This window comes from Flavobacterium sp. UGB4466 (assembly GCF_903469665.1).
Classification (GTDB): Bacteria; Bacteroidota; Bacteroidia; order Flavobacteriales; family Flavobacteriaceae; genus Flavobacterium; species Flavobacterium lipolyticum.
Map to the genome: position 1 here is coordinate 1 of NZ_CAGKLC010000020.1, position 57,671 is coordinate 57,671.

47 protein-coding genes and 1 pseudogene are annotated in these 57,671 nt (G+C 35.8%); 18 read left to right on the forward strand and 30 right to left on the reverse strand.

The genetic code is table 11. From position 1 onward, the window contains the following. Window positions 1-26: 26 nt before the first annotated feature. The 7 genes from JO950_RS07660 to JO950_RS07690 all read right to left on the reverse strand — a co-directional run bounded on the left by JO950_RS07660 (window position 27) and on the right by JO950_RS07690 (window position 5,994). Window positions 27-425, reverse strand: coding sequence for a helix-turn-helix domain-containing protein (locus tag JO950_RS07660; protein ID WP_202702118.1), 399 nt, complete (start codon window positions 423-425; stop codon window positions 27-29). A 145-nt stretch (window positions 426-570) separates the two neighbouring features. Continuing rightward, on the reverse strand, window positions 571-1,077 hold the full coding sequence (locus JO950_RS07665) for a GNAT family N-acetyltransferase (protein ID WP_202702119.1): 507 nt from the start codon (window positions 1,075-1,077) through the stop codon (window positions 571-573). A gap of 80 nt (window positions 1,078-1,157) precedes the next feature. Next, window positions 1,158-2,117, reverse strand: coding sequence for a nitrilase family protein (locus JO950_RS07670; RefSeq protein ID WP_202702120.1), 960 nt, complete (start codon window positions 2,115-2,117; stop codon window positions 1,158-1,160). Between the two features lie 69 nt (window positions 2,118-2,186). Next, window positions 2,187-3,014, reverse strand: a complete 828-nt coding sequence (locus JO950_RS07675) for a helix-turn-helix domain-containing protein (RefSeq protein ID WP_202702121.1) — start codon at window positions 3,012-3,014, stop codon at window positions 2,187-2,189. A gap of 132 nt (window positions 3,015-3,146) precedes the next feature. Then, window positions 3,147-3,878, reverse strand: coding sequence for an SGNH/GDSL hydrolase family protein (locus tag JO950_RS07680; protein ID WP_202702122.1), 732 nt, complete (start codon window positions 3,876-3,878; stop codon window positions 3,147-3,149). A 67-nt stretch (window positions 3,879-3,945) separates the two neighbouring features. Continuing rightward, complete coding sequence (locus JO950_RS07685) at window positions 3,946-4,728, reverse strand: DUF3050 domain-containing protein (protein ID WP_202702123.1); 783 nt, start codon at window positions 4,726-4,728, stop codon at window positions 3,946-3,948. Between the two features lie 87 nt (window positions 4,729-4,815). Further along, complete coding sequence (locus tag JO950_RS07690) at window positions 4,816-5,994, reverse strand: acyl-CoA dehydrogenase family protein (RefSeq protein WP_017494656.1); 1,179 nt, start codon at window positions 5,992-5,994, stop codon at window positions 4,816-4,818. 1,650 nt (window positions 5,995-7,644) lie between these two features. On the opposite strand from JO950_RS07690, the gene JO950_RS22455 reads away from it, so the two are divergent. Continuing rightward, entirely contained in the window at window positions 7,645-7,902 is a 258-nt protein-coding gene (locus JO950_RS22455; RefSeq protein WP_369769999.1) for a helix-turn-helix domain-containing protein, read from the forward strand. 19 nt (window positions 7,903-7,921) lie between these two features. Here JO950_RS22455 and JO950_RS07700 read toward each other — a convergent pair whose 3' ends face one another. The 3 genes from JO950_RS07700 to JO950_RS07710 are packed head-to-tail and all read right to left on the reverse strand — an operon-like array spanning window position 7,922 to window position 8,360. After that, window positions 7,922-8,062 (reverse strand): rSAM-modified peptide, encoded by a 141-nt coding sequence (locus JO950_RS07700; protein ID WP_202702125.1) that lies wholly within the window; start codon window positions 8,060-8,062, stop codon window positions 7,922-7,924. 2 nt (window positions 8,063-8,064) lie between these two features. After that, entirely contained in the window at window positions 8,065-8,202 is a 138-nt protein-coding gene (locus JO950_RS07705; RefSeq protein WP_202702126.1) for a TIGR04149 family rSAM-modified RiPP, read from the reverse strand. 20 nt (window positions 8,203-8,222) lie between these two features. Continuing rightward, a complete protein-coding gene (locus tag JO950_RS07710) occupies window positions 8,223-8,360 on the reverse strand; it encodes an rSAM-modified peptide (RefSeq protein ID WP_202702127.1) in 138 nt (45 codons plus the stop codon). A 259-nt stretch (window positions 8,361-8,619) separates the two neighbouring features. Between JO950_RS07710 and JO950_RS07715 the strand changes: the two genes are divergently transcribed. The 3 genes and pseudogenes from JO950_RS07715 (at window position 8,620) to JO950_RS07725 (ending at window position 14,583) form a co-directional block, all read left to right on the forward strand. Next, window positions 8,620-10,182, forward strand: coding sequence for a vitamin K epoxide reductase family protein (locus JO950_RS07715; RefSeq protein ID WP_202702128.1), 1,563 nt, complete (start codon window positions 8,620-8,622; stop codon window positions 10,180-10,182). Between the two features lie 912 nt (window positions 10,183-11,094). Beyond that, window positions 11,095-13,287 (forward strand): annotated as a pseudogene (locus tag JO950_RS07720) (peptidase domain-containing ABC transporter). Window positions 13,288-13,290: 3 nt separating this feature from the next. Next, window positions 13,291-14,583: an HlyD family secretion protein gene (locus JO950_RS07725; protein ID WP_202702129.1), complete on the forward strand. Its 1,293-nt coding sequence runs from the start codon at window positions 13,291-13,293 to the stop codon at window positions 14,581-14,583. Here JO950_RS07725 and JO950_RS07730 read toward each other — a convergent pair. The 3 genes from JO950_RS07730 to JO950_RS07740 form a co-directional block, all read right to left on the reverse strand. Continuing rightward, the gene (locus JO950_RS07730) at window positions 14,580-15,287 is read right to left on the reverse strand and encodes a tRNA1(Val) (adenine(37)-N6)-methyltransferase (protein WP_202702130.1); all 708 of its coding nucleotides are present in this window, start codon (window positions 15,285-15,287) and stop codon (window positions 14,580-14,582) included. The genes JO950_RS07725 and JO950_RS07730 overlap by 4 nt on opposite strands. A gap of 133 nt (window positions 15,288-15,420) precedes the next feature. Further along, entirely contained in the window at window positions 15,421-15,945 is a 525-nt protein-coding gene (gene rimM, locus JO950_RS07735) for a ribosome maturation factor RimM (RefSeq protein ID WP_202702131.1), read from the reverse strand. Between the two features lie 15 nt (window positions 15,946-15,960). Then, window positions 15,961-16,527, reverse strand: coding sequence for a 30S ribosomal protein S16 (locus tag JO950_RS07740; protein WP_202702132.1), 567 nt, complete (start codon window positions 16,525-16,527; stop codon window positions 15,961-15,963). A gap of 196 nt (window positions 16,528-16,723) precedes the next feature. On the opposite strand from JO950_RS07740, the gene JO950_RS07745 reads away from it, so the two are divergent. Next, a complete protein-coding gene (locus tag JO950_RS07745; protein ID WP_202702133.1) occupies window positions 16,724-17,206 on the forward strand; it encodes a DUF6252 family protein in 483 nt (160 codons plus the stop codon). A gap of 134 nt (window positions 17,207-17,340) precedes the next feature. Next, window positions 17,341-17,691: an RNA-binding protein gene (locus JO950_RS07750; RefSeq protein ID WP_202702134.1), complete on the forward strand. Its 351-nt coding sequence runs from the start codon at window positions 17,341-17,343 to the stop codon at window positions 17,689-17,691. A gap of 129 nt (window positions 17,692-17,820) precedes the next feature. Here JO950_RS07750 and leuB read toward each other — a convergent pair whose 3' ends face one another. The 4 genes from leuB to leuC all read right to left on the reverse strand — a co-directional run bounded on the left by leuB (window position 17,821) and on the right by leuC (window position 22,891). Continuing rightward, window positions 17,821-18,882 carry a 3-isopropylmalate dehydrogenase gene (gene leuB, locus JO950_RS07755; RefSeq protein WP_202702135.1) on the reverse strand — a complete coding sequence of 354 codons (1,062 nt, stop codon included), beginning with the start codon at window positions 18,880-18,882 and terminating at the stop codon, window positions 17,821-17,823. A 218-nt stretch (window positions 18,883-19,100) separates the two neighbouring features. Then, window positions 19,101-20,621, reverse strand: a complete 1,521-nt coding sequence (locus JO950_RS07760) for an alpha-isopropylmalate synthase regulatory domain-containing protein (RefSeq protein WP_202702136.1) — start codon at window positions 20,619-20,621, stop codon at window positions 19,101-19,103. Between the two features lie 123 nt (window positions 20,622-20,744). Further along, a complete protein-coding gene (gene leuD, locus JO950_RS07765) occupies window positions 20,745-21,341 on the reverse strand; it encodes a 3-isopropylmalate dehydratase small subunit (RefSeq protein ID WP_017494674.1) in 597 nt (198 codons plus the stop codon). 155 nt (window positions 21,342-21,496) lie between these two features. Further along, window positions 21,497-22,891 (reverse strand): 3-isopropylmalate dehydratase large subunit, encoded by a 1,395-nt coding sequence (leuC, locus tag JO950_RS07770; protein WP_202702137.1) that lies wholly within the window; start codon window positions 22,889-22,891, stop codon window positions 21,497-21,499. A 604-nt stretch (window positions 22,892-23,495) separates the two neighbouring features. Between leuC and JO950_RS07775 the strand changes: the two genes are divergently transcribed. Next, window positions 23,496-23,915, forward strand: coding sequence for a DUF417 family protein (locus JO950_RS07775; RefSeq protein WP_202702138.1), 420 nt, complete (start codon window positions 23,496-23,498; stop codon window positions 23,913-23,915). Window positions 23,916-24,032: 117 nt separating this feature from the next. On the opposite strand, the gene JO950_RS07780 is transcribed toward JO950_RS07775, so the two are convergent. Continuing rightward, a complete protein-coding gene (locus JO950_RS07780; protein WP_202702139.1) occupies window positions 24,033-25,409 on the reverse strand; it encodes a PKD domain-containing protein in 1,377 nt (458 codons plus the stop codon). Between the two features lie 265 nt (window positions 25,410-25,674). On the opposite strand from JO950_RS07780, the gene dnaE reads away from it, so the two are divergent. Further along, window positions 25,675-30,204: a DNA polymerase III subunit alpha gene (gene dnaE / locus JO950_RS07785; RefSeq protein ID WP_202702140.1), complete on the forward strand. Its 4,530-nt coding sequence runs from the start codon at window positions 25,675-25,677 to the stop codon at window positions 30,202-30,204. 177 nt (window positions 30,205-30,381) lie between these two features. Then, a complete protein-coding gene (locus JO950_RS07790; protein WP_026109781.1) occupies window positions 30,382-31,350 on the forward strand; it encodes an outer membrane beta-barrel protein in 969 nt (322 codons plus the stop codon). Between the two features lie 184 nt (window positions 31,351-31,534). On the opposite strand, the gene JO950_RS07795 is transcribed toward JO950_RS07790, so the two are convergent. From JO950_RS07795 to JO950_RS07810, 4 genes are all read right to left on the reverse strand, one after another. After that, window positions 31,535-32,527 carry a Gfo/Idh/MocA family protein gene (locus JO950_RS07795; RefSeq protein WP_202702141.1) on the reverse strand — a complete coding sequence of 331 codons (993 nt, stop codon included), beginning with the start codon at window positions 32,525-32,527 and terminating at the stop codon, window positions 31,535-31,537. Window positions 32,528-32,906: 379 nt separating this feature from the next. Continuing rightward, complete coding sequence (locus JO950_RS07800; RefSeq protein ID WP_202702142.1) at window positions 32,907-35,015, reverse strand: prolyl oligopeptidase family protein; 2,109 nt, start codon at window positions 35,013-35,015, stop codon at window positions 32,907-32,909. Between the two features lie 195 nt (window positions 35,016-35,210). After that, window positions 35,211-37,418, reverse strand: a complete 2,208-nt coding sequence (locus tag JO950_RS07805) for a TonB-dependent receptor (protein ID WP_202702143.1) — start codon at window positions 37,416-37,418, stop codon at window positions 35,211-35,213. Between the two features lie 158 nt (window positions 37,419-37,576). After that, a complete protein-coding gene (locus tag JO950_RS07810) occupies window positions 37,577-37,930 on the reverse strand; it encodes a hypothetical protein (RefSeq protein ID WP_202702144.1) in 354 nt (117 codons plus the stop codon). Window positions 37,931-38,355: 425 nt separating this feature from the next. Here JO950_RS07810 and JO950_RS07815 point away from each other — a divergent pair, with 425 nt between their 5' ends. Continuing rightward, window positions 38,356-39,069, forward strand: a complete 714-nt coding sequence (locus tag JO950_RS07815; protein ID WP_202702162.1) for a porin family protein — start codon at window positions 38,356-38,358, stop codon at window positions 39,067-39,069. Here the strand turns inward: JO950_RS07815 and JO950_RS07820 are convergent. Continuing rightward, window positions 39,064-39,669 carry a hypothetical protein gene (locus JO950_RS07820; protein WP_237732310.1) on the reverse strand — a complete coding sequence of 202 codons (606 nt, stop codon included), beginning with the start codon at window positions 39,667-39,669 and terminating at the stop codon, window positions 39,064-39,066. The two genes, JO950_RS07815 and JO950_RS07820, sit on opposite strands and share 6 nt — an antisense overlap. Window positions 39,670-39,872: 203 nt before the next feature. On the opposite strand from JO950_RS07820, the gene JO950_RS07825 reads away from it, so the two are divergent. From JO950_RS07825 to JO950_RS07845, 5 genes are all read left to right on the forward strand, one after another. Continuing rightward, a complete protein-coding gene (locus JO950_RS07825; RefSeq protein WP_202702145.1) occupies window positions 39,873-42,344 on the forward strand; it encodes a bifunctional UDP-N-acetylmuramoyl-tripeptide:D-alanyl-D-alanine ligase/alanine racemase in 2,472 nt (823 codons plus the stop codon). A gap of 69 nt (window positions 42,345-42,413) precedes the next feature. Further along, entirely contained in the window at window positions 42,414-42,830 is a 417-nt protein-coding gene (gene mscL / locus JO950_RS07830; RefSeq protein WP_202702146.1) for a large conductance mechanosensitive channel protein MscL, read from the forward strand. Window positions 42,831-42,997: 167 nt separating this feature from the next. Next, window positions 42,998-43,987, forward strand: coding sequence for an aspartate-semialdehyde dehydrogenase (locus JO950_RS07835; protein WP_017494688.1), 990 nt, complete (start codon window positions 42,998-43,000; stop codon window positions 43,985-43,987). A 116-nt stretch (window positions 43,988-44,103) separates the two neighbouring features. After that, window positions 44,104-44,607, forward strand: a complete 504-nt coding sequence (locus tag JO950_RS07840; protein WP_202702147.1) for an SMI1/KNR4 family protein — start codon at window positions 44,104-44,106, stop codon at window positions 44,605-44,607. 23 nt (window positions 44,608-44,630) lie between these two features. Next, window positions 44,631-45,179: a CbrC family protein gene (locus tag JO950_RS07845; RefSeq protein WP_202702148.1), complete on the forward strand. Its 549-nt coding sequence runs from the start codon at window positions 44,631-44,633 to the stop codon at window positions 45,177-45,179. A gap of 70 nt (window positions 45,180-45,249) precedes the next feature. On the opposite strand, the gene JO950_RS07850 is transcribed toward JO950_RS07845, so the two are convergent. The 4 genes from JO950_RS07850 to JO950_RS07865 form a co-directional block, all read right to left on the reverse strand. Then, window positions 45,250-45,567 (reverse strand): 2Fe-2S iron-sulfur cluster-binding protein, encoded by a 318-nt coding sequence (locus JO950_RS07850; RefSeq protein ID WP_012023404.1) that lies wholly within the window; start codon window positions 45,565-45,567, stop codon window positions 45,250-45,252. Window positions 45,568-45,627: 60 nt separating this feature from the next. Then, window positions 45,628-46,110 carry a hypothetical protein gene (locus tag JO950_RS07855; protein WP_202702149.1) on the reverse strand — a complete coding sequence of 161 codons (483 nt, stop codon included), beginning with the start codon at window positions 46,108-46,110 and terminating at the stop codon, window positions 45,628-45,630. Between the two features lie 216 nt (window positions 46,111-46,326). Continuing rightward, window positions 46,327-46,566, reverse strand: a complete 240-nt coding sequence (locus JO950_RS07860) for a NifU family protein (RefSeq protein ID WP_017494691.1) — start codon at window positions 46,564-46,566, stop codon at window positions 46,327-46,329. Between the two features lie 89 nt (window positions 46,567-46,655). Continuing rightward, the gene (locus tag JO950_RS07865) at window positions 46,656-47,786 is read right to left on the reverse strand and encodes an Mrp/NBP35 family ATP-binding protein (RefSeq protein WP_017494692.1); all 1,131 of its coding nucleotides are present in this window, start codon (window positions 47,784-47,786) and stop codon (window positions 46,656-46,658) included. A gap of 417 nt (window positions 47,787-48,203) precedes the next feature. Here JO950_RS07865 and JO950_RS07870 point away from each other — a divergent pair, with 417 nt between their 5' ends. Then, on the forward strand, window positions 48,204-49,823 hold the full coding sequence (locus JO950_RS07870) for a murein L,D-transpeptidase (RefSeq protein WP_202702150.1): 1,620 nt from the start codon (window positions 48,204-48,206) through the stop codon (window positions 49,821-49,823). Between the two features lie 167 nt (window positions 49,824-49,990). Here the strand turns inward: JO950_RS07870 and JO950_RS07875 are convergent, their stop codons facing one another. The 3 genes from JO950_RS07875 to JO950_RS07885 all read right to left on the reverse strand — a co-directional run bounded on the left by JO950_RS07875 (window position 49,991) and on the right by JO950_RS07885 (window position 54,665). Then, window positions 49,991-52,420: an ABC transporter permease gene (locus JO950_RS07875; RefSeq protein ID WP_202702151.1), complete on the reverse strand. Its 2,430-nt coding sequence runs from the start codon at window positions 52,418-52,420 to the stop codon at window positions 49,991-49,993. A 147-nt stretch (window positions 52,421-52,567) separates the two neighbouring features. After that, window positions 52,568-53,275 (reverse strand): ABC transporter ATP-binding protein, encoded by a 708-nt coding sequence (locus JO950_RS07880; RefSeq protein WP_202702152.1) that lies wholly within the window; start codon window positions 53,273-53,275, stop codon window positions 52,568-52,570. Window positions 53,276-53,417: 142 nt separating this feature from the next. Beyond that, complete coding sequence (locus JO950_RS07885; protein ID WP_202702153.1) at window positions 53,418-54,665, reverse strand: efflux RND transporter periplasmic adaptor subunit; 1,248 nt, start codon at window positions 54,663-54,665, stop codon at window positions 53,418-53,420. Between the two features lie 157 nt (window positions 54,666-54,822). On the opposite strand from JO950_RS07885, the gene JO950_RS07890 reads away from it, so the two are divergent. Both JO950_RS07890 and JO950_RS07895 read left to right on the forward strand, forming a co-directional pair. Next, the gene (locus tag JO950_RS07890) at window positions 54,823-56,169 is read left to right on the forward strand and encodes a sigma-54 dependent transcriptional regulator (RefSeq protein WP_202702154.1); all 1,347 of its coding nucleotides are present in this window, start codon (window positions 54,823-54,825) and stop codon (window positions 56,167-56,169) included. A gap of 82 nt (window positions 56,170-56,251) precedes the next feature. Then, on the forward strand, window positions 56,252-57,580 hold the full coding sequence (locus tag JO950_RS07895; RefSeq protein WP_202702155.1) for a PAS domain-containing sensor histidine kinase: 1,329 nt from the start codon (window positions 56,252-56,254) through the stop codon (window positions 57,578-57,580). Window positions 57,581-57,671: the final 91 nt, after the last annotated feature.

Genomic DNA, 57,671 nt, shown 5'->3' on the forward strand with positions numbered 1-57,671 from the left:
CTCTTTGTTCTATTTTTTTATAAAACCTATTTACCGTTTAATAACTTCTCCAAATATTCATTTTTATCCTTTTCAGCCTGTACCAAACGTTCGTAAAGCTCAACAACTTTGTCAAGCGGATTGAATGAGCAATTATTTGATTGAATGGCTCCGTTACTATGGCTAAAGTCATTATCATAAATATTATTAAAATAATTAAAAACGGCTTCTTCCGAAAAGTTTTTAATGGCTTCAACGGTTACTCCAAGCACTTTTGCTACTTCTTTCAGTTTTTCTTCGTCTATGCTTTCGCTGTTTTCTATAGTAGAAACAGATTGTTGAGATATACCTAAAGCTTGTGCCAAAGCTTCTTGTTTCATGTCTTTTAGTTCACGAATACGGCTGATTTTTCGCCCTATATGATATGGTTTTTCTGCTATGCTCATATTCAAAGATATTTAAAATTATAAAAGAATGATCGATTTTGGTAAAAAACAAGTTCGTTTTTGTAAGATACGCTTTTCATTATTGATACAAAAATACGGTTTTCAGATGAGTATAACATGAAATAGCAGTCTACAAATTTATTTTTTACAGCTTAATCTCAAACAAACTAAAAGAGCCTTCTTTATAATGTTCCGGTAATTCACTGGTCCACTCGATGGTGCTGATGCCTTTGTAGTTAAAACCACAACTGGTGTAATACTTATTTATCCTTTCGTTACCGCTATGGGTATCAAGTCTGATGTATGATTTGTTATTCTCGCGAGCATATATTTTTGCCCATTCGATGATTTTTTTAACATACGACTGTCCTCTGAATTTTGGATTCGTTGCAATGCGATGAAGGTAAATGGCAGGATCGGCACTGGCTTCTTTCCAAATAATCAAATCGTTAAAAGTAAGCACAAAGGTACAGGCAACTTCATCTCCTTCTTTGATGATGAAGTGGCGATTTTCGGTAATTTCTTTTTCTATAAGTGTTCTCTCAAAGCCTCTCCAGCTTTTGTTGTTGACCGTTTTTTGATAAGAGGTAGCTTCATTATAAAGATCGAAAACGGCATCGATATCTTCATTCGTAGTTTTTAAAAATTCCATTATTGGGTGGTATACTGTAGATTAATGAATCCCTCAAAGGTAAATCTTTAGGAGGCGTAAAGTCCCATGAAATATCAGTTTTAACTTTTTGTATTAGTATTCAACCAGACTACATTTTGTTCGGATTGATGCTCCTGACCAATAATATCCCGATACAATTCGGGTCTCCTTGCTTTTATATAACGGTTTCCGCCAGCCTGAATGCACTTTTCAGGAGTTAATAGTGCAGTTACAAAAGAGTCTTCAAAAGAGCTGCATTCAGAAAGAATATCCCCAAAAGGATCAATAATCATCGAACAGCCATTTTTCAGCTGATCGTCGTCCATTCCAATTGGGTTCGAGAATACGGCATAAATAGCATTGTCATAGGCTCTTGCAGGAAGCCATTTCATCAGCCAGTCTCTGCCTTTCATTCCTTCAAATTCCAGTCGGAGAGAAGTAGGATCAGATTCACGGTTTTCCCACAGCTGTGGAGCAACAAATCCGGCACCTGGTCGGGTAGAAGGAGTACACATCGTAACGTGAGGCATAAAAATAATCTGGGCACCTAAAAGAGTGGTAGCTCGAACATTCTCAATAATATTGTTGTCGTAACAAATTAGAATACCACATTTCCATCCTTTAATCTCAAAGATACAGTATTGGTCGCCCGGAGTAAGGTGTGGATTGATAAACGGATGAAGTTTTCGGTATTTGGCAACCAAACCATTTCCGTCTACGCACACATAAGCTTTGAATAAGTTATCGTCTTCGTCTTTCTCAAAGAGCCCCGCCAGAATCACGATATTATGGTTTCGCGCAATTTCGGTTAATTTTGAAATGCTTTCTCCACTCGGAATTAATTCTGCCAGGTTCAGCATTTGTTCTTTTGATAGATTTCGGGCAAAAGTATAGCCCGTTACAGAACACTCATGAAACGAAATAACATCACACCCTTGGCTTGCAGCCTGTTGAGAAAGTTTTTCAATTACAGATAAGTTATAACTTTTATCGCCACTTTTGTTCTCGAACTGAGCGGTGGCTATTTTTAAATTTTTCATAATGCTTACTATTGATTGGTGGCAAAGGTAGCATCGGTACTATTTTGAAAATTGTACAAAACCGACATTCTAAAGCAGAATTGGCGGAACAGTTTTGATGAGATTATTGGTTAATTTCCCGGTATTGTTTAAGTATTCTTTTGGTGTGATTCCGGTGTGTTTTTTGAATTCCTTTATCAGATGAGACTGATCCGAAAAACCGGCATTGTAGCTAATGTTGGTGAGATTTGTATCGACTGACTTGTCTTTTAGCAGTTTTAAGAAATAATGCAGTTTGATAATATTTCCAAATTTCTTCGGATTTAATCCGATGCACTCTTTGAACTTTCTTTCTAGATGGCGTTCCGTATAACCTGTAAATTTAGCCAGTTGGTTTACATTAAAATTCCCTTTATGTGCGGTAATAAAACGAAGCGAACTTTCAATAATTAATTGGTAAGAAGCTGTTTTGTTGGAAATATAAGTGCCGAAAAAATGATTGAGAAGTTCAACTTTTTTCAGGATCGTGTAATTTTCGCGTAGCTGCTCCTGAAGAATTAAACCGTCTCTGTTAAAAATAGTATCAATAGAAACAATAGAGTCGAGAAACTCATAAGCCGGAATGCCTAACAATTGATGAATCCCGTTAGGTTGAAAAACAACAATTATAAGAGTGATTTCATGGTTGGAATAAATGTCTTTAAATCCCGTAAGTTGTCCATACAAAAAAGAATCCGGTAAGAAGCTCTGAACTTCCTGATGGTTTAGATCAGAGGTAAGATTGCCTTTTAAAGAAAACACAATACCGGTATTACCATCCGAAAACAGACGAAGCTTTTGTTCGGATACTTCTTTGGTATCTAAAAAAAGATAATGTTTAATGTAAGGTGATAATTCTACTGATGGTGAAATCTGCATTATTTAAAAGATTATGGACTGCAGTCAATTGTTGTTACTTCTTCAAAAGTCAATTGTATGAGATCATTTTTGATTTGTGAAGAATGACTTTTGATAAAATTAAGGATATTTTTTTAATTAAGATTTTAAATATTAGTTCTGTAAAGCTACTCTCACCAGCGGTAAAATACGTTCAGTAAATAAAGTATAAGCTTTGGCCGAAGGATGTAAGCCATCTGCGGCCACCAAATCAGGATTATCAAGGCCTTTGCGGGAAATATCGGTTATCGAAACAAAAACAATATTATTGAGTTTGCAGTAGCTTTCGGCAAAGGAATTGTATTGATTGATTTCGCTTGAAATTCTTTCGCCTTCTCCCTCCATTTGTATTTTGCCAAAAGGAGTATAAGCATAATCCGGAATAGAGATAACAATTATCCTTTTTTTATTGCCTTTTGCTAAAACAATTGCTTTTTCTACGAGTTCTGGAAATTCCTTCTCATAGATCGAAAAGCTTTTTCCCTGATACTGATTGTTAACCCCGATAAGAAGTGTGACTAAATCATAATTAGGATCCGGATTTTGGGTGTTTATTGCCGAAATTAAATTGGTGGTAGTCCATCCGGTAGTCGCAATAATTTTTAAAGAAAAGCTGGCTTGCGGATAAATTGCGGTTAAACTCGATTTTAACTGTTCAGGAAATCTGCACGTTTCGCAGACGCTTTGTCCGATGGTGTAGCTGTCTCCTAAAGCCAAATATTTTATGGAACCCAAAAGAGGTGTAATTGGAAAAGTAGATATTTCCGCAGTGTTTTCGTCAGAACTACAGCTTAACAGGAATATAGAGAGGATAACAATAACTATTTGTTTGAAATGCAGTTTCATAATTTTGACAAATTAATTTTCGGTTCATTTTAAACAAATAGTTACGTTAAATAACTTGTTTCGGTTTTTAAACCATTTCAGCCTTCATCAGAATTTCTTCTTCAATAGCATTCCAAAGTCCGATACGTTTTTCTAATGCCAAAATCGAAATTTCTTCCACTTCTTTCCATTTCTGAGCATCATCTTCACACAAATCAGTGATCATTTGCATTGCCATTGGTCCATGTTCATCGGCATCCAATTCGATATGTCTTTCAAAGTAATATAAAAGTTTACTTAGATCCGTTTCAGGAAGATTCTTCTGGAAGTTTTTCAGGATTGCGGTAAACATACTCGGAATCAAATCTTCTCTTCCGAAAGTAAATGCTGCCGCAATTTGATGAGGCTTTCCTTCTTCAATGACTCTAAAAGTAAAGTCCAGGAAAGCTTTTGTATCAGGATGTAAGGAGCTTTGTTTTATGGCAACAAAAATATTATGCAAGGAGTTTACTTCGGCTAAAAAGTGGTTGATTCCGCTTGTATCGGCACCACAGTCTTCCATGGCTTCAATATACATTTCGTAGTGACTTTGTCTTTTTCCATCAATACTTAAATCGGTTTCTTCTGCCAAAACGATTTCGTTGATTAAGTATCTTGTTTCAGGATTTTTTGTCGCGAACCAAGGAGTAGAAGTACAGGTAAGCTTAGATTGTAATGCTTTTAATAAGGACATAAAATCCCAAACAGCGAAAACATGAGTTTCTAAAAAACGATGTAAGTCATCGATATTTTGGATTTTATTGTATAATGAATGTTGTAGAAGTTGATCTTTTTGGGGTTGAATGCTATTGTTTATAGTTTCAATATTCATTTTCGAATTTTTTATGCAAATATAAAAAGCTTCCCGTTAAGAAGAAGCTTTTTGTATTGGTTTTGTATATATTTTAATAAATATTCATTATTTAAATGCTGGAATTCCAGTTACATCCATACCCGTTATTAGTAAATGAATGTCGTGAGTTCCTTCGTAAGTAATAACACTTTCGAGATTCATCATGTGACGCATGATCGAATATTCGCCTGTAATACCCATTCCGCCCAGCATTTGTCTGGCTTCACGTGCGATATGTATGGCCATATCGACATTGTTGCGTTTTGCCATTGAGATTTGTGTGGTTGTAGCTCTTCCTTCGTTGCGTAAAACACCCAGGCGCCAGGTTAATAACTGTGCTTTTGTGATTTCCGTAATCATTTCAGCTAGTTTTTTCTGTTGCAATTGCGTTCCTCCGATAGGTTTCCCAAATTGAATTCTTTCTTTAGAATAACGTAAAGCAGTATCGTAGCAATCCATTGCCGCTCCAATAGCTCCCCAGGCAATTCCGTATCGTGCCGAATCTAAGCATCCAAGAGGTGCGCCAAGACCGGATTTGTTAGGTAATAAGTTTTCTTTAGGAACCTTTACATTATCGAAGATTAATTCTCCGGTTGAAGAGGCGCGCAAAGACCATTTATTATGTGTCTCAGGAGTTGTAAAGCCTTCCATTCCGCGTTCAACGATTAGGCCGTGGATTCTTCCTTCTTCATTTTTTGCCCAAACAATTGCAATATCGGCAAAAGGAGCATTAGAAATCCACATTTTGGCACCATTTAAAAGATAATGATCTCCCATATCTTTAAAATTAGTGATCATGCTTCCGGGGTCAGAACCGTGATCTGGTTCAGTCAAACCAAAGCATCCCATGAATTCTCCTGTAGCCAGTTTGGGTAAATATTTCATTCGCTGTTCTTCGTTTCCATATTTCCAGATAGGATACATTACTAAGGAAGACTGAACGGATGAAGTCGATCGAACACCGGAATCTCCGCGTTCTATCTCCTGCATAATTAAACCGTAAGAAATCTGATCCAGACCTGCGCCTCCGTATTCTACCGGAATATACGGTCCGAAACCACCGATTTCTCCGAGTCCTTTTATAATTTGTGTAGGGAATGCTGCTTTTTGAGCATATTCTTCTATAATTGGAGAAACTTCTCTCTTGACCCAGGCTCGTGCCGATTCGCGAACTAATTTGTGTTCGTCTGTCAATAAGTCATCTAAGTTATAGTAATCTGGTGCTTGAAATAGGTCTGGTTTCATTTTTGATAGTTTTATAATACAAATCTACGCAATAAAAATATAACAAAATACGGTTAAATTGTTATATTTCTATAAATGGTAAAGAAGGAAAATAGTATAAACACGAATTAATTTTAGTTTATTGTGAATTTATAAGCTATTTTTGAGATTCAAAAAACGAATTGAATGAGGCTGATCATCTCTTTTATACTCTTTTTTGTTGTAAACGTCGCTGTTTCTCAGGAGAAAAAGGTTTTTACGGAACAAGAGTACTTAATATTACAAGACAAAATTCGACTAACGGCAAATGCTAATGTTGACAGTTCGATCGTATATGCTAGTCAGCTGGCAAGATCTAATAATAATAAACATCTGGCTTTTGCAAATGCTGCATTGTCTTATTTGATTCAGTTAAAAGGAAATGCAGTAAAATCTAAGGAAAAGTACCAGTTAGCCTTAAATTACTTAGATAAAATGCCGGATGATAAAGAAAAAACTCAACTTCGGTCTTATTTGTATAATTATGCCGGCTTATCAGAATGGAAAAGAGAGAATTACAGTGATGCAATCGAAAATTATCAACAAGGAATAAAACTCTCTATAAAGATTGGGGATATTATTCAAATTGTTAAGTTTAAGAGTAATATTGCGGCTATAAATGTTGCTGTAGGTAATTATAGATTAGCGATTAAGGATTTGCGGAGTCTCAATGATTTTGTGGATAAAAACCAGAGCGTTTATACCAAACAGCAGTACCTTAATAATAAGAGTAACATCAATCTTAGTTTGGCAGGATCATATGAAAGCTTTTATATGAAAGACCCTAAGAAGAAGGTTTTACTTGACTCTGCGGAGTATTTTTATCAAAAAACGATCAGTTATTCTCAAAATTTTCCGGACAATAAAATTGTGGCGAAATTAAGTTTAGGGAATATTTACGGAGAGCTGAAAGAATACAAAAATGCCGAAAAAACGTATTACGACATCATCTTTCTGGCCAATCAAAATAATATGCAGGAAATCTTATGTACTACTAATTATAATCTAGGAGACTTGTATTATAATATCAAGAAGTATGATAAGGCATTAGTGTTTTTTAAAAAATCAGATTCTATTGGCGAGATAACAAAAACCAATCAGGTAGATCATCTGAAGTCAAATTATTATCAGGCAAAGATTTATAACATACTAAAAGAGCCTGAACTGGCTTATAAACATTCAAAAATTTACCTTGATAATTACGAAAAATTGGAATCAAAATTAAATGATGAGATTCTGGAAGTAAATTATAAACTTGGAGTAGGAGATTTGACCAGTGAGATGGTTACCATTCAGGAGAAGTATAAATACGACGTTTTTCTGAATAAAGCTCTGAAGGTCTTTTATGTTGTTTTATTTATAGGGATCGTATTCTTGCTGATAAAAAACATACGGGATAAAAATAAAGCACATAAAAAAATGAATGCTTTAATAGAAGAGTTTAAAGCTAATTTAGAGAAGAAAAACGAACCTGAACCAGAGATTGCTGCTCTGGAGTCTGAGGAGTTACAACTTAAGAAAGAGAATGTCAATTTAAGTATTGATGAGGCAAAAGAGAATAAAATAGTAGAAAAATTGCTGGCTTTAGAAAGTAAACAGGAATTTTTGCACGCTGATTTTACTTTGCCTTATGTGGCTAAGAAGATAAAAACAAATACTACTTATTTGTCTTATGTGGTTAACAAACGATTTGGTAAGTCTTTTGGAGAATATTCGAATGAGTTGAAAATTAATTATGTTATTAATGAAATGATTACGAATCATATGTATCGTAAATATTCAACTCAGGCGATAGCAGAAAGTGTAGGTTTCAAAAATGCAGTGTCATTTGCTAAATCATTTCGCAAAAGAACTGGAGTGTCTCCAGCTCAGTTTGCGAATAATATTTAAATTTTTTTTTAGAGTTTTATTAAGGAATTTCGTCAGTACTTCCTTTCCCATTCCCTCTGGAAGGGTCACCGTCATCATCACCTCCAAAAATTGTTTGTTGCTCTTTTCTTGATAATTTTTCGTTTCCAAAATCTTCGAATTTTATTTTTTTAGTTTTCATTGTTATAGGTTTATTAGTTGTGTAGATCCGTTGCCATTTCCTCTATTACTATCGTTGTCACCTCCACGAACCGTTTTTTGTTCTTTTTTTGAAAGTGTATTGCTTTTGAAATTTTCGAAGTTTAATTTTTTATTTTTCATGATTTGATTTTTTTAAATGATTAATTAGATCCTTTTCCATTCCCTCTACTTGGGTCACCTGGAATAATAGATTCGTCTCCTCCCTGAACAGTTTTTTGTTCTTTTTTTGACAGTTTTTCCGATTGAAAATCTTCGAATTTTTGTGCTCGATTTGCCATGTTTATTTGTATTAGGATTATTGATATATCAAAACTATACAAAAAGGAAAACGCTTAATCGAGAATAGGGTTTTTGGGGTTTCGGACAAATTATTTTAATGATAAAATATTGATAATCAGTTGATTGTGATTTTATTCAGACTGATATAATTTATAAATTGTATGTAGTATAATTAATAAAATGTGTACTACTAGCGTTTTTTTCTCAATAAAAACAACAATCTTTGCAGTGTAATTATGATTTTAAAGACTCGAAAAGATGTTAAAACTTGTCCAAAAATTTCTACAAATAAACAAGTACTCGGAGATTAAAAATGAGTTTAAAGATTTGTTCCTTTCTCATCCAAATTATCCTAGTTTGTTTGCGATAACAGATTCTCTAGATTTACTGTCTGTAGAGAATGCTGCGATACGAGTTCCGAAAGAGCAAATAGTAGATTTGCCTTCAAATTTTTTGGCTTATTTCAAAGAAGAGTTAATATTAGTGGAAAAGGCAAAGAATTTTGTTCGAATCAATACGATGAAAAAAGGAAGTCAGAAAATGGCTTATGAAAAGTTTTTATTAGACTGGAATGGGGTTATAGTTGCAATTGAACCAAACAATGTTATAGCAAGAGACAGAATAAAAGTTGAATTCAGCTGGTTGAAATATGGTTTGCCACTTTTGTTGGTAGTTGGATTGTCATTTTTTTATAATACATACAATTTATTTAGCCTGTTTTTTTTAACAACATCAATTTTAGGACTCATTGTAAGTGTTTTCATTGTTCAGGAAAAACTGGGATTTAAGAATAGTATCATTTCAAAACTTTGCAATTTTAGTTCTAACTCTTCCTGTAGCTCTGTAATCAATAGTAAAGAGGATAATGAAAGCAAATGGATTAGCTTTCCTGACTTGCCACTAATGTTTTTTGGAGCCAGTTTGATTGCAATTCTGGTAAAACCACTGGAGTCCTCGATTTTCATAGGTTTTTTAAGCTTATTAGCGATACCCGTTATTGTGTCTTCCATTTGGATTCAAAAATTTGAAATTCAAAGATGGTGTGTAATGTGCTTAGTGGTGTCTTCTTTGATTTTTGTACAAAGTGCTATATGGTTTGCGTCAGATTTGTTTACGTTGAGTTTTGGTTTTGCGGAAATTTTTCCATTCCTGTTCTCATTGGCACTTCTTGTTCCTATTTGGGCAGTTTTGAAAACAATTATAAAAAACATCTTAGGTACTGAAAGTTCACTTAAAGAGATGAAAAAGTTTAAAAGAAATTATTCTTTATTGAACTTCTTGTCTAAAAAAGTGCCTCATATAAATGGACTTGATGATCTAAGAGGATTGCATTTTGGAAATAGAAATGCGGCCGTTAAGTTATCCGTAATCATCAGCCCTAGTTGTGGACATTGTCATAAAACATTTCAGGAGGCGTTTGATTTAGTATTGAGATTTCCGGATAAGATACACTTGAATGTCTTGTTTAATGTAAATCCTGAGAATGCCGAAAATCCATATAAAGTAGTAGTTGAAAGACTTTTAACCATAAACAGATCTACACCGGGAAAAACGGTTGAGGCTATTTCGGACTGGCATATTAAAAATATGAGTCTTAAGAAATGGTTGAAAAAATGGACTGTTGATTCTGTAAGTATGATGATAACACAGGAAATAAACAAACAATATGAATGGTGTTCTAAAAATGATTTTAATTACACACCTGTTAAGATTGTAAATGATAAAATTTTCCCGGCAGAATATGAACTAGGAGAGTTAAAATACTTTTTAAACGATTATATCGAAGAGAAGGAAGAGGTTGTTTTGGAAAAAACAGCATAGTATCTAAAGAAAGTTACAACAGACAGAAGCTTCAGCTGTCTTAAAATGATTGAAGTAGGAGTTCAAAAAACAAAAACCTTTAGTTATGTTAAAAATCATTTTAAACTTAGAAGGTGCTCAAGAGCTAAGTGCATTCGAGCAAAAAAGCATGATAGGAGGGCAGCCAATTAATCCGCCTAAAAGATGTTGCATTTGTCCGGGTAAAGGTTCGTCTACTCTTGTAACGTGTGATTCGATTTGTTCGAATGGTACAATACCGGCAGTGCTTGAGGATTGTTTATAGTCTTGTCTGATGTAAAAAATGTTTTTAGATTCATGTATAGACAAAAAAGAAGGACTCTCGGGTCGCGTTTTTGGAATTAATTATTTATAGCGTTTTAATAGAAGTACGAAATAGCCTTTTTTAGAATTTAGTCATGTTTTTTTTAATTTGTAGGCGCTCGATCGTGGAACATTGAGCAAATTTCCCCACATTGATGATTGGTGTAGGGATTCTTAGGAAATTGGTCACTGAGTTGATTTTAATTGGTTAGGGTTAACCAGTGCCATGTCCTAAAGAAATTGTATTTCTAATAGATATGTTTTTAAATACTCTAACAGAGAAGATTTGTTTCTTCTCTGTTTTTTTTTGGATTAACCCATCCTTTCGTAATGAACTTAAAGAAATCACTTGTGTCGTTTAATTGTTTAAGATGGTTAAGAATGGAAATAAGATCTTTAAATGGTCAGGTAGCCTCAAACCCCAATAAAAAAATCTTGTAAAATCCTTTTTTTTAGGATCATTGTTGTATTTTAACTATAAATCAGAAGGAAAAACAAATAATTGCGATTTTTTGGCGGATAAATATTATATTTTTGTAAGGCAGATAATGGTAAGATTGTGTGTGCATAAATGATTAACCCTAAATTAAATTGAAAAAATTCACCAATTATAAACAGGCCGATTATAAAGATTGTGGGCCGACGTGTTTAAAAATAATAGCGAAACATTACGGCAAAACAATCAACATTCAGGAGTTGAGAGACATCAGTGAAACAACTCGTGAAGGAAGTAATTTGCTTTTTTTGAGTGACGCTGACGAATAAATAGGTTTTAGAACTTTAGGTGTAAAATTAAATCTCGAGCGATTAGAAGAGGCGCCGCTTCCTTGTATCCTGCATTGGAACAAAAATCATTACGTAGTACTTTACAAAATTAAAAGAAATACCTACTATATTTCTGATCCTGCTTTTGGCTTGATCGAATACAACAAAGAAGATTTTATTAAATTCTGGATCGGAAACAATGCAGATGAATCTACTCAGGAAGGAATAGCATTATTGATTGAAGCGACTCCTAAATTTTTCCAATCTGATTTTGATAAAGAAGACAATCATGGACTCGGATTTGGGTTGTTGGCACAATACGTGCTTCGGTACAGGTCATTTCTCATACAATTAAGTATAGGGTTACTGGCCAGTAGTTTATTACAGCTTATTTTTCCGTTTTTAACCCAAAGTATTGTGGATGTCGGGATTCAAAATCAGAACATTCATTTTATTTACCTGATTCTTTTTGCTCAATTGTTCCTTTTTGCCGGAAGGACAGGTCTGGAACTTATCAGAAGCTGGATTTTATTACATCTTTCTACCCGAATAAACATTTCTCTTATTTCGGATTTTTTTATTAAATTAATGAATCTGCCCATTTCGTTTTTCGATGTAAGAATGACTGGCGACATTATGCAGCGTATTAATGACCATCGCAGAATTGAACGAATTTTGACAACATCATCTTTGAACGTCTTATTTTCTGTGATCAATATGTTTGTGATGGGAGGTGTTTTGGCTTATTTCAATCTGAAGATCTTTCTGGTGTTTTTTGCCGGTAGCTTACTTTATTTCGGATGGATTACTTTGTTCTTAAAAAGAAGAGAAGTACTCGATTACAAGCGTTTTGCAGAGGTTTCCAGTGAGCAAAACAAAGTGATGGAGCTTATCAACGGAATGCAGGAAATAAAGCTGCACAACGCCGAAAAACAAAAGCGCTGGGGATGGGAATACATACAGGCAAGGCTTTTTAGAGTTTCCATAAAAGGGCTTGTTTTAGAGCAAACACAAACTATAGGTTCTTCTGTAATTAATGAATTAAAAAATATCTTCATTATATTCCTATCGGCAAAACTGGTAATCGATGGCTCCATTACACTGGGGATGATGCTGGCAATTAGTTCGATAGTAGGGAGTTTAAACGGGCCAATTACGCAGCTTATAGAATTCGTCAGGGAGCTTCAGGATGCGAAGATATCATTGGCCAGATTGTCTGAGATTCATGAGAAAGAAGACGAAACGCAGCAAGAAGTCTATCAGACGAGTGATGTTCCTTTTGATTCGGATATTGATATTAATAACCTTTCCTATCGATATTTAGGTTCTGATATTCCTGTTCTGGAAGATCTAACACTGAAAATCCCGGCCAATAAAGTAACGGCAATAGTAGGAGTCAGCGGAAGCGGTAAAACAACTTTAATGAAGCTCTTATTGAAATTCTATGAACCTGAAAAAGGGGAAATAAACATCGGAAATGCACAATTGAAAAATATTTCGCAAAAAGCATGGAGATCCAATATCGGCGCCGTTATGCAGGAAGGGTTTATTTTTAGTGATACCATTGCTAATAATATTGCAATTGGTGTCGATAAAGTAGATAAAGAACGTTTGGTCTATGCTGCTGATGTAGCCAATATAAAAGAATACGTTTCAGGTTTACCATTAGGATACAATACCAAAATTGGTGCCGAAGGACTAGGGATGAGTACCGGACAAAAGCAGCGTTTGTTAATTGCAAGGGCTGTTTATAAAAACCCGGAAGTTTTGTTTTTTGATGAAGCTACATCGGCATTGGACGCGAATAATGAAAAAGAAATTATGCAAAAACTGGATATTTTCTTCAAAGACAAAACAGTTGTGGTTATCGCCCATCGCTTGAGTACTGTGATGAATGCAGATCAAATTGTGGTTTTAGATAAAGGAAAAATCATCGAAATTGGCAGTCATTCTGTTTTGGTAGAACAAAAAGGAAATTATTTTGAACTGGTTAAGAATCAATTACAATTAGGAAATTAAAACATGGCAGAAGATACTACATTTGAACTAAGAAGCGAAGAAGTTCAGGATATTCTAACCAAAGTACCGCATTGGATGATTCGTTGGGGAACCGTTTTGATATTTGTCATTATTGTGATGCTTTTTTTCGTGTCCTGGTTTATCAAATATCCTGATGTTGTTACTACCCAAATTGTAATTACAACCAATATTCCGCCAGAGAAGATCGTTTCGAAATCATCGGGTCGTATTGAGGCAATTTTAGTAAAAGACAAATCGATTGTTTCAAAAAACAGTACACTTGCTGTTATTGAAAACACGGCAAATTACAAAGATGTTTTTTTGTTGAAAAAAATCGTTGACGAATATAATATCAATGATCCCAAGAAAGCCTTTCCTTTCGAACTGTTGAAAAATACTCAGTTAGGAGAGATTGAAAGTGCTTTTGCTGTTTTTCAGAAAGATTATCAGGCGGAACAACTAAATAAAAATTTGCAGCCTTTTGAAGTAGAAAACCGGGCACAGGTTTCTGAAAAAATTCAGATTAAAGACAGATTGGAGATTTTGCAGCAGCAAAAAGTGATCAATGAAAGTGAACTACAGCTTCAGAAAAATGAAATGGCAAGATTTGAAACATTGTTCAATAAAGGAATCATTTCTGCACAGGAAATGGAGGCTAAAAAACTGGGGTATCTCCAGGCGCAAAAAAATTATAAAACCCTTTTGTCTTCCATTTCTCAGTTAAAGTCGGCTTTAATTACCAATACTAAATTGAGTCAGAACTCACAAATCAGCGGGACTAAAGAAGAAGTTACTTTAGGAAGAAATATGGCGCAGTCTTTTTATCAGCTTAAGAAAGTGATAAAAGATTGGGAATTGGCCTATGCTTTAAAGTCATCGGTGAGTGGGGTGGTTACTTTTTTGCAGATCTGGACAGAGAATCAAACGATCAATATTGGGGATAATGTCTTCTCGATTATTCCGGATAGCAAAAATGGTTTTGTAGGTAAGGTAAAAGCACCGGCATTGAATTCAGGGAAAATAAAAGTAGGTCAGATGGTGAACATCAGATTAGCAAATTTTCCCGACAGAGAATTTGGAGTGTTAAGAGGAAAGATCCAAAATATCTCTTTGGTTCCTGATAAAGATGGAAATTTATTGTTGGATGTAGCGCTTCCCAACGGATTGGAAACGTCCTATAAAAAGCAAATCGTTTTTCAGCAGGAAATGAAAGGAAGTGCAGAGATTGTGACCGAAGATTTACGTTTAATCGAGCGGATTTTATATCAGTTTAAGAGTCTTTTTGAGCAGGTTTAAAATTTTAAATAAAAATCTTTAGTAAGATCGATATACTGAGGAGTATAAACGTGTCGGTCCATTTCTATTGTTAATTCATCGACTTCAGGTTGTGAGGTTTCGTTACGGCTAAAAGCCAAAAGGCTACGTTTTACAACAGCTGTAGGGGTGCCTTTTACGCGCGTAATTTTGATGGGGTATAATTCTGATTCTTTGGCTAAGGCAATAAATTTTTCTTCTTCTTTAAAAGGAAGAATTATGGCAAGTATTCCATTTTCAGATAAAAGTAAATCGGCTGCTTCGACTAATTCTTCAAAAGGCATTGCGTCCTGAAAGCGCGCTAAATCTCGTTGTTCGTTTTCGCTTTTATAATCTTCGGCATAAAAGGGTGGATTCGAAACAATCAGATCATATTCGTCTTCCGGTTCTTCTATAAATTCATCCAAACCTGCATGAAAACAAAATAAACGGTCTCCCCAAGGTGAGTTTTCAAAATTTTCTACTGCTTCTTCATACGCATCTTCATCAATTTCAAGAGCGTCAATTTGTTCTGCATTTGTTCTTTGTGCCAGCATTAAAGCGATAATCCCGGTTCCGGCACCAATGTCTAAAACACTAAATGGATTGTGATTTATAGGTGCCCAAGCGCCCAGTAAAACACCATCAGTACCCACTTTCATAGCGGTTTTGTCTTGTAGAACTGAAAATTGTTTGAATTGAAACATCTTGATTTGTGATTGAAGATTAACGATTTTTAATTTCAGATGGAATAGGTAATAATGATGACAAGATTTTTAATTGCAAGAGTAATCAAGTCAGTCTAAAAATCCAGCAATCTAAGTCGGTCTAATAATCTAATTAAAGGTACATCTCCACTAAACCTTCAGGAAGATTCATGATAACCTTTTTGTTTTCACGGTCTATTTTTACAAGGAATTGATCGATCATCGGAATTAACATTTCGACTTCGCCATTCAAAACTTCAAAAAGAGGTTGTGCTGTCGTATCGTTTACGGCAGCTATTTTTCCAAAAACACCTAAACGTTGGTCTTCGATTTCAAAACCGATTACTTCGTGGAAATAAAATTTGTTGCCCGAAAGTTTTGGCAACATGCTTAAAGGAAGATAAATCGCATTACCAAGAAGGGCATCTGCATCTTCTTCTGTGTTTACATCTTCAAAACGAATTCTAAGAAAGTCGTTTTTGTGCAAAGAACTTGTTTCAATAAAAAAAGGAACCAAGTGTTTGTTGCATTCAACAAACACTGATTCCAGATTTTCGTATAACTCAGGTTCGTCCGTGTCTAAATAAGCCAGAACTTCACCTTTGAAACTAAATTTTTTAGCGATTTTACCTAAATAAAAACATTCTTCTTTACGCATTCTCGCTAGCTAAAATTATGCTTCAGTTGTTTCGTTATTCTCTTCAGTAGCAGTTTCTTCAGTTGAAGCTTCAACTTCAGCAACTTCTTCTGTAGCTTCAGCAGCAGTAGCAGCAGCAATTGCGTCAGCTTCAGCTTGAGCAGCAGCAGCTAAACGTTTAGCGTTAACTTCTTGTTCTGCTTTTAAAGCTTTAGCTTTAACATCAGCTTGTGCTTTTGATAAACCATCTTTTTTAGCATCAACTTTTCCAGTTTTAGCTTCTAACCATGCAGCTAATTTAGCGTCAGCTTGCTCTTGAGTCAAAGCTCCTTTACGGATACCTCCATCAAGGTGGTGTTTCAATAAAGCTCCTTTGTAAGAAAGAATTGCTCTAGCAGTATCAGTTGGTTGTGCACCATTGTGTAACCATTTAACTGCACTATCAAGGTTTAAGTCGATAGTTGCCGGGTTTGTGTTTGGATTGTAAGTACCGATTTTCTCTAAGTATTTACCATCTCTTTTTGAGCGTGCATCTGCAGCTACAACCCAGTAAAAAGGTTTTCCTTTTTTACCGTGTCTTTGTAATCTAATTTTTACTGACATAATCGTATGATTAAATTTTGAGGTACTCGACCCCTGTTAATTAAGGGCGCAAAGATATAATTTTTTTATGAATTATACGTTCGAAATCATATTAAATGCATTTCAGGTGTATTTCTGAGGCATTTATGTCATTTTAACTTCATTTTTTAAATAATTATCTTAATTGAGGTTATTTTTGCCTCAAATTTACTGTGATATGAAAAAAATAATTTCTTTAGTATTATTACTTTTTATTGTTTCTGCTTGTTCTGAAGATATAAAATTTAATAATCCGGCCTTCCAAAGTTTAAAAGAAAACGTGTTTTGGCGCGCTACAACCTATAATGCTTATAGCTCTGTGGGCGGCAGTATTGTTATTGAAGGTGATTTGGGATTTGAGAAAGTAGTTTTAAAAGTTCCGAATACAGGAGTGCAGACTTATGCTCTTGGACGTGACAATATCACGACTGCAAATTACACTAATACGCAGCCGTCGCAATCATACAGTTTCTCTACCGGTACGGATAGGGGGCATGGGCTAATCGTGATTACTGAGTTTAATGCCGAGAATAAAACAATTTCAGGAACCTTTAAGTTTGACGCTCTGAACGAGGATAAAAAAGATACTGAAAAGCCAAAAATTAGTTTTACCGAAGGTGTTTTTTACAAAATTCCAATTTCGGCAACATCTGAGAATTAGAAATTTAATTTGTCGTAGTTTGGTTTTATTGAGATCTATTTTTTTAAATCAAAATAAAAACATAAATAAACTAATATATAGTAGATTACAGAAAAATAAAGTTACATTTGCTACATTATTATAAATAAGTACATATGAACATTTTTGTTGGAAGCCTTCCATTCAGTATTGAGGAAGCAGATTTAAGAGAGTCTTTCGAGGCTTACGGAGCAGTAGATTCAGTTAAAATTATTACTGATAAATTTACTGGAAGAAGCAAAGGATTTGGTTTCGTTGAGATGCCAAACGATAGCGAGGCTCAAAAAGCAATTGATGAATTGAACGGAGCTACTGTTCAAGGTCGTTCAATTGTTGTTAATAAATCTGAACCAAAACCTGAAGGTGAAAGAAGAAGCTTCAATAACAACCGTGGAGGTGATTCTCGCGGAGGTTACGGAAACAACCGTGGTGGAAATGACCGTGGTGGTAACAGAGGAGGATATTAATATTTTTTTCTAAATATACAAAAGGGATCAACTTGCGTTGATCCCTTTTTTTGTTTCATGTTTTTTTGTTCCACGTTTCAGGTTTCACGTTCCAACAACCTGAAATCTGAAACTTGAAACTAAAATAAACTATAAGTTAGCTACAAGCCAGTCTCCAACTTCACTGGTTTTATAAGCTTTAGTGCCTTTTGGAGCCAGATCTTCGGTAACAATTCCCTGTTCTAAGGATTGGTTTACAACTGCTCTAATGGCTTCGGCTTCGTCTTTTAATCCGAAAGCATCTTCAAACATCATGGCGGCTGATAAAATAGTAGCCAGCGGATTTGCGATATTCAATCCTGTAGCTTGGGGGTAAGATCCATGAATTGGTTCGTAAAGAGAAGTGTGTTCTCCAACAGAAGCAGAAGGCATTAATCCCATAGAGCCCGAGATTACAGAAGCTTCATCAGTTAAAATATCTCCAAATAAATTCTCTGTAATTAGAACATCATAAGAATTAGGCCATTGAACCAATCGCATGGCAACGGCATCAACAAACTCGTAAGATACGGTAACTTCCGGATAGTCTTTTTCCATTGCCTGTACTGTTTCTCTCCATAAACGAGAAGTTTCCAGAACGTTCGCCTTGTCAACACAGCATAATTTTTTGCTGCGGGTCATGGCCAGTTCAAAGCCTTTTTTTGCCAGACGTTGTACTTCAGCTCTGGTATAAACACAATTGTCAAATGCTGTGTCACCATTATCTTTTCTTCCTTTTTCCCCAAAGTAAATCCCTCCGGTTAATTCTCTTAAAAAAACCAGATCAGTACCTTCAATTCTTTCTCTTTTTAAAGGAGAATTATCAATTAAGGATGGAAAAGTGAAGGTTGGACGTACATTCGCAAACAATCCTAATTTTTTACGCATGAGCAGTAAACCCTGTTCCGGACGTACCGGTGCACTTGGATCATTATCGTATTTTGGATGACCGATTGCGCCAAATAAAACAGCATCGGCTTTCATGCATATTTCGTGAGTTTCATCAGGATAAGGAACTCCAACGGCGTCAATTGCACATGCTCCGGTTAAGGCTGGGGTCCACGTTATTTGGTGATTGAATTTTTTTGCAATGGCATCAGATACTTTTACCGCTTCGTTTATTACCTCAGGACCAATTCCGTCTCCTGCTAAAAGGGCTATGTTTAATTTCATTCTATGTTTGTTATTTAAGGTTCTAAGGTTCTGAGTTGCTAAGGTTCTAAGATTTTTTCTAATTTAACGCATTTAGTAACTTGACGTTGTTGTTGTTGTTGTTGTTGTTGTTGTTGTTGTTGTTGTTGTTGTTGTTGTTGTTGTTTCTCAGGTTCTGAGTTGCTTGGATTCTGTTTTTTTCTCAGTTTCTTAGAATCTTAGCAACTTAGCACCTTTTATCAGGTAACTATATTAAGCATTTTTTGAGTGGCTATAATCGCTGCAACAGTCTGGTCAGAATCTAATCCTCTTGTTTTGAATTCTTTTCCGTTGTTGACCCAGGTGATGATAGTTTCGCACAAGGCATCAGAGCTGCTTCCGGGAGGGATTCTTACGGCATAGTCAATTAATTTGGGAAGTGTTAGTTTTTTGTTTTTATAAATCTTGGATAAAGCATTCATAAAAGCGTCAAACTGACCGTCACCCTGCGCATTTTCTTCGATAACTTCATCGCCGAATTTTAGGCATAAAGTCGTTGACGGGCGCATTCCTTTGGAGTGAACTAATATATAGGATTCAATTTTTATTCTTTCTTCATAAGTATGGCTGTCTAGAACATCAGAAATAATGTAGGGAAGATCTTCTTTGGTTACGGTCTCTTTTTTGTCTCCCAATTCGATGATTCTTTGTGTGACCAATTTCAAATCTTCCTGATTCAATTTTAAACCTAATTCCTGAAGATTCTTTTCTATATTGGCTTTTCCCGATGTTTTTCCTAAAGCATATTTTCGTTTTCTTCCAAAGCGTTCCGGAAGCAAATCGTTAAAATACAGATTGTTTTTATTGTCTCCGTCGGCATGAATTCCGGCAGTTTGTGTGAAAACATTATCTCCAACAATCGGTTTGTTGGCAGGAATTCTGTAGCCTGTAAAAGTTTCTACCAGTTTACTCACGGTGTACAAAGAAGTTTCCTTAATGTTGATGCTCACTTCAGGCAGGTAATCGTTTATTACGGCTACGGTACTTTCGAGTGGTGCATTTCCGGCACGTTCTCCCATTCCGTTTACGGTCACATGAAGTCCGTTGATGCCGGCTTTTATAGCTTCCATAACATTGGCAACGCTTAAGTCGTAGTCGTTATGAGCGTGGAAATCGAAATGAATTTTAGGATATCGGGCTCTGATTTTTGAAATAAACTCAAAAGTCAGTGACGGAATTAATACACCTAAAGTATCCGGAAGTAAAATTCGTTTAACAGGCTGAGTGGATAGAAAATCCAGAAATTGAAAAACATAGTCAGGAGAATTTCGCATTCCGTTGCTCCAGTCTTCCAGATAAACATTGGTTTCAATATCATTTTCCTGGGCTAAACTGATGATGTATGCGATTTCAGAAAAGTGCTGTTCAGGTGTTTTTTTTAATTGATGGGTGAGATGATTTAGGGAGCCTTTGGTCAATAAATTCTGAACTCTTGCGCCAGCTTTTTTCATCCATTCTATCGAAACGCCGCCGTCTACAAAAGCAAGAACTTCAATGCGATTGATGTATTCTTTTTCGGTTGCCCAGGTAGTGATGCTTTTTACGGCCTGAAATTCTCCTTCGCTTACACGTGCAGAGGCAATTTCGATTCGGTCAATATTTAACTCCTCCAACAGTAATTGTGCAATGGTTAGTTTTTCTGCAGCAGAAAATGATACTCCCGAGGTTTGTTCACCATCACGGAGTGTTGTATCCATTATTTCAATTTTTCTTTTTTCCATATTGATTTTCCAAATTCCTTTATACAAATAGATTGTTGTTGTGTTGTCTGGGTTTGTTTAAGTTATAAGACCCGACAGATTTAAAAAAAAACTGCCGGGTCTCATAGGACTGAACCTGATTTTTTAATAAGGAAGTTTGTCAGCAAAAGCCACAATGTCTTCTTTAATGTTTTGTAAATAATCAATATCGTCAAAGCCATTAATCATGTTGTTCTTTTTGTATCCGTTAATAGCAAATGATTCTTGCTGGCCTGTCGATAATAAAGTAATCGTTTGATTGGGTAAATTAATTTCCAGTTCTGTTTTAGGATCAGCTTCGATGGCTTTAAAAATGGTTTCGGCAAATTCAGGGCTTACCTGAACCGGAAGAACTCCAATATTTAAACAGTTTCCTTTGAAAATGTCAGCAAAGAAGCTTGAAACTACAGCTCTGAAACCGTAATCGTAAACCGCCCAGGCAGCATGTTCTCTTGAAGATCCTGAACCGAAGTTTTTTCCTCCAACGAGAATTTTTCCACTGTAAGTTGAATCGTTTAAAACGAAATCAGTTTTTGGAGTATCGTCTCCGTTGTACCTCCAGTCTCTAAACAGATTGTCTCCGAAACCTTCACGTTTAGTTGCTTTAAGAAAACGAGCCGGAATAATTTGATCGGTGTCTACGTTTTCAATTGGCAGTGGCACTGCACTGCTGGTAAGTATGTTAAATTTATCGTATGCCATTTTCTGGAATTTTAGATTTTAGGTTTCTGGATTTTAGATTTTTTTTGAAAACTTAAAACTTAGAAACTAAAAAGTTTTGTATTAAATAATGTAAGTCAATTTTATCTGAAGAGGTTTAGATCAGCAATCTGAAATCTAAAATCTTCAATCTAAAATTAAAATAACTCTCTTGGGTCTGTTAGTTTTCCGGTAACAGCGGCTGCAGCAGCCATAATCGGACTTGCTAATAACGTTCTTGAACCGGGGCCCTGACGACCTTCAAAATTTCGGTTGGAGGTACTTACCGCATATTTTCCGGCAGGAACTTTATCGTCGTTCATCGCTAAACAAGCGGAGCAGCCCGGCTGACGTAATACAAAACCGGCATCCGTAAGAATATCTAAGATTCCTTCCTCTTTAATTTGAGCTTCAACAACATGAGAACCGGGAACCAGCCATGCCGTTACATTGTCAGCTTTTTTTCTTCCTTTAACAATTTCGGCAAAAGCCCTGAAATCTTCAATACGCCCATTGGTACAGCTCCCTAAGAAAACATAGTCAATTGGTTTTCCAATCATGACATCGTCTTCTTTAAAGCCCATGTAAGCCAAAGATTTTTTGTAAGTTTCCTCACCGCCTTCAACTTCTTTTGCATTTGGGATATGTTTTGAGATACCAATTCCCATTCCAGGGTTAGTACCATAAGTAATCATTGGTTCAATATCGGAAGCATTGATGTTCAATTCGGCATCAAAAACAGCATCCGGATCCGTTTTTAGGGTCTTCCAGTAGGCAACCGCTTTGTCCCATGCTTCTCCTTTTGGAGTATATAATCTTCCTTCAAGGAAATCAAAAGTAGTCTGATCCGGAGCGATCATCCCGCCTCGGGCACCCATTTCAATACTTAGGTTACAAACCGTCATACGGCCTTCCATGGTCATATTTTCGAAAACATCTCCGGCATATTCAACAAAATAACCGGTTCCGCCTGAAGTAGTTAACTGAGCAATAATATAAAGCGCAACATCTTTTGGTCCAACTCCTTTGCTTAACTGACCGTTTACGTTGATACGCATTTTCTTGGGTTTTGGCTGCATGATACATTGCGTAGAAAGAACCATCTCAACCTCAGAAGTTCCGATACCAAAAGCAATCGCTCCAAAAGCACCATGTGTAGACGTGTGTGAATCACCACAAACAATAGTAGCACCTGGCAAAGTAATTCCGTTTTCAGGACCTACTACGTGTACAATTCCATTTTTAATATGTCCCAGTCCCCAGTGCGAAATTCCGTATTCGTTGGCATTGTCCTCAAGAGCTTTCAGCTGATTGGCTGATAGAGCATCTTGTACTGGCAGGTGTTGATTAATAGTTGGAGTATTGTGGTCTGCAGTTGCAAAAGTACGCTCCGGATATAAAACGGAAACGCCTCTGGCTTTTAATCCTAAAAAAGCAACGGGACTTGTAACTTCGTGAATAAAATGGCGGTCAATAAAAAACACATCTGGTCCATCTTCAATTTTACGCACTACATGTGAATCCCATACTTTGTCAAATAATGTCTTACTCATTGTTTTGTTTTTTTAATTGTAATTTCTATAACCACAGCAATTTCTGCTTCTATATAGTAGGAAAGCAAAATTAAAAAAAGCTAAAAAGTGGTCAATTTCAATATTTCATTATATACGATACCCAAACTAAAAATACGAATTGCGATTGGCTTTTGAAAAATCTGTTTTTGGTCGAAAAAAGAATCGCAGATAAGTATTGTTTTTCTTTCCGAAGTTAATTTCCGGAGAGTGGCTTCGAATTTTAGCAGTTGACGAATTTGCCTTGAAATCGCTATAAAATATAGACTTTAGGTCTGAAAAATGTAACAAAATCAATAAAAAAGACAGTTTTTGTTGATTTTGAATTCCTTTTTAAGTTTCTGGAATCTCAGATAAAAACACTTTTTAAGCGTACTTTGACGCCTTGAAGAGGAATATGTATTTGTGTTTTTTTAATGGAAATAATACGACATCCAAGAACCGTATTTTTTTCTTTTTTAGAATGAAATTAAATGAAGAAGTAGAAGATTGCTCGTGGAGAAATTAACGGATAATGACGGGTATCTGACATTTGCTTTTAAAAGCTAGTGCTAATTTTGAACATTCTAATTTTAAAAATAATGTTATGAATTTAAATGAATTTGCGTACAAACTGGGAGTTTTAGGAACTGTAATTATTTTGCTTTGGGTGGGACTTTTTAAGTTTACAGCAGTGGAAGCCGGAGCGATAAAAGAATTGGTCGAAAATCATTTTGCTATGGGCTGGATGTACAAAGTAATGTCAGTTCAGCAGGTTTCAAATCTTATTGGGATTTTTGAAGTGCTAACGGGGATTGGTTTGCTGGCTTCTTTGTTTTTAAGAAGAATTGGTTTTTATGCGGGCTTTGCATCAGCGGTTATATTTGTGACAACATTGAGTTTTCTGGTGACCACTCCGGGTGTTTTTAAAATGGTTGAAGGATTTCCTGTAACCGATTTTTTTATTTTAAAAGACATTCCGTATTTGGCAATTTCACTGATGGTTTTTGTGAATGGGAAAGAATAAAAAGAGTAATTGATATGGATAACCTCTGTTGTTTAGGATGCCTTTCTGATAAAGAAAAAAGAAAGAGGAAATCTCATTGTTTTGAGACTTCCTCTTTTATTTTTTAATTCATGAAGTTTATAGTTTGTGATAAGTAAGGTTGGAATCTATGGCTCCAAGTCTCACTTTGTAAAGAGAGTAATTCTGATACAGGTCCGGCCTTGCAATTGCAAAATAAATTACATTTCCTTTTTTGACAAAATCAGAATGATTTGTTCCTTCGGATGAAATAGATTTTGTTACGTTTCCTAGGTTGTCATATTTTTCTATTTTTCGGGCACTGGAAACAATAAAACCATTATCAACTTCTATAAGTCCCTGTATGTTTCCGCTGCCATTAAATCTAATTAATTTAAGCTCTTCACCTTGAGGTGATGTAATTCTCAGTTCATTGTGGCTGTATAGAGCTAAATTTCCATTTGTAAGATTTATTACTTTATAGAAACCATTTAGGTTATTCCATTCTTTTAAGGAAGTATTTAAGCTGCCTGTCTCGTATATTTTTTGATTGGTTATCTCGAGATTTTCATTAAGAAATAGTATTAAAGGCTTGTAATTCATAAACGCATCTGTCGTTGATGGGGCATATTTACCTCCAAAAGCAACGTAGGTATTTCCTGTTTTAATTAAATGCCCGATAAATGCATTTTTAAGGGTGTTTTCGTAAGTTTTTCGACTTATAATCTGACCTGCATTATTTCTAATTTCGATGGAAGGATTTTCGGCATAAGATCCATAAAAATAATATTGGTTATTATTTTGAATTGAGCCATAAGTGATTTGACCTGAGTTGCCGAATTTAATGAATTCCCAATTAGAGTTTAATTCTACTTCTCGACCTCCTATATAATTAAGAGACTCAACCATCGTCACAATTTTATTTCCGTTGTTTAGAAAAGTAGTGTGGGAATGTCCTGAATTAGCCATCTTTTGAGCAACCATTTTTGTAGTAAAAGTTTTAGTTGTTTCATCGTATGCTACATGTCGGTACAATTGGGGAGATGATGTTAATATTGTTCTGTAACCTTCAGTATAGAATATTTTATTCTCGTAAACACCTATTTCTATAGGAAATACATCAGTGTCGTTGTTGGTTGTAATTGGATTTTGAGTTGGAAAAGAATAAAGATTATTCACTGTAACTCCAATTGTATTGGTGGTACTTAGTCCATTCGCATCTTTAACAACTAATGAAACACTATATTGTCCGGGTTTAGAATAATAAAATGTAGGTTCTTTTTCGGTAGAGGTAATGTCGTTTCCAAAATTAAAAGTATAGGATACGATTTCTGCACCTGCTGTGGCGGTATTGGTTACTTTAATTTCATCCCCAATATTAACTATTGTTGCTGATAGAGTAAAGGAAGCAATCGGTTTGACTGTTTCGGAATTGTCGCTGCTGCAGGAATTAAGAAGATTTAAAAGGATAAATGAAAGAAGTAAAATTTTTTTCATAAAATTTAATGCGTTTTTTATTAGGTTTTAAAGCCCAAAGGTATCTTTTTTTATAAGAAAAGGAGTCGTTTTTTTCTAAGAATGATATTCATGATTCTTTATTTTTTCAAGCAAAAAAAAAACGTAAATTTGAACTTCCATCATTTTTATTTTTTGAATTTTTATCGATCACTAAATCAGTAATTTAGGATCGGATAATCTTCGAAATTTGGACACAAGCGAAAGCGAACTGGCGGAGCAATTTTAAATTTGTCTTTTTATACCTATGTACTTAATATTCGATACCGAAACCACCGGATTACCAAAACGATGGGATGCTCCGATAACTGATTCTGATAACTGGCCTCGCTGTATTCAGATCGCATGGCAGCTCCATGACGAGATGGGACAGCTCATAGAACACCAGGATTATCTGGTTAAGCCCGATGGATTTAATATTCCGTACGATGCCGAACGTATTCACGGAATTTCGACAGAATTGGCTGATGCCGATGGAATCACGCTGGCCGAGGTTTTGGAGAAATTCAACATTGCTTTAAGTAAAACCAAGTTTATTGTCGGTCAGAACTTAGGTTTTGACGTTAATATTATGGGGGCTGAATTTCATAGAATGGGAGTCGATTCTCCTATGAGTTCGATGCCCGTTTTGGATACTTGTACAGAAGTTACCGCTTCATTATTAAAACTTCCGGGTGGACGTGGAGGAAGATTCAAATTGCCAACGTTAACAGAATTACACGAATATCTTTTTAATAAACCTTTCGCAGAAGCGCACAACGCAACTGCCGACGTTGAGGCAACTACGCGTTGTTTCCTGGAGTTAATCAGAAGAGAAGTTTTTACCAAAGAAGAGCTGGATGTTCCTAAGGATTATTTCAAGGAATTCCAAAGTAGAAATCCACAAGAGTTTCCGTTAATTGGTTTAAAACACATTAACCTTAAAAAAGCGTCTGATAAAATCAGAGAGCAATTAAAGGCTTTAGAGTCTGTTGGACAAGAACCTGCCGTTTCGCATTCTGACAGAGAAGATTTTAAAGCCGCAAAATATGCGCACTTACACAATCATACACAGTTTTCGGTACTGCAATCTACTATAGGGGTTGGAAATATCGTTGCCGCTACCGCCAAAAACGGAATGCCGGCTGTTGCCATGACCGATACCGGAAACATGATGGGGGCTTTTCACTTTGTGAGTGCCGTTATGAATCATAATAAAGGAGCGTCTGCCAAAAATAAAGCTTTGGTCGAAGCAGGTGAGGAGCCAACGGAAACAGAGATAAAGCCAATTGTAGGTTGCGAATTTAATGTTTGTGACAATCACCTGGACAAAAGCAAAAAAGACAATGGAAACCAGATTGTATTATTAGCCAAAAACAAAAATGGTTATCACAATCTGGCTAAAATGTCCTCGATCGCTTTTACAAACGGATTTTATTATGTTCCGAGGATTGACCGCGGTATTATTGAAAAATACAAAGAAGACATTATGGTCTTGTCCGGAAATTTATACGGAGAGATTCCAAGTAAAATTCTGAACATTGGTGAAACTCAGGCTGAAGAAGCTTTGATCTGGTGGAAAGAACAATTTGGAGACGATTTTTATCTGGAAGTGATGCGTCACAATCAGGAAGATGAAAACCGTGTGAATAAAACGCTGATTGAATTTTCTAAGAAACATGATGTTAAATTAATTGCGACCAATAATACCTACTATTTAAATAAAGAAGACGCCAATGCACACGACATTTTGCTGTGTGTAAAAGACGGTGAAAAACAAGCCACACCAATTGGTCGCGGCCGTGGATATCGTTACGGATTACCCAATCAGGAATACTACTATAAGTCAGGTGAGGAGATGAAAAAACTCTTCGCGGATTTACCCGATGCCATTATTAACATTCAGGAAATTGTAGACAAGGTCGAAGGATATTCACTTTATCGCGATGTATTGCTTCCTAAATTTGATATTCCCGAAGAGTTTGTTGTTGCCGAAGATGAGGCTGATGGCGGGGTTAGAGGAGAAAATAAATATTTGCGTCATCTTACCATGGTGGGAGCAAAAAAACGATACGGCGAAATCACAGAGTCGATTCAGGAGCGTTTGGATTTTGAGCTATTGACCATTTCGAACTCCGGATATCCGGGTTACTTTTTGATCGTTCAGGATTTTATCGCCGAAGCCAGAAATATGGACGTTTCGGTAGGTCCCGGTCGTGGATCTGCTGCCGGTTCTGCGGTAGCGTATTGCTTAGGAATTACCAATATCGACCCGATTAAGTACGATTTACTTTTTGAGCGTTTTCTTAATCCTGACCGTGTATCGATGCCCGATATTGATATTGACTTTGATGATGAGGGTCGTGGACGTGTTATGGAGTACGTAATTAATAAGTACGGTCAGAATCAGGTGGCGCAAATTATTACGTACGGTAAAATGGCAACCAAATCTGCGATACGTGATACCGCTCGTGTACTGGATTTACCATTGTTTGAAGCCGATAGAATTGCAAAGCTGATTCCGGCTATGATGCCTTCAAAGTGGAATTTGGCGCGTTTTATTTCTGAAAGTGAGGATGAGGTTAAAAAAGCACTTCGTTCAGACGAATATGATAATGTAAAGGAATTGATCGCCATTGCCAATGAAGAAGATTTGGCAGGTGAAACCATTCAACAGGCAAAGATTCTGGAAGGATCGATGCGTAATACCGGAATTCATGCCTGTGGGGTAATCATTACGCCATCGGATATTACGAATTTCGTTCCTGTTACCACCGCAAAAGATTCTGATTTGTACGTGACCCAGTTTGATAACTCGGTAGCAGAAAGTGCAGGATTACTAAAGATGGACTTCCTGGGTCTGAAGACCCTTACCCTTATAAAAGATACCGTTAAACTGGTAAAATACAGAAACGGAATTGATCTGGATCCGGACACATTTCCAATTGATGATGTCGAGACTTATGCACTTTTCCAAAGAGGTGAAACGGTTGGAATCTTCCAATACGAGTCACCCGGAATGCAGAAATACATGAAAGATCTGAAACCTACGGTTTTTGGAGATTTAATTGCGATGAACGCCCTGTATCGTCCGGGACCTCTGGAGTACATTCCATCTTTCGTTCGAAGAAAAAACGGGGAAGAGGAAATTAAATACGACTTAGATGCCTGTGAAGAATATTTGGGAGAAACCTACGGAATTACAGTTTACCAGGAGCAGGTAATGCTTTTGTCACAATCGTTGGCTGATTTTACAAAAGGTGAAGCCGACGTTTTGCGTAAGGCGATGGGTAAGAAACAAAAGGACGTACTGGACAAAATGAAGCCTAAATTTGTGGAACAGGCCGCGAAAAAAGGGCATGATGCAAAAGTTCTGGAGAAAATCTGGAAAGACTGGGAAGCCTTTGCGAGTTATGCCTTCAACAAGTCGCACTCGACCTGTTATGCCTGGATTGCTTATCAAACAGCCTACTTAAAAGCACATTATCCCGCAGAATATATGGCAGCGGTTCTTTCGAATAATATGAACGATATCAAACAAGTATCGTTTTTTATGGAAGAATGTAAACGAATGGGCTTGCAGGTTTTAGGACCCGATGTAAACGAATCCTATTATAAATTTACCGTAAACGATGAGTATGCAGTTCGTTTTGGAATGGGAGCGATTAAAGGAGTGGGTTCAGGAGCCGTAGCAACTATCGTAGAAAACAGAAAAGACGGAAGATATAAATCGATTTTTGATTTAGCGAAACGTATTGATTTGCGTGCCGCCAATAAAAAAGCAATCGAAAACCTGGCGCTGGCAGGTGGTTTTGATTCCTTTGAAGGAACAACCAGAGCACAGTATTTTCATGATGATGGTGACGGAATTACATTTTATGAAAAAGCGATGCGTTACGGATCGAAGTTTCAGGAAAACGAAAACTCCTCACAGGTGAGTTTGTTTGGAGAAGCAAGTGAAGTGCAGATTGCAGAGCCTGTTGTGCCTCCTTGTGAAGACTGGAGTACCATGGAGAAACTGGCGAAGGAAAAAGAAGTAGTTGGGATTTATATTTCAGGACATCCTTTGGACGATTTCAGATTTGAGATGAAATACTTCTGCAATAACAAATTGGAATCCTTGAAAAGTATGAACGAGTTCGTGGGTAAAAATCTGAATTTTGCGGGAATCATAAACAATGTTCAGCATCGTGTGGCAAAAAATGGAAAAGGCTGGGCAGTTTTTAACTTAGAGGGGTATGACGAAAGTTACGAGTTCAAGATTTTTGGGGAAGAGTATTTAAAATTCCGTCATTTTCTAATTCAGAATAATTTTGCTTTCATCAAAATACTAATAAAAGACGGTTGGGTAAATCATGATACCGGTAAGAAATCGGATCCAAGAATGCAATTTGTTGAAATAAGACAATTGCAGGACATTTTGGAAGCTTTTGCCAAAAAGCTCATTTTACTGTTAAACATAAAAGACCTTCAGACAGATTTTATTCATAGGTTAAGCCATTTGTTTAGCGAGAATAAAGGAGACAATTCAGTGACTTTTGAGATCATGGAATTAGAAAAAGTAAAGAGATTGGTTGAGGTCGAAACGCCAAAAGATTTTGAGGAAACTACTTTTGAAGAAGAGAATGACAGGGAAGATGATGGAATGGAAGAAACAAAGATTCAGGAAGTAAATGAAGTTGAGGAAATTAAGGTTGTAAACAAATTAACCATGCCAAGCCGCAGGTTAAAAATAAAAATCTCAACAGAGCTATTGATAGAATTGGAAAAAATGCAGGTGAATTTTAAGTTAAATTAGATTTTAACAGTTAAAATTTAAAAGAATGCATTTTTTTTAAGTTAAAATTATGCATGCATAATAGTTTTTTAGTAATATTGCTCAAAATTACAACGATTTCGTTCCAAGTCTAACAATACAAACCAGAAGATTATGTTAAAATAATCTATGTTTGTAAAAATTAATTAAATCAAAATTATGAAAAAGAACCTATTTTTATTAGGGTTATTAGTTTGCTCTATGGCCACAATGGCGCAAACAGAAAAAGCAGATAAACCGGAAAGCTGGTATTTTAAATTGGGTGCATCTTATTTCAACCAAACTGCTTCTACAGAATTTCCTGTTGTTGGAGGTCAATTGCCAAACAGAGATGTTTATGCAGGTACTTTAGCAAATAATAAATTAGCATCTAGAGAAAGTGTTACTGGGTCTTTTGGACAAGGTTTCAGAAGTGGAATTACTGCTGGTTATAGATTTTCAGCACGTTTAGGAGTTGAGATGTCAGCTAACTATTATGTAAGTAATGAAAAAACCATGTCACAAACGACTAACAGACTTATTTCATATAATCCAGCTACTAGTCCGGCAGCTACTTATGTAAGTTTTACAGCGAATGGAGAAATTAAAGCTTTTGATTTAGCACCAGCAATTGTGATGTTTTTAGGAGAAGCTCATGGTTTTGAACCATACACTAAAGTAGGAGTTATTGTTCCTGTTCATGGTACATTGGATATTAAAACGGATAGACAGTATACGACGTTTGTAGGAGCTAATCAAGTTGCTTCAACAAATGCTTTCTCAAAAGATGTAGTTAAGCCAAATCCAACAATCGGATTTATGGCATCTTTAGGTACCTCTTATAAATTAGGGAAACATATTTCTGCTTTCGCAGAATTGGAATACCGTAACTTTACAGTACACGGAAAGACTAAAGAAACTACAATATATACTGAAAATGGTGTAGATAAATTAAATGAAACAACTGCTTTCAGAGCTGCTTCATATTCTGCAACTCATACTAAATATGTAGATCGTTTAGACGGAAACTCTAATAATAAGGAGTATAATCCATCAGGGTACGATTCTACTAAACCAATGAACGAATTAAGTTCTTATGTTGGAATTTCAGGTTTAGGACTGACTTTAGGTCTTAAATACAGCTTATAATTTTATATAGTTTTAGTTTTTAGAAAAAGAGGATATTCATTGCGAATATCCTCTTTTTTTGTCCCCTGTCATTTCGATTTTTATCATAGAAATTGAAATGACAATATTGAGGTCAAGACTAATGATCGCAGAAAAAAATCTGCCAAATCTGCCAAATCTGCGTGAAACAAAATGGGCTCGCTCTTTATCTAGAGTTTCTAAATTCTTTCAACACTTCATCGATAACCCAGGTTGTTCTGGCAGCAGAGGTTCCTTTTGATGGTGAGAAACCGTCTTTGCCTAAAATTTCAGCAACAACAGTTTCAACAAGTGGCAATTGAATGTGAAGCGGATTTTCGATCGTAATACTTTCTTTTTCACCATTTGCATACTGAATATGAATTGGGTCATTACCGAAGGTAGAGAACGAAATCTTTCCTTTGTCGCCTACAATATCAGTATTGTCGTAACGTTCAAAACTGGCAAAATTCCATAAGCCGGTTCCGTGGATTCCATTTTCGAATAAAAATGACATCGAAACCGAATCTTCTGCCGGATAGGCTTTGAGCTGTGAACTCGCATGCCCGCGAACTGATTTAATCGGACCAAATACAAAATCAAGAAAATCTAAGGTATGACAAGCCAAATCGACAAATATTCCGCCACCGGAAATGTGTGGTAAAACCGTCCAGGGTAAATTGATTTCGTCGTCGTAGCGCTTCTCAAACGGATGGTATAAAATACAATTTACATGTCTGACAGTTCCTATTTTACCTTGTTCTATAAGTTCTTTTATTTTCAGGAATCTTGGAAGGCTTCTTCTGTAATAAGCAACAAATAAAGGCACATTGTGTTCTTTACAAACGCTGATCATTTCGTTGCATTCTTCAAAATTTAAAGCCATTGGTTTCTCTACGTAGACAGGTTTCCCGGCCTTGGCACATAAAATAGTATATTCTTTATGGGAAGATGGAGGTGTAGCAATATAAACGGCATCAACTTCAGGATCATTAATTAAATCGATGGCGTTGGAGTACCATTTCGGAACATTATGACGTTTGGCATAGTCTTCGGCAAGAGCTGCGTCTCTGCGCATAACAGCAACTAAAGCTGAATTTGAAGCTTTCTGAAAAGCAGGACCGCTTTTAACTTCCGTTACATTTCCGCAACCTATAATTCCCCATTTTACAATTTTCATGTTTTAGATTTTAGTTTTTCAAATTTAGAAAGTTTGCCCTGAATTACACTAATTATTACTAATTCTTTGTGGTAAGAATAGTTGTTATGAATTATTTTTCACGCAGATTTAAAAGGATTTGAGCAGACACTCACAGATTTTTTTAAATTCAATTGGTTTGGATCTGCCTAAATCTGCAATATCTGCGTGAAATAAAAATAAAGCCACGAATTCACGAATTATTTTTTCAAGCTATTTTTGAAAATATTGGAGCGGATACTCATTTTTTTAAATTCAATTGGTTTGGATCTGCCTAAATCTGCAATATCTGCGTAAAAAAAAAGCCACGAACTCACAAAATAATTCGTGAATTCGTGGCTAAAAAATTTAGCTTAGAGTATTACTTTTTTGGTAAAGCTTTAAAGCCCATATTGTAAAGTGTAAACGCTTGAACATCTACATTCTCCTGAATGGTTGCGGCAACAGATTTTCCTGCACCGTGACCTGCTTTTACATCGATACGAATTAATACCGGATTTTCACCTGTTTGTTTCTCTTGCAGCTCAGCAGCAAATTTAAAACTGTGTGCAGGAACCACACGGTCATCGTGATCACCTGTAGTTACCATAGTTGCAGGGTACTTAACGTCTTTTTTTACGTTTTGTACTGGTGAGTAACCTTTTAGGTATTCAAACATTTCTTTGTTATCCTGTGCTGTTCCGTAATCGTAAGCCCAACCTGCACCGGCAGTAAAAGTATGGTAACGTAACATGTCCATTACACCAACAGCTGGTAAAGCAACTTTCATTAAATCAGGACGCTGTGTCATGGTCGCTCCCACTAATAAACCTCCGTTAGAACCTCCGCGAATAGCAAGGAAGTCTGAAGAAGTATATTTTTGTGCAATTAAATATTCGCCAGCCGCAATAAAATCGTCAAATACATTTTGTTTTTGCAATTTAGTTCCGGCATCATGCCATTTTTTACCGTATTCACCACCACCTCTTAAATTGGCAACAGCATAAACGCCTCCGTTTTCTAACCAAACGGCATTTGCAATACTGAAACTTGGAGTTAAGCTAACGTTGAATCCACCGTATCCATAAAGAATGGTTGGGTTTTTACCGTCTAATTTTAATCCTTTTTTATAAGTGATGATCATCGGAATTTTTGTTCCGTCTTTTGAAGTATAGAACACTTGTTTTGATTCGTAATCCTCGCTTTTAAAATCAACTTTTGGTTTTTGATAGATTTCAGATTTACCTGATTTTGGTTCAAATGAATAGATCGTTCCGGGAGTAGTGTAATTGGTAAAGCTGTAGTATAATGTTTTATCCTCCTTTTTGGCTCCAAATCCACCGGCACTACCTACTGCAGGAAGTTTGATTTCACGGATTAATTTTCCACTGTAATCGTATTGTTGTACAAATGAAACCGCGTCTTTGGTATAATTAGCAAAGAAGAATCCTCCACCAGTCGAAGGAGATAAAATGTCCTTAGTTTCTTTAATGAAATCTTTCCAGTTTTCAGGTTTCGGATTGCTGATATCAACGGTTACAACACGAGTGTTTGGTGCATTTAGGTCAGTTTCAATAAATAATTTAGTTCCTTCATTCTCGATAATCTGATTGCTGCTGTTGAAATTGTCTACAATCGTTACAATAGGACTATTAGGTTTCGTTAAATCTTTGATAAACAACTCATTTCCGTAAGTAGAATTGGCTGCAGAAATTACCAGATATTTGTCGTCTTCTGTAACATATCCGCCAATATATCTGCGTTTTTGATCGGCTCCGTAAATCACTTTGTCTTCTTTTTGAGAAGTTCCCAGTTTGTGGAAATACAATTTATGCTGATCAGTTTTTGCTGATAATTCGCTTCCTTTTGGTTTGTCGTAACTAGAGTAATAAAAACCGTTGTTGCCATGCCATGAAACTCCGCTGAATTTTACGTCAACCAAAGTGTCTTCCAGAACTTTTTTCGTAATAGCATCAATAATGATTACTTTTCTCCAGTCGCTTCCTCCTTCAGAAATAGCATAAGCCGCTTTTGATCCATCTTTCGAGAAGTTTAATCCTCCAAGAGAAGTGGTACCGTCTTTAGAAAAAGTGTTCGGATCTAAGAAAACTTCTTCTTTACCGTCTTTTCCTTTTCTATAAACTACAGATTGATTCTGAAGTCCGTTGTTTTTAGAATAGTAAGTAAATTTTCCTTCTACAAATGGAGCACTAATTTTTTCATAGTTCCATAATTTTTCCATACGCTTTTTAAGTTCATCGCGGAATGGAATTTTATCTAAATAACCATAAGTTACTTCATTTTGAGCCTTTACCCAAGCTCCTGTTTCGGCCGATTTATCGTCTTCAAGCCAACGATACGGGTCGTTTACTTTAGTGTCAAAATACACATCAACCGTTTCGCCTTTTTTAGTTTGGGGATACTGAATTTTGCCTTGCCCGAACGAAATTCCTGCAGTTGTGATTGCCATTAGAAGAAATGTTTTTTTCATAATTTGTGTTTAACAGTTATAGCAAAAATAAAGTTTTTTGTGAGATGAGTAAGTATTTAACCGCAAAGCACACAAAGATTTTTTCTAATTGGAGTCATTAGAAAACGCAAAGTTCACAAAGCTTTGCGAACTTTGCGTTTTGATAAACTTTGCTATGTATAAAAAGCTTTGCGCACTTTGCGGTTAAACTAAAAATTATAAGTTGAAGTTAACTCCAAGAACAATATTTCGTCCTATGTTTGGTATACCGTCCGTTTTTAATCTTGACAGGTGAGCAATATATTTTTTATCCAATAAATTGTTTCCGTTTAAGTTAACATCAAAAGCATGTTTGCCTAGTTTTACTGTTCCACCAAAGCCTAAATTCACTAAAGTATATCCTTTTGAAGCAGTTTCAAAACCGCTTACATTATTTTGGCTAAAAGTAGAAGAAACATTTAGAGAAGCATAGCCTTCCTCAAACCAATTTTTGATTTTGAACTCAGTTCGTAAAGTATTATTCCAGTTATTAGCAGGAATTAAAGGCAGGTAATCATTGTTTTGTTTTTTACCGGTTACCGTTTCAAAACTGGTTTCAAAATGCAGCCAGTCCAGCGGATGAGGGTGAAAGTGTAAACCTGCTTCACCTCCGTATAATTTGGCGTCATTCTGAATATAAGCAAAAACATCGTTGTTATCACGTACTTCGCCTGTTGGTGAAGTGTAAATGTAGTTGTTCACATGATTGTAAAATCCGTTGATGAAAAACTCAAAATGGGTGTTTTTATATTCTAAGTTTAAATCGGTTTGAACGTTTTGCTCGTTTTTTAAAGTAGCATTTCCAACTTCATAACGGTTCGTTCCTTCGTGAACCCCGTTTGAAGTAAGCTCGGCTAAGTTTGGCGCTCTGAAACCTGTTGCTACATTCAGTCTCAGTGTTAAAGGTTCTGCAAGTTTGGTTTTATATCCCAAAGAAGCATTAAAACTGTCAAAGGAACGGTCTAAAGGCAGAAAATAACCTTCTTCACCTTCGGTACCGTGGGCTTCAGAAGTTACTTTTCGATTGTCAAAACGTAATCCGGCTTGTAAAACATTATTGTTCCATTCGTAATTTGCAGTTCCAAAAGCACCAAAGTCATTTGTGGTTGCATCCGGAATTAAATATTCTTCCCCGGAATTTTTATTAGTCTGATGCATTCCCTGAACCCCAACAATCGTTTCAATTTTACCGAATTTTGGAAAATGATATTTGGCATTGTAATTAAAAGTATTCAGTTTCATATGAAGTGCAGCAACATTACTGTCTTCAAATTCACTTCTGTCATTCGCAATGTAACCTAAATCAACATCCAGTTTAGAGTTTTGAAAAAAGATCACATTGTTTAAACTCAATAAATGGCTGAAGATTCCTTGTCTTGGGAACATCGTATTTTTGCTTGATGACTGCTCTGCGATTCCTTCTTCGGGAATACCAATGTCGAGCTTGTTGTAATTGTAACGTAAAACACTTGAGAAACTAGAGTTGCTATATCCAACTCCGGTTTTAAAATCGGTTTCATTATAACGGGTATTAGTTACACGATCACCGTCGGCAATTTTGTAATCAGAATGAGTGTTAAAGCTTCCTCTGGCTAAGAATTTCCAGTTGTCTGTTGAAGTTTTTAAGCCAATAGAAGAATTACTTCCCTGTGTATTGGTGAAATATTTTTGACTAAAATTAGCTTTGAAGGTATTCGCATCGGCAAATTTTTCAGGATTAAAATACAAAACACCGCCTAAAGCATCAGATCCGTATAATAAAGAAGCTGGCCCTTTGATTACTTCGACACTTTCTATTCCGGCATCGTTAAGTCCCAGACCATGTTCGTCTCCAAATTGTTGATTTTCGATACGAACTCCTTGTGAGTATACTAAAACACGATTTCCGCTTAAACCTCTAATAACCGGTTTTCCAATAGAAGTTCCGGTAGAAATTTGAGAAACCCCCGGAATAGTTGCCAGACCTTCGATTAAAGTTGAAGTTCCTTTTTGCTGTAAGGTTTTAATGCTTTCATGTTCTACTTTCATTACGTTTTGCGATTGCAATTTGTTGAAAGGAGTTGAAACCACTACTTCATCCATTTCAAAAACAGATTCCGTAAGTGTAATGTCTAAAGTGTTTTCTTTTAATAGTTTAGAAATGGTCTTGCTTTGCGTAGTGTAACCTATAATAGTGAAGGAAATTCGGAAACTTCCGTTTGGAAGATTCTTAAATTCGTATTTTCCGTTTTCATCTGTTGTTGTTCCTTTGTGTAGTTCAGCTGCATAAACAGATACGCCGGCTAAGGGTTTGTTTTGAAGGTCGATAACAGTTCCCGATACCGAATTTTGAGCAGAAAGAATGCCCGTAAACCCTAAAATAAGGGCCAATATTAGTTTTTTCATTTGAAAATGATGCTATAGTTAATTGAATTTGTCTTCCAATCTGAAACTAAAATCAACGATGCAACCTGCCGAACCTGAAAGTTTCAGGATGGGGAAATTCACCAATTTTTTAGAATTAGATTAAAAAGAGTTTAAATGTATTTCGTGTGTTTCGAAATTTAGGCAACTATAGCTTGCGGAGGCCCCCTTAGTAAATAGGCACTCTCTGAAAACGAAAATAATCTTTCTGAAAGAGTAAAGAAGTAGGGAATTTCGTTATCGAAATCGTGAAACTGAAGCGCAATTTCTTCCGGAACAATATAACTGCCAAAAGCAAAATGACAAACATAACATAAGTCATAATTATGGTGCTGGTGCGTTATTTCGCCACTTGGATCATTGTAATCGTGGTGGCATTGTTTTTCTGAAAGTTGCTTTACAATATGCTCATAACTGTGTATGGACTGAAAGAATATTGAGAACAATATCATCAGAACCAAAGAAACACTTAATATGAGTTGTTTTCTTTTCATTACACACAAAGGTATAAAAGATAGAAGGAAAATAGATTTATTTTTTAGATTCTGTTAACGATTCATTGAAAAAAGTTTAGAAAAGGCATTTTTTTTGGATCGAAAAGCGAATAATTACATTCAAATTGCTTCCTGAACTGGCATTATATTATATTTGTAAACCGTTGGGTGTAATTAACAAAAAAAATGACTTGACACATAGAAATATAGATTTTAGGTGTAAATAAAGAGGATTAAAAAAGAAATATATTTCTTTCACAGAGAAAGATATGTGTGTTTAGATGAAGTGAAACGTCTTTTTTAGGAAAACAGAATCTATGTCACTATGTGTTGAAATGAATTATACTAAATTAGGTATTTGTAATTGAAATAAAACTACCCTAAAAAACGTTTACTTGAAAAACTCTTTAAAACCAAAATACGATATGCGACTACTATTTAGCTGTTTGTTTTTAGTATCGTTTTTTAATTCTTTTGCTCAGGAAGTAAAGCCGGAGGTTAAACCAGAAGTGAAACCTGTTGTTAAAATAGATTCATTGTATCGGGAAGATCAGTTTTATTTCTCCGTTACCTATAATCTTCTGACTCAGATTCCACAAGGACTTAAACAGAATAAATTCTCTGTCGGGCTTTCTACCGGTTTTCTGCGTGATATGCCAATCAATAAAAGCAGAACGGTTGCCATTGCAGCGGGTTTGGGTTTGAGTTATCAAAATTATAATCAGAACCTGACTATTGCTAAAGGAGCAGATGGTGAGTTGATTTATGACGTAACCGATTATAATGATATCAAATCAAACCGATACAAGCAGTATATGGTTGATCTTCCGATAGAATTTCGTTGGAGAAATTCGACCTACGAAAGTTATAGATTCTGGAGGATTTACGGAGGATTCAAACTGAGCTATGTTTTTTCTAATAAGTCTCTTTTAGACACCGGAGAAGAGTCTCATAAAATTTCGAACAATCCTGATATAAACAGGCTTCAGTACAGCGTATATTTGGCTGTTGGTTATAACACCTGGAATCTTTACCTCAATTATGGATTAAACCCTTTGTTTAAAAATGTAACAACGGTTTCAGGACAAAATATTAATGTAAGAACGCTGAATGCGGGATTGATTTTCTACATTTTATAGCCATAAATACAGAAACAATAACTGCGGTAAAATTCCAATAAAAGTTCCAATCACTAACTCATTAGGAGAATGGGCTTCCATTTCTAAGCGTGATGAAGCGACAATTCCCGTCATTAAAATCAGGAAAGCACTCCAGTAAGGATTTTGCAATTGAAGATGTGTGTTCAGTCCAATTACAAAAATGGTGAATCCGCTAAGGGCCATCATGTGTAAGCTTGCTTTTATTTTGAACAGCGAGCAAATCAGAGCCAGAATGGTACTGAACAAAGCGCCCAGAAAAAAGAAATGCAATTCAGGATAACGGCTAATGACGATGCTTCGTTTTACCAGTAAAATATACAAAAAGCACTGTAAAATCAGAGGGATTTTGCGTTGTGAAGTTTCGTGTATCATAATAGAATTCACACGCCCCGTCGAACGTAGTAAAAGATAAAACAGTATGGGTACTAAAATGGTGATGATCAGAATTTGAAGCAGCACATAATATTTTTCCTGAGTACTAAAGAGATCGTGTTTGAAGAAAAGATAAAACAAGGTGGCATACATCGATATAAAAATCGGATGAAAGATATAGGAGAATATAGGCAGGATTCTTTTCAAAACGTTGTATTTAGTGGTGTTAAGCAAATATAAACAAATAATGTTTTTTTGCTACGAATCGTGTGAATTAGCAGGAGTTAAAATTCGTGCAATTCGCGACAAACTTTTTAGTAATCTGTGGCAAAAAGTGCCACAAAGAATTAGTGAAAATTTGTGAAATTCATGGTAAACCTTTTTTTAAATTTGACAAAAAGAAAATCTTAATGAGCATAAATGTAAAAAGCCTTATCCCGGTTCTCAATGCCGAATGGACAGGTTCAGATTCTGATGTTTTTGTTGACCATATTTCGATCGACAGCCGTTCTCTGCAAAACGGTTCCAAAACTTTGTTTATTGCCCTGTCGGGGATTAATAATGATGCTCATTTGTATATTACAGAATTGATAGAAAAAGGGGTTCAGAATTTTGTAGTACAGCATATTCCTGAAGATGTAAAAGGAAAGGCTCATTTTTTAGTGGTCGAAAATACACTACAGGCTTTACAGGAATTTGCAGGTTATTACAGAGATTTATTTCATTTCCCTATTATCGGATTGACTGGAAGTAATGGCAAAACGATAGTAAAGGAATGGCTTAATTTCTTGTTGAGTCCGGACTTTAATATTATCCGAAGTCCTAAAAGTTACAACTCTCAGGTAGGCGTTCCGTTGTCTGTAATTGCTATTAATGAAAAACATAATCTGGGAATTTTCGAAGCCGGAATATCTACGGTTAATGAAATGGTGAAACTCGAAAGAATCATTAAACCTAATATTGGAGTTTTAACCAGTATTGGTTCGGCACATGATGAAGGATTTAAAAATCTGGAAGAGAAAATAGACGAAAAGTTACTGCTTTTTAAAAACTCGACCGTTATTATTTATCAGAACAACAAGCTTGTAGACGAAGGTCTTGCGAAGTTAAGTCTGGACTATCTTTTACCGGAACGAATACTTTTTTCATGGAGTTTCACTGATGAGTCGGCAGATGTTTTTGTTGTGAAACGTGTTAATGAGGACGAAACGACCAGTATTCAGGCCCGTTATAAAAATGAAATTTTTGATCTAGAAATTCCATTCAGTGATTCCGCTTCCATAGAAAATGCGATTTCCTGTCTCTTGGTTTTGCTTTATATGAAGTACGATGCCGAAACCATTCAAAATCGATTTCAGAATTTATACCCCGTGCAAATGCGTTTGGAGGTTAAAAACGGAATCAACAATTGCAGTATTGTCGATGACAGTTACAGCTCGGACTTTCAGTCACTCAAGATAGCATTGGATTTTTTAGAGAGTCAGCAGAAAAAGAACGCGTCAAAAACAGTTATTCTGTCGGATATTTTCCAAAGCGGATTTTCAAATGAAGAATTGTACACCAAAGTAGCACAGTTGATTGCGGATAATAAAATAAACCGTGTCATTGGAATAGGAGAAACTATTTCTTCCTTTGCCGCTAAATTCTCAAACTGTATTACTTTTCCCAATACAGCTGAATTTATTACGCAAATGGAGAGTCTGAATTTCGAAAATGAAGCCATTTTAATTAAAGGAGCGAGATCGTTTCAGTTTGAAGAAATTGTGTCATTACTCGAAGAAAAAACGCATGAAACGATTCTGGAGATCAATCTGAATTCGATTAGCCACAATCTGAATTACTATAAATCGAAATTAGCGGCTAACGTTAAGCTAATGGTGATGGTGAAAGCATTTGGTTATGGAAACGGCGGACTTGAAATTGCGAAACTGCTCGAACATCACAAAGTAGATTATTTGGGTGTGGCTTTTGCCGATGAAGGAATCTCTCTAAAAAATGGTGGAATAAAACTACCAATTATGGTGCTGAATCCGGAATCGACCAGTTTTCCTTCGATTATACAATACCATTTAGAGCCAGAGATATATAGTGTCAAAGGATTAAAAGCATTTTTGAAAATTGCAAGAGAAAAGAACCTCAAAGATTTTCCGATTCACATAAAGCTGGATACCGGAATGCATCGTTTGGGTTTTGAAGAAAATACACTGGAGGAATTGATTGAAACTCTCAGAGGAAATTCGACCGTAAAAGTAAAAAGCGTGCTGTCGCATTTGGCAACAAGTGACGAAGTGAAGCATTTTGATTTTGTGAGATCCCAGATTCACCTGTTTGAAAATTTGTCTTTAAAATTGATTACGGCTTTGGATATTAATCCGATTCGTCATATACTGAATACTTCCGGAATAAGTAATTTTCCCGACGCGCAATACAATATGGTACGTTTAGGAATTGGTTTGTATGGGGTCTCGAACGATCCTGCTGAGCAAAAATATCTGGAAAATGTAGGTACTCTGAAATCAATTATCTCTCAGGTACGAACAATTCCGGGAGGAGACAGCGTTGGTTACGGACGTCGTTTTATGGCAGATAAACAAACCAGAGTTGCCACCATACCCATTGGATATGCAGATGGAATTTCGCGCTTGTGGGGAAATAAAGTAGGGTATGTGGTGATTAAGGATCAAAAAGCGTTCATTTTAGGAAGTGTTTGTATGGACATGCTCATGGTCGATGTCACCGATATCGATTGTAAAGAAGGTGACTCGGTAATTGTTTTTGGAGAAAGTCCAACGGTTATTGAAATGGCAACTGCTTTAAAAACAATACCGTATGAAATTATGACCAGCATATCACAACGGGTGAAAAGAGTGTTTTTTAGATAATTTTAACAAATTGTCAATAAAATTACGTATTTTCGAAAATCAATTAAGTATAAACTAAAATAATCGATTATGGGATTTTTTGCAGATTTTAAAGCTTCTTTGCTGAAAGGTGATGTGTTGAGTTTAGCAACAGCAGTTGTTATTGGTGGCGCATTTGGAAAAATAGTGGGTTCTGCTGTAGACGATATTATTATGCCAGTTGTTGGTTTACTTACGGGGGGAATTGATTTTACTCAAAAATTTGTTACGCTCGATGGTAATAGTTATCCCAATTTAGCTGCTGCTAAAGCTGCCGGAGCCGCAGTAATTACCTATGGAAATTTGGTTCAGGCAATCATTAACTTCGTAATTATATCATTTTTTGTATTTGTGGTATTAAGAGCTGCTGAAAAGGCTAAGAAAAAAGAAACAGTAGTTGAGGCGGCACCTGCCGGTCCAACTCAAGAAGAACTACTTACGCAAATTAGAGATTTGCTTAAAAAATAATTCCGCTACACTAAGTCTAACTAAACCGTTCCTTAATTGGGGCGGTTTTTTTTACTATTTGTTTGTTTTGTAACATTTTGTTATTTTTTGTGAAGCACGTTGTTTTGACTTTTATTATGTATACTTTTGCATAACAAAATAAATTAATTCATACTAAACATATAAAAATGAGAATAGCAGTCGTAGGTGCCACTGGTATGGTTGGCGAAGTAATGCTTAAAGTTTTAGCAGAAAGAAATTTTCCTGTTACAGAGTTAATTCCGGTAGCTTCTGAGAAATCAGTAGGAAAAGAAATTGAATATAAAGGAACAAAATACAAAGTGGTAGGACTGCAGACCGCAGTGGATATGAAAGCTGATATTGCTGTTTTTTCGGCAGGTGGTGAAACTTCGCTGGAATGGGCTCCAAAATTTGCTGCAGCCGGTACAACGGTTATTGACAATTCATCAGCATGGAGAATGGACCCGACTAAAAAATTAGTGGTTCCTGAAATCAACGCTTCGACTTTAACCAAAGAAGATAAAATTATCGCAAACCCAAACTGTTCAACCATCCAAATGGTGTTGACTTTGGCTCCATTGCACAGAAAATACAATATTAAGAGAATTATAGTTTCTACCTATCAATCGATCACCGGAACGGGTGTGAAAGCGGTAAGACAGTTAGAAAATGAGTACGCCGGAGTTCAGGGCGAATTGGCTTATAAATATCCAATTCACAGAAATGCTATTCCACATTGCGACAGTTTTGAGGAAAACGGATACACTAAAGAAGAAATGAAACTAGTTCGTGAAACTCAAAAAATTCTTGGCGATAATACGATCAGAGTAACCGCTACTGCAGTTCGTGTGCCTGTTGTGGGCGGACACAGTGAGGCCGTAAACGTTGAGTTTACGAATGATTTTGATGTAAATGAAGTACGTGAAATTTTACACCATACAGATGGAGTAGTAGTTCAGGATAACTTAGATACTTTTACGTACCCAATGCCATTGTTTGCAGAAGGTAAAAATGATGTTTTTGTAGGTAGAATTCGTCGTGACGAAAGCCAGCCAAACACTTTAAACCTATGGATTGTTGCTGATAACCTTAGAAAAGGAGCTGCAACAAATACGATTCAAATCGCTGAGTATTTAATCGCGGCAGGTTTGGTATAAACAGAGATTAAATAAAATTGTTATAAAGAGAAAGCCGTAATTGCAGCAATGCAGTTGCGGTTTTTTTGATGCATAAACTTAAAAATTATAAATTAGCTGTTGTAAAAATCAATGATATGAATTTCGATAACTATAAAATAATAGCCAATTACAATACCTGTAAAACAGACTTGTTTGTAGCGGATGAAGAAGAGATTCTGGCTTGTGAGAAAACGCTAAATATTCTTTTTGATGAAGATTACAAAGCGTATGTTTCAGAATTCGGAAGCGGAATACTTGGAGGGACCTACGTACGGATTTATCTTCCCGAAACAATAATGCTGACACTTGACGAGTGGAGAAAGCGTATAACAGAATATTGGTTCTGGGATGAAGGAAAGGACGTGCTTACGAAAGAAGAAGTTTTGAATTCCGTAAGAATAGGAGACACGTACGATGGCGATGAGATTATTCTTTTAAAAAACGAGTACTTTGTACTGCCAAGACATAGTGAAATGATCTATAAAGCAGGAACTACACTTGAAGAAACAATCACCTGGTTGTGTTCGTCGGGAATTCTGACGGAAGCATTTTCTGAAAGAAATTTTGAACCATTTAATCCGGGAGAAATTACGGAATAATTAAAAAAAAAGCTTTTATAATTATGGAATTACCTAGGTTTAAATATAGTCCTAATGCATACGAAATAGATGTTTTTACTGAAGAAGAAGGAATTTGTTCAATTTGTAGTGTAAAAAGAAACTTAAAATATACAGGTTCTTTTTACAGCATTGAAGAACCAGAATATATTTGTCCATGGTGTATTCATGATGGGAGTGTATCAAAAAAGTATAATGGAGAGTTTAATGATTATAGCGGTATTGAAAAGATATCTCCAGATCCTTCAATTCAAAGTAAAATCAATATTTCTGAGAAGCACTTATTGGAGGTATGCGAAAGAACCCCCAGCTACGTAAGCTGGCAACAAGAAGTATGGCTAACGCATTGTAATGAGCCGTGTGCTTTTATTGGTTATGCAAACAATAAAATTATCGAACCGTTTTTAGATGAGCTTAAAGAAGATATTGAGGTAAATATTGGTTACGATCCAGAGCTTATTCGTAAGTACTTAACAACTGACGGAAGCCTGGTCGGTTACTTATTTCAATGTGTAAACTGTGGACAGCATAGACTACATGCAGACTCTGATTAAGTAAGTCTGTAGATTAGTTTGTGTAACAGCTATAAAAAAAGCGAGAATTTTACTTCTCGCTTTTTTGTATTTAATATTCCGGGGCCAGTTCTAATTCCAGGCCTTCTAATTCTTCAGTAATAGGGATCTGACAACCTAAACGGCTATTAGATTTAACATAAAACGCTTCCGAAAGCATAGCTTCTTCTTCATCTCCCATTTCCGGTAATGCAACATCATTTAGAACGTAACACTGGCAAGAGGCACACATTGCCATTCCTCCGCAAGTTCCTTCAACAGGAAGTTCGTATGCTTTGCATAACTCCATTATGTTCATTGCCATATCAGTCGGAGCTTGTAATTCGTGTATAACTCCTTCTCGATCTTTAATCTTTATTAATACATCCATTTTAATTAGTGGAATTTTACGGGTTCGGATCTTATAACGTGAAAAAATCCTTAAATTATATTAACTGTTTTTGATACTAAATGCGTATTCTTTTTTGTTACCTTCTTTAAGGTGCATTTTTACCCCAAGAGTATTTCCGTTTTTCTCTAATATCGTTACTATGGCAATTACAGAATAATAATCTTTATCAGATTGAAAAACCAAAGTTCCTTCATAGGTTGAATTCATTACTCCCTGTTTGTCTGTGGTAACAGATACTTTTCTCGGGTGAGAGAATTGTGCAACACTATAAGTTGCTTTGTTGGCAAACTTTGCTTTTCCGCCACAAATGTCGAACAGAAAATCATAGTTTCCAATTCTCAGGCTTCCTTCTTCTTCGTTGGCATTAGTCGAAAATACAATCTGACCTGTGTATTTAAAATCCGACCATTCTTCAGAATCATTTAGCCAAGCTTTGTCAACAACTAACGTTTGAGTGGTTTGTTGCGCATAATTTACAGAAACACAAAATAATAATAAAAACAGAGCGTAAAACTTCTTCATAAAATTTAAGATTTAAGGGTTATGTGACAAATTTAATTAAATAAGTGACAATTCCTTAACTAAAACTCTTAAATATTTGTATTATATTTTGCTAAAAACGCAACAACCCGTTTATTTAGCACTGTTTTTTTGCGAAATTATAAATTAAACGATATAAGGCGCTATTATTCTTGTTAAATCGACGAAATCGAATTGCTGAGAAAAATCGCGTTTTTATTACATTATATTAACCACCGTTTCTATTTGTGGGGCATATTTTTTTATAGTGGTCTCAACTCCTGCTTTTAGCGTCATTTGATTTACACTGCAGCTGATACATGCTCCTTCAAGACGAACTTTAACGTGTTTGTCATCTTCTATAGAAATAAGCGTAATGTCTCCTCCATCAGAATTTAAAAAAGGTCTGATTTCGTCAAGAGCTAATAATACGTTGCTTGTTAATTCTTCTGTTGTCATAATTTTATCAATTAGAAAATTGGTCAATTAGAAAATTAGACAATTGATCTAATTATCTAATTGTCTAATTATCTCATTATCTCATTATATTAATTTTTTTTAACCGCTGAACATCCCGCCATAGTTGTAATTTTTATGGCTTCAGTCGCAGGTAAACTATCGTTTCGGTTTACAGTTTCCTGTACAACATTACGTGTAATTCCTTCAAAAACGGTTTCGATTACCGAAGCAGTTTGTAAAGCAGCCGGACGACCGTAATCACCAGCTTCACGAATAGATTGTACAATTGGAACTTCTCCTAAAAAAGGAACGTTTAAGTCTTCGGCAAGATTTTTTGCTCCTTCTTGTCCAAAGATATAATATTTATTGTCAGGTAATTCTTCGGGTGTAAAATAAGCCATATTTTCTATGATTCCCAAAACAGGTACATTGATGTTGTCCTGCATGAACATCGCTACTCCTTTTTTAGCATCGGCTAAAGCCACAGCCTGAGGAGTACTTACTACTACAGCTCCTGTAATTGGTAGCGATTGCATAATCGAAAGATGAATATCTCCCGTTCCCGGAGGTAAATCGATCAACATAAAATCTAATTCTCCCCAATCGGCATCAAAAATCATTTGATTCAGTGCTTTTGCAGCCATTGGACCTCTCCAGATCACGGCCTGACTTGGCGCTGTAAAGAAACCGATAGAAAGTATTTTGATTTCATAGCTTTCAATAGGTTTCATTTTTGATTTTCCGTCAACAGTAATCGAAACCGGTTTTTCGTTTTCAACGTCAAACATAATTGGCATCGACGGTCCGTAGATATCGGCATCAAGAACTCCAACTGAAAAGCCCATTTTGGCAAGTGTTACAGCAAGATTTGCGGTAACAGTTGATTTTCCAACTCCTCCCTTACCGGAAGCAACTGCAATAATATTTTTGATTCCAGGGATAGCACGACCTTTAATTTCGTTTTTCTCCGGAGTTTCTACTTTAATATTTACTTTGATTTTAGCTTCAGGGGATACCAATTCATGGATTGTTTTTTTGATATCATCTTCTGCTCTTTTTTTGATGTGCATTGCCGGTGTATGCAACACCAGGTCTACCACAACTTCATCACCAAAAGTAATGACATTGGCAACGGCGCCGCTTTCAACCATATTTTTTCCTTCTCCCGCTATAGTAATTGTTTCTAGAGCTTTAAGAATTTCTTTTCTGTCTAATTTCATTTTAATGGACTATTTTCGATTGATCGAAATTGATTTAAAGTATTGTATTTATTTAAACTGATTTCAGACTGCAAAGATAACAGATTATGTTCGGATTCAAACCCTTTTTGGATTGTATTTATTGATATTGAGATTGCTCAAAACGATTCTTATAGGCTGTTTTTGATTTCAAAATCAGAAAAAAGATAAACTTTGCTTCGTTTATAGGTTAAGATTCGTAAAAAACTTAACAGCGAAACAGTGTAAAATTAAGAATAAGACCGTTAAAATGTCAATAATCTTAGCTATATTTGAGTTCCCTAAATTTGCGATTTCCAAATATTCTGAAAAATATACGAGAATTTGTCTTTGGGGACAATTATGGGTTTTCGGTATTTTCTGAATAGAATTTAATCTTAAAATTTAAATCTGAAAAATATGCGAAATTTTACTTCTTCATCTGTAATTATTGCTATTAGTTTTTTACTGCTTTCTTTCGGATCTTCCGCTAAAGAGAGCCCTGTAAATCACAAATTCAAAGCGTTTGATAATGTTTCTGCATCGAATAGATATCTTTTTAAAACCGCTGTTGATGCGGCAGCAATCAGTCAGTTTTACAAAAAGTATCCCAATTTAAAAAAATATCAGAATGACGTTTTGGATCTGTATAAGAAAAAGGAATACAAAACGATCTGGTACGATGATAAAAGTGTGAGCGAATTTGGTGCGTTGCTGTATCATAAGGTACGCTTGTTAAATGAGCAGGGAATTAAAGCTACGATGCCTTATATGAATTTGGTAGATGATGTTTTTAACGAGAACGTAACGAATGATCTTCCGGAAATTGATACAGAATTGTTGCTGTCTAATATGTATGTGTTTTATGCGAGCAACGTTTATTCGGGAGTTGATCCGGCTACACTAAAAAAAATTGGATGGTTTCTTCCTGCAAAAACTATTTCTTATTCTAAAATATTAGATTCGCTGATGGTTGACCCTGGACGACTGAATAAAGACGAGGATCTTTTGTTTGGACAGTACTACAAACTTAAATCAGTATTGAAAAGGTACAGAAACATTGAGAAAAACAATCAATGGACAAAAATTGATATTGACAGTATAAATTATAAAGACCTGAAGCCTTTTGATAGTGGTGTTGCCATCAAGCAAATCAGACAGCGATTGTTTGTGGTGGGAGATCTGGCACAAGATTCTAAAAGAGATGTGTATGACGAGGAGATGATGGCCGGAGTTTTAAAGTATAAAAAAAGGTACGGACTTAAACTGAATTATACCTTAACCCGTGATCATATCAATCAGATGAATGAACCCATTGGTAATCGTATCAAAACGATCATGCTGAATATGGAGCGCTGCCGATGGATACCCGCCTCATTAGCAAAGGCCAGCGAGTATATCATGGTTAATATTCCATCCTTCAGGCTGATTTATGTGAAAAATGGTAAATATGAACTCGTTTCGGATGTCTTTGTGGGAACCCGAATGACCGAGACCGTAATTTTTAGTGGTAATATGGATCGAATTGTATTTAGTCCGTATTGGTATGTTCCGCAGAGCATCATCAAAAATGAGCTGAAGCTGAAAATGGCAGAAGATAAAAACTATCTGGCCGATCATAATATGGAATGGAACGGAGGCAATGTAAGACAAAAACCGGGACCTAAAAACTCTTTAGGATTAGTTAAATTCATGTTTCCAAATCCAAATGACATTTACCTGCACGATACCCCTGCGAAAAGTTTGTTTGATTTCGAAAAACGTATTTTCAGCCATGGCTGTATTAATGTTAAAGAGGCAAAACCATTGGCTTTGGCAATTTTGAAAGACAATCCCGACTGGCCGGTAGATAAAATCGATAAAGCAATGAGCGGTGAAAAAGAAACCACTTGTATGCTGAAAACCAAAATTCCAATTTATATCGGATACTTTACCGCCTGGGTAACGGATGACGGGGAGATTGGTTTTTATCCTGATGTTTACGACAGAGATAAACAACTGGATAAATTATTGTATTCCGATTCAGTTGTTTCGAAATAAAAAAAAGAAACCCGCCAGATCAATATGATTTGGCGGGTTTTAAAAAAATGGTCTACAAGTTTATATCAAATTTACTTACATTTTAGTTCAATGTTTTCTGATATAATGCCGATGTAATATGAAAATAGTACAATGCAATTGGACTATATTGAATATACAATTCGGTATTATTCGTATTTTAGGTATTTTAAGATATCAATCTTAGTTACCTGATAAGCTTTTGCTAAAACGATGATAAGCGTTAAAGCCAACAGAGAAACCAGAGCGATACTGAATGGAATTACCGAAACTCCAATTCGGAAGGCAAAGTTTTCCAGCCATTTTTGTAGCAAAATGTATGCCGGAATAATACCAATAACAAATCCAAGTAAACAAAAGCCAACATATTGCTTGGATAATTCTTTTAATAAAGCATCTGTTTCGGCGCCTAATGTTTTTCTAATGGCAATTTCTTTTAGTCTTCGCTCCATTGAAAAAGAGGCCAAAGCAAACAATCCGAAAATAGCGATGATGATGACCACAAGGTTTAGAATGAAAAACAAATTTTTCTGTTTTACCTGCTCCTGATACGTTTTAGCAAAACCCTTATTAACGAATTCGTATTCAAAAGGGTAATCCTGATTGATGTTTTTCGTCCAGTATTTGTCTAGTTTTGCTAAGGTTTCGGTTAAATTATTGGGAGAAACTTTTACATAAATTTCTTCAAAATTATTCCACTTTAACGTTTTAAGGTTAATGAAAATCAGGGGAGGAACTTTATCCTGTAATCCTGTGATGTGGAAATCTTTTACTACACCAACGATTTTAAATTTCATATTTCCTTTTTCATTTCCCCAACCTGATGTTATAACTGTATTAAGTGGTTTTTTAAGGCCTAACATTTTGACAAGGGTTTCGTTTACCAGCCAATTTTCAATGGTATCCGAAGCAAATTTTGGAGATAAATCACGTCCCTGAATAATTTTGATTTTCATCATATCCAGAAAACCAAAATCCATTTCGACATTTCCGGATTGTACAGAAATACCGTTGTGTGTAAGTCCTGAACTGGAATAAGTGCTATTTCCGAAAGAACCGGCAAAGGTGGATACGTCTAGAACACCGGACATTTTTAAAAGTTCTTGTTTTGTGGTTTGATATTTAGATAATTTCGTTTTGTAATCCTGGAAATTAAAAGGGATTTTAATGACCTGATCTCCACTAAAACCAAGGTCTTTGTTCATCATATAACTCACCTGAGAATTCACGATTAAAGCACCTATGATAAAAAAAGCAGCGATACCAAACTGGAAAATAAGCATCGAATTTCGAATCCATATACCGCTTTTACTTCTGGAGAAGTTTCCTTTTAGCACTTTTAAAGTCTCAAAATTGGAGATGTAAATGGCAGGCAAAATTCCAGCCAAAACGATTACTAATCCGAAAATAAAAATGAGCTGCAGGTAAAATTCACTGCCGTTCATCGTTAAAGATTTTTTCAGGAAAGTATTATAGTAAGGTAGTGAAAGTTCTACAATTGCCAAAGCAAAAAGAATGGCTAAAACCACTATTATAGCGGTCTCAAAAATAAATTGAAGGACGATTTGTCTTTTAGACGCTCCTACAATTTTGCGAACACCCACTTCTTTAGCACGTTTTATTGCCGATGCTGTCGCTAAATTAATGTAGTTGACTAAAGAAAGAATCAGAATTAGAATAGACAGACCTACCATAATATAAAGCAATTGCAGATTTCCTTTTCCCTCAGGAAAACTGGCGCCTTGTACAGATTTTATGCCGTGTAGACGAGCGCTACTTAATTTGTCCAGCATCACTATGATCTCACCATTTTCTTTAATGTACTGTTCCGGAGTCAGTCCGTTGGCTTTGGCATCTTTCAAAGTCCGGTTAACGTAATTTATGTTTCGCATTTTCTTTTCAACAGCAGCGATATCGGCCCCTTTTTTTACTTTAATCATTAAAGCGTAATTAAAGTTACCCCAACTTTGTTCGTCGTTTTCACGGGCAATTCCACTGAAAACGTAGTTAGGTTCAAAAGCTGAGGGGGTTATGTTTTTATAGACAGATTTTACCGTGTAATCTTTGTAATTGTAAGTAATGGATTTGCCAATTGGATCCTGATTCTTAAAAAGCAGTTGTGCTGTTTCTTCTGATATTGCCACACTGTTTTTCTCTTTCAGGATATTGGTTTTGGCTCCTTTTACGATAGGCAGGGGGAACATATCAAAAAAACTATTGTCGGAAACTGCGATCTTTTTGTGAAAGAATTTTTGCCCTTGGTATTTGATCATATCATTATTATACCAGGAATTAAAAAAACAGATTGATTCGATTTCCGGAATGGTGGCTTTACAGGTTCTTCCAAAAGGAATATTGTTGTAGGACCAAATATCCCCATCCTCTCCAATTCTATTAAAAACCTGATAGACGTTCTCTTTTTCAGGATTCCATTGGTCGTAGGCATTTTCGTTATTCCAATATAGAATGGCGAAAATCACTCCCGCGATTCCAATGCTTAATCCCAGGATATTTAAAAACGAAAACAGTTTGTTTTGTTTCAAATGATATATAAATATCTTAAACCAGTTAAAAATCATGTTTTATTTTTTATAGTTGTTACAGTTGGTTTTGAAATAGTTTTACAGGTTTTGAAATCTGTAAGGCATTATAAGCCGGATAGTATTTTGCAAACAAATCCCATCAGAATTATGATTGCACTTAGGATGAATTTGATCATTTTATCGTTATTTAACGTCCATAAAAACATCAACATTACGTTGGTTGAATTTTTCAGAGAATACCACCCCATCTTTCATATGGATTGTTCTTTGCGAAAACGAAGCATCATAATCAGAGTGGGTAACCATTAAAATGGTAGCTCCTTTAGCATGTAAATCGGTTAAGAGTTCCATTACCTCATTACCGTTTTTACTATCTAAATTTCCGGTTGGCTCATCGGCCAGAATAATTTTAGGATCGTTTACCAAAGCTCTTGCAACGGCAACCCTTTGCTGTTGTCCCCCCGAAAGTTGTTGCGGGAAATGTTTAAGGCGGTGAGAGATATGCAGTTTCTCGGCAATAGCTTCGACTTTTTGTTTTCTCTCAGCCGCTTTTACATTGTTGTAGATCAAAGGCAATTCGATATTGTCGTAAACCGAAAGTTCGTCGATCAGGTTGAAATTCTGGAAAATAAAGCCAATGTTTTCTTTGCGTACATTTGCTCTCCCTTTCTCTTTTAAACCAATCATTTCCTGATCTAGTAATTTGTAGCTCCCGCCTGAAGCGCTGTCCAAAAGGCCTATGATATTAAGTAAAGTTGATTTTCCGCAACCTGAAGGCCCCATAATGGTTAAAAAATCCCCTTTTTTAATCTCTAAAGAAATTCCGCTTAAAGCTGCCGTTTCTACTTCTTCTGTTCTGAAAACTTTGGTTAGGTTTTGAATGGTTATCATAAGTTTTGAAATTTTAGTGGTTGTTAATTCTATTTTTTGATTGATGATTGAAACTTTGTGAATTGTGAATTATAAGATGTAAAATGTAAACTGCGACCGTGTACTGCGACTGTGTACTGCGACCGAAAACCGCGACTAGAAACTACTGCTGAGAACTGATCGATAATTCTTCAATATCTTTATAATCGCTATAGGAGGAAGTGATAACTGATTCACCTTCTTTTAGACCTTCGAGAACTTCATAATACGATGGGTTTTCTCTGCCTAGTTTTATGTTTCTTCTTTCTGCTTTATTTCCTTTTATTACAAAAATCCATTTTCCTGCTGACTCCTGATTGAAACTTCCTTTTGAAACCACAAGCGTTTTGTTTTTTTCGGAGAGAATCAGTTTTACACCAAAACTAAGACCGTCCTGTAAAGTGATATTTTCTTTGGATATAAAAGCCAGCTCCACTCTAAAGTGCCCGTTTTTTACCTCCGGAATTACTTTTGTAACTAAAACTTCCAGATTTTTTCCTTGAAATTCTACTTGACCTTTCAGTCCTTCGCGTACTTTTTCCAAGTAAAATTCATCTACATCGGCTGCTAATTTGTAGCCTTGCTTAGAATCTATTTTTCCGATACTTTCACCTGCCTGAAACGTTTTTCCCAAAACCGGTTGAAAAGAAGTTAATCTCCCCGATTCCGGTGCTGTAATTAAAAAGTTCTTTTTATTGTTTCTTAAAATATCCAGACTTTTTTCCATAGTCTGAATCGAACGGTTGATTTGAGAAATTTGAACCTGATTGGTTTGTTTTTCTTTTTGAATACTTTGTTGGATCGTTCTTTTGCGCTCGTCCTGAAAACGCAGACTTTCTTTAAAATTATTCCAGTCATTTCTCGAAATCACATCTTTTTCAAACAATTTCGCGTTCATGTCGTACAGCCTTTTGGCGTCATTGTAATCGTGTTCGATTAAAACCAGGTCTTTGGTTAAGTTCAGCTCCTGATTTCTGATGTTCAGTTTTCCGGTGTTCAAATTATTGATTTGCTCGATAATAGCCGTTTCCTGAGTCAAATAATTCAGTTCTGTGTTTGGGTTGAACAAACGTGCTAAGGACTGACCTTTGGTAACCATTGCGCCATTTTCAACAAAAATCTCTTTTACAGAACCGCCTTCGGTAACATTCACAAGCATTACGTTAAGAGGTTCTACTTTGGCCTGAAAAACAACAAAATCTTCAAAGAAAGCTTTTTCTACTTTTTGAACGCTAAGTTCATCGGCTTTTACATTTAAACTTCTTTTGGTGTTAAACGAGAAAAATGCAATTGTCGCCAAAACTAAAAAAACTCCAATTGCTATTGTGAGATATCTAAATTTTCTATTTTTACGAGGAATTATCTTGTCCATTTCTTTAATAATTTACTGATTACCAATAGGTAAATACTGTGCCATAAAAAGTATAATCTGTAAAGTATTGATTTTAAAGAAGCTTTAAAAACCATCTAAAAAAGAAGTGTTCGGAAATGAACAGTTGACCGTTCAGAATCGGACAAAAAAAGACAGCATGCGAAAGAAACAAGCCCATATTTTAATCGTCGACGATCAGGAAGAAATTCTTTTTTCGGCAAAAATGATTCTCAAAAAACATTTTGAAACCATTTTTACGGCCAACAGTCCCAAAAAAATCATCTCTATTTTAAACGAAAATGAAATAAATGTGGTTTTGTTGGACATGAATTATCGAATTGGTTTTGAAGATGGGCGCGAAGGAATTCATTGGTTGAAGGAAATTAAAACACTTTCGCCAAAGACTGTTGTGATTTTGATGACTGCTTTTGGTAAAATTGACACCGCGGTTGAGGGAATTAAAATTGGGGCTTTTGATTATGTTTTGAAACCCTGGAACAACGAAAAACTACTGGAAATTATTGATAAGGCTGTAGTAGAGAGCCGAAAGAATGGTAAAAAAGAAGTAGTAGAAAAACCAGCCAAAAGTTATTTTACAGGAACTTCTCCTAAAATTAAGCAGGCTTACGGTATTGCTGAGAGAGTCGCCAGAACAGCTGCTAACGTTTTAATCTTAGGTGAGAACGGAACCGGAAAGTATGTTTTTGCCGAGTTCATTCATTTGAATTCAGAGCGAAAAGAACAGCCTTTTGTGCATGTCGATCTGGGGTCGCTGAGTGATAACTTGTTTGAAAGTGAACTGTTTGGATATGCCAAGGGTGCTTTTACAGATGCTAAAACAGATACCGCGGGAAGATTTGAAGCGGCTTCGGGCGGTACGATCTTTCTCGATGAGATAGGGAATATTCCGTTACATCTGCAATCCAAACTCTTGCATGTTTTACAAACCAAAACCGTAACCCGTTTGGGCGAAAGCAAAGCAAGACCGCTGAATGTAAGGATCATTGCGGCTACCAATGCCGATATAAAAGCAGAAGTAAAAAATAAAACGTTTAGGGAAGATTTACTGTACCGAATCAATACCATGGAGATTCATTTACCTTCTTTGCGTGAGCGAAAAGACGATATTATCCCAATGGCTAATTTTATTTTGGATAACATTGCTGAAAAATACAATCAGGAAAATTGGTGTTTTGACGACAATGTCGGACCCTATTTAGAAAAATATCCCTGGAAAGGAAATATTCGGGAATTAGAGAATAAGATTGAGCGGGCCTTAATTTTGGCCGATAATCATACTATTTCGGTAACCAATCTGGATATTTTGGATTTCGAAGAACTTCCGGAAAACGACGAAAATCCACTGTCTGAAATGGAACGAAATGCCATCGAGAAAACATTGTTTAAGAATAATGGGAATATCAGCAAAACAGCCGAAGAACTTGGGCTTTCAAGGGCCGCGTTGTACAGAAGAATTGAAAAATACGATCTGAAAAACATCTAAACTTAAAAATAGTTTCGAACGGCTTTGAAAGATTTTCATTAGATATTAAACTTTTGAATCTGTCGGAATAAAAAATAAAACAATGAAGAACTGGAAATTTTATAACGCTTTGTTTGCAAGGATTCTGCTCCTGATGATTCCCTTTTTCTTTTGTGTCTTTTTGGTTTACAAAGAACTGTATTACAATGCGATTCTGGTTGGTTTTGTCGTTTTTCTATTGTTGTCTGAAATGTATTTTTTTGTTAAAGGACAGACCTTGTTTTACGATAAAATGCTTTTATCGATCCTACAGGATGATTTTTCGAATAATTTTCCGGAAGAAAGTAACAAGGAGAATTTCAGAAACTTGTTTTTGCTTTATGATAAATTAAAGGTTCAGCGACAGGAACAGACGTCAAAAGAGCGCGTCTATCAGTCCATTTTAAATAATATCGACACCGCTACTTTAATTCTGGAGAAAGAAGGTGGCGAGGACTGGAATCTTTTTTTAATGAACGATTGCTTCTCCAACTTATTCAAAGTGCCAAAAGTAAGCCAATGGAAGTATCTTAAAAACTATTTGCCCTCTCTTTGTGAGGAAATCGAAAAGACCGATTTTACAGAATTGAAAACGGCAATTTCGATCAAGATCGAAGATCAGGATTTACAGACTTTTGTGCTTCAGACTTCGCATACGAAAATGTATGACAAAGAATATTTTATTATTCTGCTGGACAGTATTCAGCGTGTTATCGAGAAAAAAGAAAAGGAAGCCTGGATCAATCTGATGAAAATTATTTCGCACGAGTTAATGAATTCGCTAACGCCAATCCGTGCACTTTCGCAAAATTTACTGCAAATAGTTGATCAGGAGGAATTAGAAGAGGATGATTTTGAGGATATTAAAAGCAGTATTTCGACCATTATCAATCGGAGCGATCATTTGCAGGTTTTTGTAGAAAATTATCGAAAACTGGCTATGCTGCCTACTCCGACTAAAAAAATGACTCCTATAAAGGTTCTTTTTGAAGACTGTCTTCGGGTAATGAGTCCAATTTTAAAGACGGAAGATATTGAACTGGTAAACGAGATTAATAGTTCAAGATCGATTTTAATTGATAAAAGTCAGATAGAACAGGTAATTATCAATTTGATTACCAATAGCATTTATGCTTTGAAAGAAAAGCGCGAAAAGAAGATGTTCCTGTCGTCGTATACTGAAAACAATCGCTTTTTTATTGCCATTTCGGATAACGGAAAAGGAATCGATACCGAGATCAGAGATAAAGTTTTTCTGCCGTTTTTTACCACCAGAAAAGATGGTGCCGGAATTGGACTAACGCTTTCTAAAAATATCATCGAAGCACACGGTGGCTATTTGAGTTACCAAACCGATGAGGAGAAAACCAGTTTTGTAATTTGCCTGATTTGATTCAGATATCAAAAAGTAAAATGGCAAACAAGTTATGGTTCTAAAAATAGAATTTGGGATTGTCATATGTGCCCCTTGCGTCTCTAGCGGT

Bases quoted from the DNA above. Each gene is read 5' to 3' on its own strand.
- JO950_RS07850 (WP_012023404.1), bottom strand. From the start codon at position 45,567: ATGGATGTATTAATAAAGATTAAAGATCGAGAAGGAGTTATACACGAA.
- dnaE (WP_202702140.1), top strand. From the start codon at position 25,675: ATGTACTTAATATTCGATACCGAAACCACCGGATTACCAAAACGATGG.
- JO950_RS07705 (WP_202702126.1), bottom strand. From the start codon at position 8,202: ATGAAAAATAAAAAATTAAACTTCGAAAATTTCAAAAGCAATACACTT.
- rimM (WP_202702131.1), bottom strand. From the start codon at position 15,945: ATGCGTAAAGAAGAATGTTTTTATTTAGGTAAAATCGCTAAAAAATTT.
- JO950_RS07790 (WP_026109781.1), top strand. From the start codon at position 30,382: ATGAAAAAGAACCTATTTTTATTAGGGTTATTAGTTTGCTCTATGGCC.
- JO950_RS07885 (WP_202702153.1), bottom strand. From the start codon at position 54,665: ATGGACAAGATAATTCCTCGTAAAAATAGAAAATTTAGATATCTCACA.
- leuD (WP_017494674.1), bottom strand. From the start codon at position 21,341: ATGGCATACGATAAATTTAACATACTTACCAGCAGTGCAGTGCCACTG.
- JO950_RS07840 (WP_202702147.1), top strand. From the start codon at position 44,104: ATGAATTTCGATAACTATAAAATAATAGCCAATTACAATACCTGTAAA.
- JO950_RS07825 (WP_202702145.1), top strand. From the start codon at position 39,873: ATGAGCATAAATGTAAAAAGCCTTATCCCGGTTCTCAATGCCGAATGG.
- leuB (WP_202702135.1), bottom strand. From the start codon at position 18,882: ATGAAATTAAACATAGCCCTTTTAGCAGGAGACGGAATTGGTCCTGAG.
- JO950_RS07810 (WP_202702144.1), bottom strand. From the start codon at position 37,930: ATGAAAAGAAAACAACTCATATTAAGTGTTTCTTTGGTTCTGATGATA.
- JO950_RS07665 (WP_202702119.1), bottom strand. From the start codon at position 1,077: ATGGAATTTTTAAAAACTACGAATGAAGATATCGATGCCGTTTTCGAT.
- JO950_RS07835 (WP_017494688.1), top strand. From the start codon at position 42,998: ATGAGAATAGCAGTCGTAGGTGCCACTGGTATGGTTGGCGAAGTAATG.
- JO950_RS07890 (WP_202702154.1), top strand. From the start codon at position 54,823: ATGCGAAAGAAACAAGCCCATATTTTAATCGTCGACGATCAGGAAGAA.
- JO950_RS07780 (WP_202702139.1), bottom strand. From the start codon at position 25,409: ATGAAAAAAATTTTACTTCTTTCATTTATCCTTTTAAATCTTCTTAAT.
- JO950_RS07815 (WP_202702162.1), top strand. From the start codon at position 38,356: ATGCGACTACTATTTAGCTGTTTGTTTTTAGTATCGTTTTTTAATTCT.
- JO950_RS07715 (WP_202702128.1), top strand. From the start codon at position 8,620: ATGTTAAAACTTGTCCAAAAATTTCTACAAATAAACAAGTACTCGGAG.
- JO950_RS07710 (WP_202702127.1), bottom strand. From the start codon at position 8,360: ATGGCAAATCGAGCACAAAAATTCGAAGATTTTCAATCGGAAAAACTG.
- JO950_RS07675 (WP_202702121.1), bottom strand. From the start codon at position 3,014: ATGCAGATTTCACCATCAGTAGAATTATCACCTTACATTAAACATTAT.
- JO950_RS07805 (WP_202702143.1), bottom strand. From the start codon at position 37,418: ATGAAAAAACTAATATTGGCCCTTATTTTAGGGTTTACGGGCATTCTT.
- JO950_RS07730 (WP_202702130.1), bottom strand. From the start codon at position 15,287: ATGTTTCAATTCAAACAATTTTCAGTTCTACAAGACAAAACCGCTATG.
- mscL (WP_202702146.1), top strand. From the start codon at position 42,414: ATGGGATTTTTTGCAGATTTTAAAGCTTCTTTGCTGAAAGGTGATGTG.
- JO950_RS07880 (WP_202702152.1), bottom strand. From the start codon at position 53,275: ATGATAACCATTCAAAACCTAACCAAAGTTTTCAGAACAGAAGAAGTA.
- JO950_RS07775 (WP_202702138.1), top strand. From the start codon at position 23,496: ATGAATTTAAATGAATTTGCGTACAAACTGGGAGTTTTAGGAACTGTA.
- JO950_RS07725 (WP_202702129.1), top strand. From the start codon at position 13,291: ATGGCAGAAGATACTACATTTGAACTAAGAAGCGAAGAAGTTCAGGAT.
- JO950_RS07800 (WP_202702142.1), bottom strand. From the start codon at position 35,015: ATGAAAAAAACATTTCTTCTAATGGCAATCACAACTGCAGGAATTTCG.
- JO950_RS07700 (WP_202702125.1), bottom strand. From the start codon at position 8,062: ATGAAAACTAAAAAAATAAAATTCGAAGATTTTGGAAACGAAAAATTA.
- JO950_RS07865 (WP_017494692.1), bottom strand. From the start codon at position 47,786: ATGAAATTAGACAGAAAAGAAATTCTTAAAGCTCTAGAAACAATTACT.
- JO950_RS07795 (WP_202702141.1), bottom strand. From the start codon at position 32,527: ATGAAAATTGTAAAATGGGGAATTATAGGTTGCGGAAATGTAACGGAA.
- JO950_RS07660 (WP_202702118.1), bottom strand. From the start codon at position 425: ATGAGCATAGCAGAAAAACCATATCATATAGGGCGAAAAATCAGCCGT.
- JO950_RS07745 (WP_202702133.1), top strand. From the start codon at position 16,724: ATGAAAAAAATAATTTCTTTAGTATTATTACTTTTTATTGTTTCTGCT.
- JO950_RS07875 (WP_202702151.1), bottom strand. From the start codon at position 52,420: ATGATTTTTAACTGGTTTAAGATATTTATATATCATTTGAAACAAAAC.
- JO950_RS07760 (WP_202702136.1), bottom strand. From the start codon at position 20,621: ATGGAAAAAAGAAAAATTGAAATAATGGATACAACACTCCGTGATGGT.
- leuC (WP_202702137.1), bottom strand. From the start codon at position 22,891: ATGAGTAAGACATTATTTGACAAAGTATGGGATTCACATGTAGTGCGT.
- JO950_RS07680 (WP_202702122.1), bottom strand. From the start codon at position 3,878: ATGAAACTGCATTTCAAACAAATAGTTATTGTTATCCTCTCTATATTC.
- JO950_RS07895 (WP_202702155.1), top strand. From the start codon at position 56,252: ATGAAGAACTGGAAATTTTATAACGCTTTGTTTGCAAGGATTCTGCTC.
- JO950_RS07855 (WP_202702149.1), bottom strand. From the start codon at position 46,110: ATGAAGAAGTTTTACGCTCTGTTTTTATTATTATTTTGTGTTTCTGTA.
- JO950_RS07750 (WP_202702134.1), top strand. From the start codon at position 17,341: ATGAACATTTTTGTTGGAAGCCTTCCATTCAGTATTGAGGAAGCAGAT.
- JO950_RS07860 (WP_017494691.1), bottom strand. From the start codon at position 46,566: ATGACAACAGAAGAATTAACAAGCAACGTATTATTAGCTCTTGACGAA.
- JO950_RS07690 (WP_017494656.1), bottom strand. From the start codon at position 5,994: ATGAAACCAGACCTATTTCAAGCACCAGATTACTATAACTTAGATGAC.
- JO950_RS07845 (WP_202702148.1), top strand. From the start codon at position 44,631: ATGGAATTACCTAGGTTTAAATATAGTCCTAATGCATACGAAATAGAT.
- JO950_RS07870 (WP_202702150.1), top strand. From the start codon at position 48,204: ATGCGAAATTTTACTTCTTCATCTGTAATTATTGCTATTAGTTTTTTA.
- JO950_RS07685 (WP_202702123.1), bottom strand. From the start codon at position 4,728: ATGAATATTGAAACTATAAACAATAGCATTCAACCCCAAAAAGATCAA.
- JO950_RS07740 (WP_202702132.1), bottom strand. From the start codon at position 16,527: ATGTCAGTAAAAATTAGATTACAAAGACACGGTAAAAAAGGAAAACCT.
- JO950_RS07670 (WP_202702120.1), bottom strand. From the start codon at position 2,117: ATGAAAAATTTAAAAATAGCCACCGCTCAGTTCGAGAACAAAAGTGGC.